This window comes from Billgrantia zhangzhouensis (assembly GCF_021404465.1).
Lineage (GTDB): Bacteria > Pseudomonadota > Gammaproteobacteria > Pseudomonadales > Halomonadaceae > Halomonas > Halomonas zhangzhouensis.
Genome location: NZ_JABFTT010000004.1, coordinates 169,522 through 225,298, shown reverse-complemented (window position 1 = coordinate 225,298; position 55,777 = coordinate 169,522). Strand labels below are relative to the sequence as shown.

Here is a 55,777-nt window from a genome sequence, read left to right as displayed (position 1 = left end):
GCCGAGAATGGCGATCTCAGGGCGGTAGTGCACGAACTTCGAGCGCTTGTCGAAGAAAGCGGTGTCGTACTCGTCGGCCTCGACCACGAAGGGGGCATTCGCAGCACCCAGCCTTGCCGATACGCCGAAATTACGCGGCACGCCGCCGATGAGGAAGCCCGGCTCGAGCCCGGCCGACTCCAGCAGCCAGGCCGCCAGGCTCGCCGTGGTGGTCTTGCCATGGGTGCCCGCAACCGCGATGACCCGACGTCCAGGCAACACGTGTTCAGCCAACCACTGCGGGCCAGAGGTATAGGGCAAGCCCAGGTCGAGCAATGCCTCCACCTCCGGATTGCCACGCGTCATGGCATTGCCGACCACCACCAGATCGGGGCGCGGTGCCAGGTTGGCGGCCGCATAGCCTTCATACAGGTCGATGCCGGCCTCTTCGAGCTGGATACTCATCGGCGGGTAGACGCCCGTATCCGTGCCGGTAACGGTATGCCCCAGATCGCGCGCCAGCAGGGCCAGACTCCCCATGAAGGTGCCGCAAATACCGAGAATATGAAGGTGCATGGAATCCGACCTTTTCACCAGGTAGAGCAAGCGGACAGCGTCCGCCGGAAAGGAATCGGCAGACTAGCACGGCCTGGCAGGCGCTCTCCAGCGGCGTGCAGGCTCGACGCCTTTCGGCTAGAATATTTCGCCTTGTCGTGAAGCATGAAACGGAACTTTCCCAGGAGCCCAGCAGCCCCATGGCCCAGCATAACGCCTTCTATGCCCAGTCTGGCGGTGTCACCGCCGTGATCAATGCCAGCGCTTGCGGCGTGATCGAAGCCTGCCGTCAACACTCCGATCGCATCGGCAAGGTCTATGCCGGACACAACGGCATCATCGGCGCCCTGACCGAGGACCTGATCGACGTCAGCCAGGAATCGGACGAGACGATCGCTGCCCTGCGGCATACCCCCGGCGGCGCCTTCGGCTCCTGCCGCTACAAGCTCAAGGATATCGAGAGCCATCGCGCCCAATACGAGCGCCTGATCGAGGTCTTCAAGGCCCACGACATCCGCTATTTCTTCTACAACGGCGGCGGAGACAGCGCCGATACCTGCCTCAAGGTCTCGCAGCTCTCCGAGAAGATGGGCTACCCGCTGACCGCCATCCACGTGCCCAAGACCGTGGACAACGACCTGCCGATCACCGACAACTCACCGGGCTTCGGCAGCGTAGCCAAGTATATCGCCACCTCGACGCTGGAGGCCTCGCTCGACATCGCCTCCATGTGCGCCACCTCGACCAAGGTGTTCGTGCTCGAGGTGATGGGCCGTCATGCCGGCTGGATCGCCGCCGCTGGCGCGCTGGCCGGCGAAGGCGAGGGCGAGCCCCCGCATCTGGTGATCTTCCCCGAGGTCCCCTTCGAACGCAGCAAGGTGATGGCTCGTGTCGAGGAGTGCGTGGAGAAGTACGGCTATTGCGTGATCGTGGTCTCCGAAGGCGCCCGCTACGAGGACGGCACCTTCCTCGCCGACTCGGGCAATACCGATGCTTTCGGCCATCGCCAGTTGGGCGGCGTCGCACCCACGCTTGCCGGCATGGTCAAGCAGGACCTCGGCTACAAGTACCACTGGGCGGTAGCCGACTACCTGCAGCGGGCGGCACGCCACCTGGCTTCGCGCACTGACGTCGAACAGGCCTATGCGGTGGGCCAACAGGCGGTAGAGCTAGCCATTGCCGGCAAGAATGCCATGATGCCGGCAATCAAGCGTGTCAGCGACACGCCCTACGAATGGCGCATCGAGTCCGCCCCCCTGGCCGAGGTTGCCAATCGTGAGAAGTTCATGCCGCGCGAGTTCATCCGCGAGGATGGCTTCGGCATCACCGAGGCCTGTCGCCGCTACCTGTCGCCGCTGATCCAGGGTGAGGACTACCCGCCCTACGAGAACGGCCTGCCCAAGGTGGCGAATCTCAAGCTGGCCAAGGTCGAGCGCAAGCTGCCCGAATTCCACCTCTGAGCAGCCGCCGGCCTCGCAACGAAGCCCTCGCTCTGGCGAGGGCTTCGTCGTTTCGGCTACGACGTCAACGCAGCAACCAGGAGAGCACCAACAGCAGCAGCAGAATACCGGCCACCCCCTGCCAGAAATTGGCCGGCTCGCTCAGGAAGCGGCGCGGGTCGCGGCGTATCGGCTTACCCCGTCCCTCCTGCTGCCGCAACGCATAGAGCAGCTCGGACATTCGCCGGAAGCGAAGTGAGCGCTGGGGATCCAGGGCACGACGCAGAGTGTCATCGAGCTGCGGGGAGATTTCCGGATTGAAGAGCCTGGCGCTGCGATAGCCAAGCTGCTCGAGATCGGTATGGCTACGCAGCCGATCGGGACTCAGCTCATAGGGCAGCTCACCGGTCAGCAGCCAGTATATCGTCGAGGCCAGCGAGTACTGGTCGCTGCGCCGGCCGACATTGTCGTCCAGGGCATATTCCGGCGCACTGTGTTCAGACAGGCCGGTCTGGCGGGCCAGCTCACGAGAGCGACGATGCCCGTCCAGGTCGCGCATGTGGCAAGCGCTGAAGTCGGTCAGCACCACCTGGCCATGAGTGTCGATCAGTACGTTGTCCGGGTGCACGCGCTGATGCAGCACATCGCGATGATGCAGCGCCTGGATGGCCTTGCCCAACTGCATGGCGATGTCGAGGCGCTGGGCCAGGCTGGCCTGAGGATGGCGCAGCGCCCACTCGGTCAGCGTCATACCCTCCACATATACCATCAGGTAGTAGAGGTAGCGGCGCGGCCGCGACGACTCCATCACCCGTGCCACGAACGGCGACTTGACCCGCTCCACCACCCACTGCTGCAACAGGAAGTGCTCCAGATAGGCATTGCGGTTGGAGAGTTCGGGGCTCGGCGCCTTCATTACCATTTCGCGCTCGGTACGGATGTCGCGCACCCGATAGACACGCGACTGTGCGGTGCGCGACAGCACCTCCTGCACCTCGAGACCGTCGATACGCTCACCGGGCGAAAGCTCGGGCGGGATCGGTAGATCACCGTAGATGCGGCTCGGATGGTCACGCTCTGCCTCTGGCAACTGATCAATGCGCACCAGTTGGAAGCAGAACTGGTCAGCCCCGTAGCCCCGCTCCTGGGCCCGCTCCCGTGCCGCCGCCGCCAGCCGCTCGCAGGCGGCATCGAGATCGCTGGCGTCCTGGCGAATCAGCCCGACGTAATCGGACGGCATTAGGGTTCCGCGCACGGCCTGGGTGGTGAAAAGGAAGATATCGCCCTGCTTGAGCGGCAGTTGCATGTAATCGATGTCGATGCTGCCATCCAGCCCCAGAGCACGCGACGGGTAGCGGTAGCCGCCCAGGTCGGTGATATGGTCCCGCGAGAGCTGCTCGAATTCGGCGCCGCGCAGGCGGAATACCAGGGTATCGCCCATGTGGAACAAGTGGGCGTCGCGCCCACGATAGACCATTGCCGAAAGCGAGGCGACATAGCTACCGCCCTCGACGAAGGTACTCTGGCTGTAACACCAGCCGTTGAGCGCTCGCAGCACGCGGGTAGCTGAAGTCTTGACGTCCCAGTGATCCGGCGTGGAAAAGTAGTCGGCCACAAAGCCCCTGACGCTGAGATCGCCGGCCTGCTTGGCAATGGCATTGCGCGAGCTGGTATCGCTGATCACCGCACAGGCACCCTTGGCAACGAACTGCCCCGCCTCGTCGGGAATCCGCACCGACATGGAGCTGCGATGATTCCGCCGGTCCGGTGCCACGAAGGCCTGCCCGACGCTCAGGGACAGTCGATTGGACGGCAAGACTCGCTCCTTCAAGATATCGCCATTGATCACCGCTCGCTCCGCATGGCTGGCCGAATCTCATGACGTCGGCCATCATACACGGTTGTTGTCGCCTCAACCTGTCAACCAAAGCCCAAGCTCTGTCGACCAGAGCTCAATCCAACACAGGTCAAACCAACCCGCACCTATGTCGCATTGGTAATCGCCAAGGCTGATCCGTATAATTCTGCGCATTTTGCGGTGTCTCCACTTTTCGCCAACGAAGGAAGCGACGATGAACTTCGACCACATCCCTGCCGGCAAGGACTTACCCAATGACGTCTACGTCGCGATCGAGATTCCCGCCAACCATGCTCCGATCAAGTACGAGATCGACAAGGAGATGGGCGCGCTGCTGGTGGATCGCTTCATGGCCACGCCAATGTTCTACCCGGCCAACTACGGCTTCATCCCCCACACGCTGGCCGACGACGGCGACCCCCTCGACGCCCTGGTGGTCACGCCCTACCCGGTCCAGGCCGGCAGCATCATCCGTGCCCGCCCGGTCGGCATCCTCAACATGACCGACGAGGCCGGCGAGGACGCCAAGCTGGTGTGCGTGCCCCACGCCAAGCTGACCACGCTGTACGACGACGTACAGGAAGTCACCGACCTGCCCGAGCTCTTGCGCCAGCAGATCGCGCATTTCTTCGAGAATTACAAGGATCTCGAGAAAGGAAAATGGGTGAAAGTGGAATCCTGGGAAGGTGCCGATGCCGCCCGCAAGGCCATCGAAAAGGCCGTGGCCGCCTACGAAAAGGCCTAAGCCAGACCGCCTTCTCCGAACGGGCCGCCCCCTTGGGGCGGCCCGTTCGTTTTCATGCGACATCAGAACGCAGCCGTAAGGTTCTAACGCTGTCGTCGACTGAGGTATTCTAGAATCGTCGTAGCATTGGCCCCGGGAACTCGGCGCTTCGCTCGCGAGTCAACCGGGGGCGCCGCCTCACCCGAGGCAGGCTGCTGCCGACAGCCTTCGTTTGCCACAAGGACCTCAGCGTTGACCCGTCGCCATCTCATACGCCTGCTCTGCTGCCTGTTGCTATGGCTGCCGCTGGCCGCCCAGGCCCAGTGGTTCTCCTCTGCCAATAACGGCCAGGGCGATTTCCTGCCGGTCATGGAGGCCTTCCAGCCTAGCGCCTGGCATGACGGCGAGACGCTCTACATCGGATTCGAGAACGCCGAGGGTTACTACCTCTATCGTCACCAGCTCGGCGTCGAAAGCCGCAACGAGAAGCTTCAGGTCGGCGAACCCTCCATCCCACCAGGCGAGTTCAAGAGCGATGAATTTCTTGGCGACGTCTACGTCTTCTACGACCGCGTGGTGTTCGAGGCACCGCTGCAAGGCGTCGCCGAGGGGCCGCTAGACATCACCGTGCGCTTCCAAGGCTGCGCCGACGCCGGGCTGTGTTACCCCCCCGAACGAGTCGAGCTTCAGGCCGCCGCCAGCGCCATGCCCGCCGCCTTCACCGGCTGGCGCGATGGCGGCGGCTCGGGCGATGCCACTCCCACTACCGCACCGCCCGCGCTACTGAGCGAAGATGGCCGCTTCAGCCGCTTGATCGGCGAAGCCAGCCTGCCGATGGCGCTGGGGCTGTTCTTCCTCGCCGGACTGGGCCTGACTTTCACGCCCTGCGTGCTGCCGATGGTACCGATTCTCTCCTCGATCATCGTCGGTCAGAATCCGTCCCGCCCACGTGCCTTCGCGCTCTCCGCCAGCTACGTCGGCGGCATGTCGCTGACCTATGCCTTGGTCGGCGTACTGATGGGCCTGTTCGGCGCGGGACTCAACCTGCAGGCGCATCTGCAATCCGCTCCCGTGCTGATCGTCTTCGCCCTGCTCTTCGCCATCTTCGCCCTGGCCATGTTCGGCACTTTCGACATGCGCCTGCCGCCACGCCTGACAAGCCGCATCGACACCTGGCAGGCACGCGCCCAGCGTAGCGGGCCACTGGGCCTCGCTGGCGCCGGCGCGCTGTCGGTACTGGTGGTTTCACCCTGCGTGTCGGCGCCTCTGGCCGGCGCCCTGGTGTTCATCTCTTCCACCGGCGATGCCCTGATGGGTGGCGCTGCCCTGCTGGCCCTTGGCCTGGGCATGGGCGTGCCGCTGTTGCTGGTCGGCACCTTCGGTGCCACCGCGCTGCCGCGCGGCGGTGCCTGGATGAACGGTGTCAAGATCGCCTTTGGCATCCTGCTGCTCGGCGTGGCAGTGTGGCTGGTCGAGCGCCTGCTGCCACCGGCCGTCAACCTGCTGCTGTGGGCGGCGCTGGCCATCGGCAGCGCCCTGGCCCTGGGTGCGCTCTCGCTCAACCTGGCCCAAGGCTGGCCTCGGGTGCGCCAGGCCGCCGGCCTTATGCTGCTGGCCTGGGGCCTTGCCCTGGTATTGGGCGCCGCCATGGGCGGCAGCGACCCGCTGCGTCCGCTGGCTTCCTACCATGCCACCAACAGCAACGCAGAGAGCGTTCAGGTTACCACCGTGGAGGACCTCGAGGCCCTGCGCAGCGCCCTTCGCACTGGCCCGACACAGGACCAACCCGCCTTCGTACACTTCACTGCAGACTGGTGCATCTCGTGCAAGCAATTGGAGCGGCAGGTCTATCCTGACCCGCTCGTCGCCGAACCGCTCTCCCAGTTCGCCCGCATCAATGTCGACGTGACCCGCGCCGACGCCACGACGCGCGAGCTGCTCGATCACTTCGGCCTCTTCGGTCCGCCCAGCCTGCTATTCTTCAGCGGGGAAGACGAGATCCGCGAGGCACGCATACAGGGCGAAGTCAGGGCCGGTCAGCTCGCCAGCCATCTGCAGGACCTGCTTGCCTGGCTCGAACGCGAACACACCTGAGCCTGCCATCCGAGCGCGTTGACGGTGCGCCCCGAACACCGTTCCCAATCGGCTGGACATCCCCCCTGATTTTAGGCACACTCCGCCAACAACGCCTATCGAGGCCGATAGCGTCGGCAATGTTCGCCATCTTGCCGCGATCTATTGAAAGTTGGCTTGGGTTGACAGCGCCCCGGCCCACCGCTATTTATCCACCGGTCGAGACTCAATATGGATATCCGTAAGGTCAAGAAGCTGATCGAGCTGCTGGAAGAATCCAACATCAGCGAAATCGAGATTCAGGAAGGCGAAGAATCGGTGCGTATCAGCCGCCATCCCAACGGCGTGAGCTGGCCCCAGCCCCCTATGCCCCAGTATGCCCCCGCGCCTTCGGCCCCGAGCCAGGCCGCGCCCGCTCCCTCCGCGGAGCCCGCTGAAGAAGCGCCCGCCGCCTACCAGGGCCATCCCCTCACCTCACCGATGGTTGGCACCTTCTACCGCAGCCCGGCGCCGGGGTCCAAGCCGTTCGTGGAAGTGGGCCAGAGCGTCAAGAAGGGCGAGACCGTGTGCATCGTCGAAGCCATGAAGATGATGAACCAGATCGAAGCCGACCGTGACGGCGTCATCGAGGCGATCCTGGTCGAGGACGGCGAGCCGGTCGAGTTCGACCAGCCGATGCTCGTCATTTCCTGATCTTTCACCGACACTGGCGGACTCCCTATGCTGGACAAGGTTCTCATCGCCAACCGCGGCGAGATCGCCCTGCGAATCCTGCGCGCCTGCAAAGAGCTGGGCATCAAGACCGTCGCGGTACACTCCAAGGCCGACCGTGAGCTGATGCACGTGCGCCTGGCCGACGAGGCCGTGTGCATCGGCCCAGCCCCCTCGGCGCAATCCTATCTGAACATTCCGGCACTGATCAGCGCCGCGGAAGTCACTGACTCCAGCGCCATCCATCCCGGCTACGGCTTTCTCTCCGAGAATGCCAACTTCGCCGAGCAGGTGGAGCGCTCCGGCTTCGTGTTCATCGGGCCGCGCGCCGAGACCATTCGCCTGATGGGCGACAAGGTCAGCGCCATCGAGGCCATGAAGAAAGCCGGCGTACCCACCGTTCCCGGCTCAGACGGCCCGCTGGGCGACGATGAAGGCGAGAACATGGCCATCGCCCGGCGCATCGGCTACCCGGTAATCATCAAGGCTGCCGCCGGTGGTGGCGGCCGCGGCATGCGCGTGGTGCACACCGAGGGGCACCTGCTCTCGGCGATCAACGTGACCCGCACCGAGGCCCACGCGGCCTTCGGCGACGGCACGGTCTACATGGAGAAGTTCCTCGAGCGCCCGCGCCACGTCGAGGTCCAGGTGCTGGCCGACGGCCAGGGCAATGCCATCCATCTCTATGACCGCGACTGCTCGCTGCAGCGACGTCACCAGAAGGTACTGGAGGAAGCCCCCGCTCCCGGCATCGACCCGGCGGCGCGCGCTGAGGTGCTCGAAGCATGCCGCCAGGCCTGCATCGAGATCGACTACCGCGGCGCCGGCACGTTCGAGTTTCTCTACGAGGACGGCCGCTTCTTCTTCATCGAGATGAACACCCGCGTCCAGGTGGAACACCCCGTCACCGAAATGGTGACCGGCGTGGATATCGTGCGCGAGCAGTTGCGCATCGCTTCGGGCTTGCCGCTGTCGATCCGCCAGGAAGACGTCAAGCTCAACGGCCACGCCTTCGAGTGCCGCATCAACGCCGAGGATCCACGCACCTTCATGCCTTCTCCCGGCAAGGTCACGCTCTACCACCCGCCGGGCGGGCTAGGCGTACGCATGGATTCACATGTCTATACCGGCTATACCGTGCCCCCCCACTACGATTCCCTGATCGGCAAGCTGATCACTTGGGGGGACAGCCGCGAGATCGCGCTGACACGCATGCGTAACGGCCTCGACGAACTGCTGGTCGAAGGTATCAAGACCAACACCGACCTGCACAAGGATCTGGTTCGCGACGGCCATTTCCAGCAGGGCGGGGTCAACATTCACTATCTGGAGAAGAAGCTCGCCTCCTAGGATCCCGGTCCTGGGACGAACATCGCTCCCGGCAGGGTGGCCACGGCCACCCTGCTTGCGTTACGCACGGAGACTGCCATGCCCTGGCTGCAACTCAAGGCCCGTATCGCCCCCGAGCAGGCTGAACTCCTCGAGGAACTGCTGCTGGCCGAAGGCGCCACTGCCATTACCCTGCAGGACGCCCACGACGACCCGGTGTTCGAACCCGAGCGCGGCACCACGCCTCTGTGGAACGAAACGGTACTGACCGGCTTGTACGATGACCTCGAAGGACTCGAGATCATGCTGGAGCGCCTCGCCGCGGCCTGGGCCGAGACCATGCCCGAGGAGCCCTGCCCGGTCATCGAGCATGAGCTGCTCGCCGATCGCGACTGGGAGCGCGAGTGGATGGAGGACTTCAAACCGCTGCGCATGGGCCAGCGGCTGTGGATCGTGCCCAGTTGGCACGAGCCACCCGATCTCGATGCCGTCAACCTGCACCTGGACCCCGGCCTGGCCTTCGGTACCGGCACCCACCCCACCACGGCGCTGTGCCTCGAGTGGCTCGATGGGCTGGCAGTCGCTAGCGAGCTGGATGGCCTCGAGGTGCTGGACGTGGGCTGCGGCTCCGGCATTCTCGCCATCGCCGCGCTCAAGCTGGGAGCGGCAATGGCCACCGGCACCGACATCGACCCGCAGGCGCTGCAGGCCAGCCGCGACAATGCCATACGCAACGACGTTGCGGAGCATGAGCTGACGCTTTGTTATCCCGAGCAACTCGCCGCAGGACACCGCTTTCCCCTGGTGATCGCCAATATCCTGGCCGGCCCTTTGGTGGAGCTGGCGCCGACGATTGCCGGCCATGTGGCCCCAGGGGGACGGCTGGCGCTATCGGGTATTCTCGAAGGCCAGGCCGAGGAAGTGCTCGATGCCTATCGCGACCAGGGCTTGAGCATGGACGAGCCGCAGCTGCGCGAAGGCTGGGTTCGGCTCAGCGGACGCCGGCCGGCATGAGCGCCGCCGACCTTCGAAGCGCCTTCACCCTGCCCCTCCGGGGGCGTATGATATGCAGCCCCAAGTTTCCTGATCCAATCTGATCCATGCCCGATAGTCGCCCTCTGCCCCAGATCGGCCGCCATCGCCTCCCCAATCGGGTCATCCTGGCCCCCATGGCAGGCGTGACCGACCGTCCGTTCCGCCAGCTCTGCCGCCGTCTGGGGGCAGGCCTGGTAGTGGGCGAGATGGTCACCTCGGACCCGGCGCTGTGGCATACCCGCAAGTCGCGCCAGCGCATGGATCACCGCGGCGAGCCGGGGCCCCGCGCGGTGCAGATCGCCGGCGGTGACGCCGCCATGCTGGCCGAGGCGGCACGCCTCAACGCCGACCAGGGCGCCGAAATCATCGACATCAACATGGGATGTCCGGCCAAGAAGGTGTGCAACAAGGCCGCCGGATCGGCGCTGCTGCGGGATGAGGCGCTGGTCGCCGAGATCCTCGAAGCCGTGGTGGCGGCAGTCAATGTCCCGGTGACGCTGAAGATCCGTACCGGCTGGTGCGCCGAAAGCAATAACGGCGTGCGTGTGGCGCGCCTGGCAGAATCCGCCGGGATCCAGGCCTTGGCGGTCCACGGTCGCCACCGTCAGCAGCGCTATCAGGGTGAGGCCGAGTACGACACCATCGCCGCCATCAAGCAGGCCGTACGCATCCCGGTCTTTGCCAACGGCGACATCGACTCTCCACGCAAGGCGGCCCGGGTTCTGGACTATACTGGTGCGGATGCGGTGATGATCGGTCGCGGCGCCCAGGGCAACCCCTGGATCTTCCGTGAGGTCGACCATTACCTGCGCCATGGGCACCGCTGCCCACCTCCCGACCTGCATGAGCGAGCCAGCGTGCTACGGGGACACCTGGTCGCCCTGCATGAGTTTTACGGTGATTACATGGGCGTGCGCATCGCGCGCAAGCATCTCGGCTGGTACCTGGCATCCGACTGCCGTTTCGATGCCGGCCGGCAGCGCGCCCTGAGGGCAGCCTTCAACGCCCTGGAACACCCTGACGAGCAGTTTGACTTCATCGACGACCTCTTTCGCCCGGCGAGCGATGCCGACCTCTACCGGGCAACGAATGGAATCAGTGCCGCATGAATCGTGAAGCTTTTGACCCCAACGCCAATCTACCTGACCTGGAGGATGGCCCCTGCGCCGACCTGACGGACCTGGACAGCCACTCTCTCGCATCGGCCACATTGGCGGAGCAGCCGCTGCGCGAAGCCGTGGACGCCGCCATGCGACGCTATTTCGACCATCTCGACGGCGGTACCGCCACCGACCTCTACGCCATGGTCATGGCTGAGGTCGAAGCGCCACTGCTGGCCAGCGTGCTCGAACATACCCAGGGCAACCAGACCCGCGCCGCCGAGATGCTCGGCCTCAATCGCGGTACGCTGCGCAAGAAGCTCAAGCAGCACGACCTCATCTGAAACCGCCGGGCAACGCCCCGCTGAACGGCCCGGCCCCTTATTTCCACTTCCGACAGAGAGTTGCACCCCACCATGGCCCAAGCCTCCCCCACCCCGGTACGCCGTGCGCTGATCAGCGTCTCCGACAAGACCAGCATCGTCGACTTCGCCCGCGGCCTGAGCGAACGCGGTGTCGAGCTACTTTCGACGGGCGGCACCTTCCGCCTGCTGCAGGAGAACGGCATCGCCGTTACCGAGGTGTCCGAGCATACCGGCTTCCCCGAGATCATGGACGGTCGCGTCAAGACGCTGCACCCGAAGATCCACGGGGGTATCCTCGGCCGCCGTGGCCAGGACGATGCGGTGATGGCCGAGCACGACATCGCTCCCATCGACATGGTAGTGGTCAACCTCTATCCCTTCGCCCAGACCGTGGCCAAGCCGGGCTGCACTCTGGAAGACGCCATCGAAAACATCGACATCGGCGGCCCGACCATGGTGCGCGCCTGCGCCAAGAACCACGCTCACACCACCATCGTGGTGGATGCCGCCGACTATGACCGCGTACTTGAGGAGATCGCCTCGCACGGCGGCGCGGTAAGCGATGCCACGCGCTTCGACCTGGCGGTCAAGGCCTTCGAGCACACCGCCGGTTACGACGCCGCCATCGCCGACTACCTGGGCCAGCGGGTTCCCGGTGGCGAGGACGGCTTCCCACGCACCTACAACGTGCAGTTCATCAAGAAGCAGGCCATGCGCTACGGTGAGAACCCGCACCAGAGTGCGGCGTTCTATGTCGAGGCCGACGCCAGCGAAGCCAGCATCGCCACTGCCCGCCAGCTGCAGGGCAAGGAGCTGTCGTTCAACAACGTGGCCGACACCGACGCCGCCTTCGAGTGCGTCAAGAGCTTCACCGACATCGCCTGTGTGATCGTCAAGCACGCCAACCCCTGCGGCGTCGCCGTTGGCGCAACCCTGCGCGAGGCCTACGACAAGGCGTTCGCCACCGACCCCACCAGCGCCTTTGGCGGCATCATTGCCTTCAACCGGGCCCTGGATGCCGACACCGCCCGCGCCATCATCGACCGCCAGTTCGTCGAGGTGATCATCGCCCCCGGGGTCGAGGAAGCGGCTGCCACCATCGTTGCCGAGAAGCAGAACGTGCGCCTGCTCGATGTCGGCGACAACTGGCCCGGCGAGCGCGAGCACGCCCACGACTTCAAGCGCGTCACCGGCGGCCTGCTGGTACAGGATCGCGATCTCGGCATGGTCGGTCGCGACGAGCTGACCGTGGTCACCGAGCGCGTACCCAGCGAGCAGGAGATGCGCGACCTGGCCTTCGCCTGGAAGGTGGCCAAGTACGTCAAGTCCAATGCCATCGTCTACGCCAAGGACGGTCAGACCGTCGGCGTCGGCGCCGGCCAGATGAGCCGCGTCTACTCGGCCAAGATCGCCGGCATCAAGGCCGCCGACGAAGGTCTTTCCGTACCTGGCTCGGTGATGGCCTCGGACGCCTTCTTCCCCTTCCGTGACGGCATCGACGCCGCGGCGGCAGCCGGCATCACCGCCGTGATCCAGCCCGGCGGCTCCATGCGCGACCAGGAAGTAATCGACGCCGCCAACGAGGCGGGCATTGCCATGGTGTTTACCGGCATGCGCCACTTCAGGCACTAAGGTGAGGAAAACGCTGGATCTCGGCCAGCCGTTTTCTCAAGCCACTCGAATAAGTAAACCCCATCGGTCATGACCGATGGGGTTTTCGCGTCTTACGGCTTATGACTTATGGCGTTCAGCCCAGGTCGATGCAGAGGTACTTGGTCTCCAGGAACTCCTCGATGCCCTGGTGGCCGCCTTCGCGACCAAGCCCCGAGGCCTTGACGCCGCCAAACGGTGCCGCGGTGTTGGAGATCAGCCCGGTGTTGATGCCCACCATGCCGTACTCCAGCGCGTCGGCGACGCGCCACACCCGGCCCAGGTCGCGGGAGTAGAAGTAGGAGGCGAGGCCGTACTGGGTGTCGTTGGCCATCTGCACGGCGTCCTCTTCGTCCTCGAAGGGGAACACCGCCGCCAGCGGCCCGAAGGTTTCCTCCTGGGCTACCTTCATGTCGCCATTGGCGAAACTGATCAGCGTCGGGGTGAAGAAGTTGCCACCCAGCGGATGAGGATGGCCGCCCAGCAACAGCTCGGCCCCCTTGTCGACGGCATCGTGCACGTGCTCACTGACCTTGTTCACCGCGTTGCCGTCGATCAGCGGGCCGATGTTAATGTCCGGCTCGGTGCCGTCACCCACTTTAAGCTCGCTGTTCATCGCCACGGCCAGCTTCTCGCAGAAGGCGTTGATCACGCTCGACTGCACCAGGAAGCGGTTGGTGCAGATACAGGTCTGGCCGGCATTGCGGAACTTGGCCGCCATGGCACCCTCCACCGCGGCATCGAGATCGGCATCTTCGAATACGATGAACGGGGCGTTGCCGCCAAGCTCCAGCGAAATCTTCTGGATATGCTGCGAGGCACGCGACATCAGCTCGCGCCCCACCTCGGTGGAGCCGGTAAAGGTGATCTTGCGCACCAGCGGCGACTCAGTGAGTGCCGCAGCGATTTCACCGGCACGACCGGGTACCACGTTGAACACGCCGCGCGGCACGCCGGCGCGCTCGGCCAACAGTGCCAGCGCCGTAGCCGAGAACGGTGTCTGGCTGGCCGGCTTGATCACGATGGTACAACCCGCCGCCAATGCCGCGCCGGCCTTGCGCGTGATCATGGCCGCCGGGAAGTTCCACGGTGTGATGGCACCGACCACACCCACCGGCTGCTTGGTGACCACGATGCGCTGATTGGGCTTGGCGGCGGGAATGGTCTCGCCGTAGATGCGCCGAGCCTCTTCGGCGAACCAGCGGATGAAGCTGGCTGCATAGGCGATCTCTCCGGCCGCTTCCTTGAGCGGCTTGCCCTGTTCGTGGGTCATGATCATCGCCAGGTCGTCCTGGTGCTCGAACATCAGGTCGTGCCACTTCATCAGGATGTCGGCGCGCTCCTGGGCAGTCAGCGCACGCCAGCCAACGAGGGCAGCGTCGGCCGCGGCGATGGCGCGCTCGGTCTCGGCACGCCCCAGGCGTGGCACGGTACCGAAGGTCTCGCCGGTCGCCGGATTGATCACGTCGATCTGCTCACCGCTGTCGGCGGCCACCCAACTACCGTCGATATAGGCGAACGGACAATAGAGCTGCGTTTCCTTGAGGGCTTCCATGTTATCTCTCCTGGCCTCAGCGGGGCCTGTATCCAAGTAGTGAATCTTGCCGAGCCCTGATCTGCTCACTGTTCCTGTACGGCACCCGGCTCGGGAACGGTGACGGGAGCGTCGCCCGGTACCGGCGGCTGAAGCATCGCGTTCAGTATGGCAAGAATCAGGACCAGTGCGATGGCGATCCAGCACAGGGCCCGGCCAATGTAGCGCTCGGGCTGGCGTCGAATCTGGCGCAGCCCCATCACGGCGAAGATGGCGGCGGCGATGTTCAGCGGCGGCAGGCTACCCTGGAACAGCAGGGCAATGAGTGCGGTGACGATGGCGGTCATGGCCCAGGGGGCATGGCGTCGCCGCGGCGAATCCTGTGAGGAGCTGTTGCGTTCCAACGAATCGTCTCTCTCTGTCGATTCAGCAGTAGCCCCTCATGCTAAGCGCAAAGCGCCGTTGTCACCAACCCCGGGCACAGAAGGCTCAGCGGTTGCGACGCGGCTCACGACTGGCCGAGAGAGTAATGGAGACCGAATCGGCGAAGCGCAGCGCGTGCGGCTTGTCGATCTCGACCTGTGCCATCAGTACCTGCTCGTGCGACATGATCAGGTCGAGAACCTCTCGTGTCATACGCTCGAGAAGCAGAAAGCGATTGCCCTCTACCAGCTCGATCAGTTCCTTGGTGATCGTACGGTAGTTGAGCGCCTGTTCGATGTGGTTGAACTCCACCGCCTTGTCGGCCCGATAGCGGAACACGGCATTGATGACCACGTCCTGGCGGTTGTTGATCTCATCCTCCTTGATACCGATGAAGGTACGCAGGCGCAGATTCTTGATGCGAATCGTGGCCAGGTCGTGATCGAGATGCTGGTCGTCCAGGGCATGCAGCGGCATCGCGTTGGCTCCAAGGTGAGAAACGTCAGTCGCAGGGGGACTGGATGGTACGCCCCCTGGTCAGCGGCCGCTGACCAGGGTGAGAAATTCTTGGCGTGTCGGCTGGTTATCGCGAAAGGTACCCAACATCACCGAGGAGGTCATGCTGGAGTTCTGCTTCTCGACGCCGCGCATCATCATGCACAAATGGCGCGCCTCGATCACCACTGCGACGCCGCGGGCTCCAGTCACCTGCAGCACCGCCTCCGCGATCTGTCGCGTCAGGCTCTCCTGGATCTGCATGCGGCGAGCATACATGTCGACGATGCGGGCAAACTTGGAGAGTCCCAGCACCTTGCCGTTGGGCAGGTAGGCGATGTGACACTTGCCAATGAAGGGCAATAGATGATGCTCGCACATCGAGTAGAGTTCGATATCCTTGACCAGCACCATCTCGTCGGTCTCGCTCTCGAACACGGCGCCGTTGATGATCTCCTCGAGGGTTTGGGAATAGCCACGAGTGAGAAACTGCATCGCTTTGGCGGCCCGCTTCGGTGTATCGCGCAACCCCTCCCGGCTCGGGTCCTCCCCCAGCTCGAGAATGATCTGTCGATAATGGTTGGCAAGCTCTTCGTTCATGATCAGGCCCCGCGACTGATGTTGCCGTTGGTCTCGTGATGGCCTGGCCATCGCTTTTCTTCCATACAAAAAGTATACATAATGTTCAGTCTGTACAACTTCTTACTTTCCTGGTCGTCATTCTACCGTAACGGTAAGTTCATCGCAGGCGCTGTGTCGCAATCTGTCGCAATTAGCTGCGACATTCGTGCCACTGTGTCGCCCAGATGGCTATGGTAAAATGTTGGCCATTGATGACTGCCGATCATGCGCAGCCTGGTCCTCTCGAGAGCCTGATATGATCAAGATTCCGGACGCCATACTAACAGCCAGCGGACTGGCCCTTCTTCTCCTGCCCCTGCACGCCTCGGCCGACACCCTTGCCCTTCCCAGTGACGCCGTCATCGGCGCCCAGGTGATCGATGATGTCGTGGTGGAAGGCGTCGATGGGCGCCTCGACGACATCCTGCTGCGCCCCGCCATTGGGCTTGCCGAGGCCACCCATGAGCTTCCTGAGTACTGTGTCGTCGTCGGCGATGCCCGCCAGGAAGGCGACCGTATGCGCCTCACCACCAAGGCCTTGACCTGCATCGAGACCAACGGCAGCGAGAGCGACATCTACAGCGGCGAGATCTCCGCAGCCGCCTATGAAGCGGATGGCAGCTACGGGCTGGCCGTGTGCGATACCGATCGCTGTGTACTGCCCAGCGACCACCTGTTCCAGCTCCGACTGGCCAGCCGGCTGGAGATCGAAGAGCAGGACAACCCCTCCGCCCGCATCAACGAGCAACGCCGCCAGGCCGAAGGGGCTGGCGTCGCCAACCCAATCCCGGCCGAGCGCCCCGACCCCGATACAGACTGAGCCCTCCTTCGCCGGGCGCCTCTGCGGGCGCCCGGCTCAGGCCAGCCAGCGCGGCCCCTGGCCCAGCACCATGCGCTGCTGTTCCAGCTCCCGGAGGTGCCGGTCCCAGTAGCCGGTGTCGGTCACCCAGGGAAACGCCAAGGGAAAGGCCGGATCGTCCCAGCGCGACACCAGCCAGGCGCTGTGGCGCATGAGACGCAATGTACGCAGGGGCTCGACCAAGCCCAGTTCGCGACGATCGAACTCCCGATGCTGCTCGTAGCCCTCCAACACTTCCGACAGCTGCATCTGCCACTCGGCTTCGTGCTCGGCGGTGAGGAACATCCACACATCCTGCACGGCAGGCGCCATCAGGCAGTCATCGAAATCCACCAGGGCGAAGTTGTCGTCACGCCCCAGCAGGTTGCCGATATGGCAATCTCCCTGGGTCCGGATCGTCTGCCTGGGTGACCAGGCGTATGCCGCGAGTTCATCGTGCAGCGCATCCGAGATGCGTTCATAAGCCTGGCGCTGGCGCCGTTCCAGCCAGGGCGCAGCCAGCACGCGTGCCTGCGCCTCTCGCACCATGCCATCCAGGTCGAGCCTGACGCGATGCCGAAACTCGCCACGCTCCCCTACCGCATGCACGGCACCAATCAGCTCGCCCAGGGCGAACAGGTGAGCGGGGTTCTCCAGCTCCGGCGCCTGCCCCAGCAAGTGGGGAAACAGCGCTAGCCGAAACCCCTCCACGTGATGCAGGCTACGCCCGGCCTCGTCGCGCCAGGGCGCCGCCACGGCCACGCCCTCCCCGCGCAACTCAGCGAGGAAGGCGTGCTCCTCCTGGATCTGCTCGTCACTCCAACGCTCAGGTCGATAGAACTTGGCCACCCAGCGCTGTCCTTCATCGTCATACAGCAGGAAGACGCGGTTCTCGTAGCTGTTCAGCGCGAACGGCTCCCCGGGTAACCAGAAGCCGAGCGACTCGATGGCCGCCACGACACGGGCAGGGGAAAGGGTGGCGAAAGGATGTGTCACGCTCTGCATGCTCTAAATCGACTGTGGATATGCCATGGTAACAGTCAAACCCAGCCGTGGGGATCACCCGTCCGCCAGCGGCGTACGCGCCACAGCCCAGGCCTCAACCTCACGGGCGCCGGCTGCCAGGCAGGCTTGCGCCAGGGCATCCAGCGTAGCCCCGGTGGTCATGACATCGTCGAGCAGCGCCACGCGGGACGGCAGTGTTCCCTTGACCACGAAGCCCCCGCGCAGGTTATGGTAACGCTCGGCACGATCAAGACCGCGCTGCGAGCGGGTATGCTGGCGCCGCTGCGCACGCGCCAACACCAGGCCGTGACGCGTTGCCAGGCGTCGGGCCAGCCAGTCGGCCTGATCGAAGCCCCGCTCCCGGGCCCGCCTGGGATGCAACGGCACCGGTATCAGCACCTCGGGCCAGGCCAGAGCCTCAGGCGACAGGCCGAACTCGAACAGCTCGAGCAGTACGTTGCCGGCACGCGGCGAGGCATGAAACTTGAAGCGCTGCATCAACCTGGCCACTTCGTCCTCGTAGCGCAGCGGCACTCGCGAACGAATGAACAGCGGCGGCTGGGTCAAACAGTGGCCGCAGCGCTTGCCCGCCAGCGCCCCCGACGGCTGCGGTTCGGCGCAGCTGGGACAGGCCGGAAGGTTCCACGGCAGCGCCTCGAAGCAGGGCGCACACCAGGGACGATCCCGCTCGCCCGGCGCCAGGCAGAAGCCACAACGCCCTGGCAGCGCCTGGCGCAGCGTGGCGTCGAGGCCATGCCAGAGCGAGCGTAACCAACCACCTGATCGTATGCGCCCAAGCATGTCATGCTGCCCCTTGGGGCGTGCCCGCCTCTGTTCCATGTAACGGTGCCTCACAACTTACGCTTCATAACTTCAGGGGTGTAACCATCATTCTACCCGTTATGGTCGCTATGGCCGCTCACACCACAGTCAACCTTTCAGAATTTCCTGGTTGACAGAAAGGCGATTTCACGTAGGCTCACAGTCAACCCAGGAATATCTTCAAGTTGACCGAGACGAACCTACCATGACCGATGCCTCGCAGGCTGGCCCGAACGCCCCAGCATTCCATCAAGCGCCGATTCGTCACGACTGGTCGCTGGCCGAAATCGAGGCGCTGTTCGCGCTACCCTTCAACGATTTGCTGTTCCGAGCCCAGCAGGTACACAGAGCCCACTTCGATGCCAATGCCGTGCAGGTTTCCACGCTGCTGTCGATCAAGACCGGCGCCTGCCCGGAAGACTGCAAGTACTGTCCCCAGTCGGGCCACTACACGACCGGGCTGGACAAGGAGAAACTGCTCGAGATCGAGAAGGTGGTCGCCCAGGCCAAGGCCGCTCAGGAGGCCGGGGCCAGTCGCTTCTGCATGGGTGCTGCCTGGCGCAGCCCGCGCGAGAAAGACCTGACCGTGGTGATGGAGATGGTCCGCCGGGTCAAGGCATTGGGTCTCGAGACTTGCATGACGCTGGGCATGGTGGGTGTAGACCAGGCAAGCCGCCTGGCCGAGGCCGGCCTCGATTATTACAACCACAACCTCGACACCTCGCCGGAATACTATGGCGAGATCATCACCACCCGCACCTACGCCGATCGCCTGGAAACCCTGGCCAACGTTCGCGAGGCGGGCATGAAGGTCTGCTCGGGCGGCATCCTCGGCATGGGCGAAGCGCCCCGTGATCGCGCCGCCCTGCTGCAGCAACTCGCCCGTCTCGACCCGCACCCCGAGTCGGTACCGATCAACATGCTGGTCAAGGTACCCGGCACGCCACTGGAGGATGTGGAAGATCTCGACCCCATCGAATTCATACGCGCCATCGCCGTGGCACGCATATTGATGCCGGCCAGCCACGTACGCCTCTCCGCGGGTCGCGAGCAGATGAACGAGTCGACCCAGGCGCTGGCCTTCCTCGCCGGGGCCAACTCCATCTTCTACGGCGACAAGCTGTTGACTACCGGCAACCCCCAGGCCGCTCGCGACAAGGCCCTGTTCGCCAAGCTCGGTCTGCATCCCGAGCGGCGCGATACCTGTCATGACGACGATGCGCAGCAGGCTGCTCTCGAGCGTGCCGTGACGCACCCGTCGCAGCAGACCCGCAGCGCGGCACTGGCCTACGACGCGACCCAGGCCTGATGCCGATGTCGACGCTTTCGACCGCGTGGCCCCAGCGCCTCGCCGAGGCCGCGACCGAGCGCCGTGGCCAAGGCCTGTGGCGCGAACGACGCACGCACGGCGGCGAACGGATCGACTTCGCCGGCAACGACTACCTCGGCCTGGCCAATGACCCTCGACTGGCCGAGGCCCAGGCGGAAGGGGCGCGCCGCTTCGGTACCGGGGCAGCGGACACCTGGAAGTGCATGACGCCCTCGAGCGGCGCCTGGCCGAACTCGTCGGACGCCCCCGCGCGCTGCTCTTCTCCACCGGCTACATGGCCAACCTTGGGACGCTGCAAGCCCTGTGCGACGATGCCACACACGTCTTTCAGGACCGTCTCAACCACGCCTCGCTGCTCGACGGCGCCAAGCTGTCGGGAGCCCGCTCGCGGCGCTTTCATCATCGTGACCACGACGATCTCGAGCGCCTGCTCGCCCGGACACCGGCCAAGGCAGCCAAGCTCGTGGTCAGCGATGGTGTGTTCAGCATGGACGGCGACGTCGCCAATGTCGGCGCACTGGCGGACCTCAGCGCCCGGCACGACGCCTGGCTGATGATCGACGATGCCCATGGCCTGGGGGTACTCGGCGCTCACGGCGATGGCTGCGTTGGCCATGCCCATGACGTCGAGCGCGTCCCGATACTGGTGGGAACCCTGGGCAAGGCACTGGGTACCGGAGGCGCTTTCGTTGCCGGCAGCGAGGCGCTGATCGAGCATCTGATCCAGTTCGCCCGCCCCTACGTCTACACCACCGCCCAGCCGCCCGGCGTCGCCGCCGCCACTCTCGCAGCGCTCGACATACTGGCCAGCGAGCCGGAGCGTCGCGAACACCTGCGTGACGCCATCGGCTACTTCCGCCATGAGGCGGCCTTGCTCGGGCTACCGCTGGCCGATTCGTTCACGCCCATCCAGCCGCTCATGCTGGCCGAGACCGGGCGGGTCATGCGCTGGGCCGTCGAGCTGCATGATGCAGGCCTGGCGGTCGGCGCCATTCGCCCACCTACCGTGCCACGCGGCGAGGCCCGGCTACGCATAACCCTTTGCGCCAAGCACGGTCGGGAGGCATTGGACCGGCTGCTGGAGAGTCTCTCACGCCTACAGAGGGAGGAAGCGGGGTGACCAAGCTCGTATTGCTCTCCGGTTGGGGGATCGATGCCAGGGTCTGGCAGCCGCTAGCACCTTACTGGCCGCCGGGCATCGAGGTGAACACTCCCGACTGGCCGGGCTATGGCAACCGCGCCGGCGAAGCGGCACCGACAACCCTGCCCGAGCTGGCAAGCGCAATGCGCCATGAACTGCCGAGCGATGCCGTCTGGGTCGGCTGGTCGCTCGGCGGCCTGCTCGCCGGCGCACTGCTGGAGCACCTTCCGGCACCTCGTGCCCTGATACTGGTGGGAACCGGATATCGCTTCTGCAGCGAAGACGGCGTAACGCCAGCTGAGCTGGCTACCTTTCGCCGCGCCTTCGAGCGCGACCCTCAAGCCACCTGGCGGCATTTCCTGCGCTGGCAGTTGCAGGGGGAACCGTCTCCACGCCTGGCGCTTCGCCGCCTGCTCGACCTGTTGGGCCGACACCCCAGCGCGTCGAACGATACGCTGGCCCTGGGCCTCGACCAACTGGCGCAGCTCGATCTCTCCAGGCAGCTCGGGGCTCCCCCCTGCCCGGTCCGCCGCCTCTTCGGCGAACGGGACAGGCTGATAGGCAAGACGGCTCGACGGGAAGCCGACCGGCTCCTCGCCGACAACGGCCACTGCCCAATGTTGACGCGTCCGGACGCCCTGGCAAGCCATCTCATCATGCTGTTGCGCGATGTCGCTCCGCTACCGGACGACGGCGAGGTCGTCATATGACGCCGGCTCTGCAATACGCCACCGCCCCCTGCGAAGCCAGCGCTTGGCGCCGGCAAGTGGCTCGCGCCTTCTCGCGCTCCTCGGAACGCTACACCCGCCTGGCCAAGGCGCAGCAGCAGATGGGCGAGTCACTCTGGCCCCTGCTCCCTCCTCGGGCGAGCCGCGTGCTCGATCTGGGCTGCGGCCCCGGCCACTGGAGCCGGCGTTTGGCAGCACGGTTCGGCTCGGACTGCCGCGTGGTCGGTCTCGATCTGGCCCCAGGGATGCTCGAGGCCGCCCGCCGCGAGCCAGCCGCCAATGTCGACTGGCTGTGCGCGGATGCTGCCGCCCTGCCTCTGGCCGACGGCCAGTTGGATCTGGTGTTCTCCAACCTGGCCATCCAGTGGTGCCCAGATCTCGTTGGCGTGATGACGGAGCTACACCGGGTGTTGCGTCCCGGCGGTCGTGCGGTGATCAATACCCTGGGGCCCGGCACACTGGCCGAGGTCGCCCAAGCCTGGGCATCGCCCCAGGCACTGCTCGACTTTCGCTCGCGGGAACGGCACCTGGCCTGCGCACGCCAGGCCGGTTTCGTCCACGTTCGCTGCCACGAGGTCACCGAGCGCTTCTTCTATCCCGGCCTGGCGGCGGTCATGGATTCGATCAAGGGGATCGGTGCCCAGACTCCACGCCCCGCCACGCGCCTGACCCGTTCCGACCTGGCCCGGGCCCAGCGATGCTTCGAAGCACTGCGCGAGCCAGCGGGACTGCCGGTCAGCTATCGGCGCCTGACCCTCGTTCTCGACAAGGAAGCAGAAGCATGACGCATTATTTCGTCACCGGTACCGATACCGATGCCGGCAAGACCCTGGTGACCGCTGGACTATTGGCACTGGCTCGCTCGCGCGGCCTGAGCACCCTGGGGCTCAAACCCATCGCCTCGGGGTGCCGGCGTACCGATGCCGGCCTGCGCAACGACGACGCCCTCGCCCTGATGGCGCGCAGCGTGCCGACACCGGCCTATGAGACGATCAACCCCTTTGCCTTCGAGCCGGCCATCGCTCCGCACCTGGCGACTCGTCAGGCGGGAACGAACATCAGCCTCGCCCAGCTTGGCGAACAGGTCGCTCCGTTGCTGGAAGAGGCGCGTGACCTCGTCCTGGTGGAGGGTGCCGGAGGCTGGCGCGTACCGCTCAACGATAGCGAGGATCTCTCTGGACTGGCCACTCATCTCGACCTGCCGGTGATCCTCGTGGTCGGTCTCAGGCTCGGCTGCCTCAACCATGCCCGCCTGACGGCCGAGGCCATACGCGCGGATGGGGCTAAGCTGGCCGGCTGGGTCGGCAACCTGCTGGCTGCCGACTTCGCCCACGACGCCTCGCTCTATGCCGACAACCTGGCCACCCTGCAGCATACCCTTGATGCGCCATGCCTCGGCGTGGTGCCACGCCTGAGCCGAGTGGCGCCGGCCAGACGCCCGGAAGCCGCCGTGGCTCATCTTGAGCTACCCAAAGGCGATTGACTTGCGACCGAGGGTCCGTACAATGTGGACGCCTGCCCAGCCCTGCGGATGTGGTGGAATTGGTAGACACGCCAGATTTAGGTTCTGGTGCCTTCGGGCGTGGGAGTTCAAGTCTCCCCATCCGCACCATCACGGCTCACGCCTGTCGAGCTTCGTGACGTCTTCGCCAAAGTTCATACCTTCGCCACGGTTTCCCGCGTTCCTGTCTGCGACAACATCGCGCTGCCGCCGTGCCTGCGTGCACCCTTCGCACGCACAAGACGGAATTTCCCTGCGCTCCTCCTCGCTCGAACTCATTCCCTCGCCCGATTCGGAGGCACGATGACATCCCCCGTCTGGCATCCCTATACCCACCTGCTCACCCAGCAAGCTGCCCCCAAGGTCGTCGGCGGCGAAGGCCCCCGCTTCACCCTGGAGAGCGGCGAGACGCTGCTCGATGCCACCTGCTCCTGGTGGTGCATGATCCACGGTTACGCCCACCCGCGCCTGGTAAACGCCATCAAGGAGCAGGCCGACGTCCTGTGCCACGTGATGCTGGGAGGTCTCATCCATGAGCCCGCCGAACGCCTGGCCCGGGAACTGGTCAGGATCACGCCAACGGGGCTCAACCACGTTTTCTTCTCTGACAGCGGCTCAGTTGGCATGGAAGTCGCCATGAAGATGGCGGTGCAATACCACCATCTGCGCGGTAAGCCCGAGAAGCATCGCATGCTGTCGCTGATGAAGGCCTACCATGGGGATACCAGCGGCTGCATGGCGGTATGCGACCCCGAGGAGGGCATGCACAGCCTGTTTTCGGGCTACCTGCCGCGTCACCACTTCGCCCCGGCTCCTCGAGCCCCCTACGACGCAGGCTCCGACGAGGTGGCCCGGGATCTGGCCGCTCTGCGCAGCGTACTCGAACGCCATCACCAAGACATCGCCGCGTTGCTGATGGAGCCGCTGCTGCAAGCCGCCGGTGGCCTCAACATGACCTCACCGCTCTACCTGAAAGGCGCGCGGGAACTCTGCGACGAATACGACGTACTGCTGGTATTCGATGAGGTCGCCACAGGATTCGGCCGTACCGGCAGGCTGTTCGCCGCCGACCACGCCGGGGCGACGCCAGACATCATGGTGCTCTCCAAGGGACTGACAGGCGGCTACCTGGGCCACGCGGCGACGCTGGCCACCGACCGGGTCCACGATACCTTCATTGGCAAGTCACCCCTGCACGCCTTCATGCATGGCCCCACCTTCATGGGCAACCCGCTGGCCTGTCGCGTGGCGCTGGAGAGCCTCGCCGTGTTCGAGGAAGAGAACTACCTGGAAAAGATCGTCGCTCTCAACCGCGTGCTGTGTGAAGCGCTACTGGATGACGAAGCGCTGCGGCATCATCCACAGGTTGCGGACGTTCGCGTGCAGGGGGCCACTGCGGTAATCGAAGTGACGGACGCCGCACACCTCGAGGGCGCCGCGGCATTCGCCCGCGACCGTGGCGTCTGGCTGCGCCCCTTTGGACGCTGGCTCTACACCATGCCGGCCTATATCACGTCCGAGGCGGACATGCGTCTGATCACACACACGATGAAGGCCTGGTTTCTGAAATAGAGGCGCTGCCGGTCCGAACACGACAGCGCCGCCCGAAGGCGGCGCTGTCGTCACGAGGCTGTTGCACAGCTCAGGCCATGGCGGGCTGAGCGTAGGAGATTGGCGCCAGCTCGCGCTCATTCTCGAAGGTGACGATCTCGTAGGCATCGGGTTGGGCCAACAGCGCCCGGCACAGCTGGTTGTTCAGCGCATGGCCCGACTTCACGCCCCGAAACTCGCCGATCAGGCTATGCCCAAGCAGGTAGAGATCGCCGATGGCATCCAGCACCTTGTGCTTGACGAACTCGTCCTCGTAGCGCAACCCACCCTCGTTGACGATGCGGTACTCGTCGACCACGATGGCATTGTCGAGGCTACCGCCCAGCGCCAGGTTGTTGGCGCGTAGGTATTCGAGATCGCGCATGAAGCCGAAGGTCCTCGCCCGCGAAACCTCCTTGACGAAGGAGGTCGTGGAGAAATCCACCACAGCGGTCTGCTTCTGCTCCTCGAAGACCGGATGGTCGAACTCAATGGCAAACGTCACCTTGAAGCCCTGATGCGGAAGGAAGCGAGCCTCCTTGCCATCATCCTTTACCACCACTTCACGCTTGATACGGATGAACTTCTTGGGGGCTTCCTGCTCGGCGATGCCAGCCGACTGGATCAGGAACACGAACGGACCGGCGCTGCCATCCATGATCGGCACTTCGGGAGCGCTGAGATCGATATAGGCGTTATCGATTCCCAGCCCGGCCAACGCCGACATGAGGTGCTCCACGGTCGCCACCTTGACGTTGCCGCGGGAAAGCGCGGTACACAGTGTTGTGTCGGTGACCAAAGAGGCGCTGGCCGGAAGTTGGACTTCAGGCTCCAGGTCCGTACGCACGAACACGATACCAGTGTTCACCGGGGCCGGACGCAAGGTCAGGTAGACCTTCTTTCCGGAATGAAGACCGACGCCGGTGGCGCGGATGGTATTTTGAAGGGTGCGTTGTCTGATCATGGGCAGTAGCCAGGCCGTTGTATGTTATCAAACACCGTTCACTATAACACCGAACGAGTGTTTCAACAAAAAAACATCTCCTGGCCCTGCCTAAGCGTGCAATAGCTTTTTTCAATCGGCTTGACGACGCAGGAAGGCCGGGATATCGAGATAATCGTCCAGCTCCTGAGGCGAACGACGCTTCTCCGGCTGCGGCTTGGCCGCTTCCTGAGGCTCGGCCTTGGGCATCGCGCTCTGCTGGCGTATGGCCGGCTGCGCACGCTGACGATATTCGCTGCCTTCGTTGCGCTTGACGGTCTCGCGCCCGGCAGTCGCCTTGACCTGGCGACCCTCGAGACCCGCAGCCACCACGGTGACCCGCAATTCGTCGGACATATCCATGTCGATGGAAGTGCCCACCACGATGGTGGCGTCCTGGGAGGCGAACTCCTGAACGGTGGCGCCGACATCGTTGAACTCGCCGATGGAAAGGTCCGGGCCGGCGGTAATGTTGACCAGGATGCCGCGTGCGCCGTGCAAGTCGATATCCTCCAGCAGCGGGCTGCGGATGGCCTTCTCGGCAGCCTCGCGGGCACGGTTCTCGCCAGTGGCGCCGCCGGTGCCCATCATCGCCATGCCCATCTCGGACATCACGGTGCGCACGTCGGCGAAGTCGACGTTGATGATGCCGGGGCTGGTGATCAGCTCGGCAATCCCCTGAACGGCGCCCAACAGCACGTCGTTGGCGGCACTGAAGGCAGTCAGCAGACTGGCGTTCTTACCCAGCACCGAGAGCAGCTTCTCGTTGGGAATGGTGATCAGCGAGTCGACGTGTTCCGACAGTTCCTTCATGCCCTCTTCGGCCACGCGCATGCGCTTCGGCCCTTCGAACGGGAACGGGCGGGTAACGACGGCCACGGTGAGGATACCCAGCTCCTTGGCGATCTGGGCCACGACCGGCGCCCCGCCGGTGCCGGTACCGCCACCCATACCGGCCGTGATGAAGACCATGTCGGCACCGCTGATCAGCTCGGCGATACGCTCACGATCCTCCATGGCGGCCTGACGTCCCACATCGGGGTTGGCACCAGCACCCAGCCCCTTGGTGATCTCGTTGCCGAGCTGGAGTACGGTCTTGGCGGCCACCCGCTTGAGCGCCTGGGCATCCGTGTTGGCGCAGATGAACTCGACGCCTTCGATATTGCTCTCGACCATGTGGTTCACGGCGTTGCCGCCGCCGCCGCCCACACCGACGACCTTGATGACCGCACTGCTCGAGGGTGCGCTATCTACCAGTTCGAACATAAGCCCCGTCTCCTGGACCGCGCCGCGGCCCTATTAGAAATTTCCTTTCAACCAGCCCTTGAGTTTTGCCAGCGCCGGAATCCCTTCCCATCCTCCACGCTGGGAGACGTCATCGCGCCTAGGCGGCGCTGCCACCACTCTACCCCCGCGACCATGCCCTTGCCGAGTCTCCTGAAGGGCGTAATGTAGCAAACCTACACCGGTGGAATAAATCGGGTTGCGCACCACGTCGGAAAGCCCACGCACGTTATGAGGGCAGGCGATGCGCACCGGCATATGGAAAATCTCCTCGGCCAGCTCGACGACACCCTCCATGCGCGAGGTGCCACCGGTGAGCACTACACCGGCAGCCACCAGATCCTCGTAGCCACTGCGCCGCAGTTCGTCGCGGATCAGCGTGAACAGCTCCTCGTAGCGCGGCTCCACCACTTCGGCCAGGGCCTGGCGCGACAGGTCGCGAGAAGGACGGTCGCCCACGCTCGGGACCTTGATCATTTCGTCGCTGGCGGCCAGCTGCGTCAGGGCGCAGGCGTACTTGACCTTGATTTCCTCGGCATATTGGGTCGGGGTGCGCAGCGCCATGGCGATGTCGTTGGTCACCTGATCGCCAGCAATCGGAATCACCGCCGTATGCCGAATAGCACCCTCGGTAAACACGGCGATATCGGTGGTTCCCCCTCCGATATCGACCATGCAAACGCCAAGTTCGCGTTCGTCCTCGGTCAGTACCGCCATGCTCGAAGCCAGTTGCTCCAGGATGATGGCATCGACTTCGAGGCCGCAGCGACGCACGCATTTATCGATGTTCTGTACCGCATTGAGTGCGGCGGTCACCAGATGCACACGCGCCTCGAGGCGCACGCCGGACATGCCGAGCGGCTCACGAATGCCCCCTTGGGTATCGATAGCGAACTCCTGGGGTAGCACATGCAGGACACGCTGCCCTTCGGAGATGGCCCGCGCCCGAGCCGAATCGATGACACGATCGATATCCGAAGGCGTCACTTCGCGCTCTTTAATCGCGACCACGCCGTCGGAATTCATCGAACTGATATGGCTGCCCGCCACCCCGACATACACCGAATGGATGTCGCAGCCTGCCATCAGCTCGGCCTCTTCCACAGCACGCTGGATCGATTGCACGGTCGACTCGATGTTGATCACCACGCCCTTTTTCATGCCGCGAGAAGGGTGTGACCCGATCCCGGCAATCTCGATGCCGCCGTCATCGGTAGGCTGTCCGACGATGGCCACTACCTTGGACGTTCCGATATCCAGTCCGACAACCATGTTGGATGAGTTGGAAGTGACTGCCATGTGCCGGAGTGTCTCCTGAAACTTGACCCGCTGAGCGTTCCATTAATTCTGATAAATGGTCATTGCGCCCATTATAGAAACAACTGGCGTTAAACCACCAGTCCATTGCGAAAAACCTAGTTCACGATACGGGTTATTGAAGACAAAGAAAATAGCGTGACGGCTGCAAGATGAGGCCGGTACGTGACATCAGGTTTCACCCTGTACCGTCGCCCTCCTCCTCGACCTCGGTTTCGCCATGCCAGGCCACGGCTACACCGTTGGGATAACGCAGGTCAATGTAGCGGATATGCGGCGCTTGCGAGCCGAGTTGACGCTGCCAGGCGGCAGCGAGTCTGGCCAGGCGCGCCTCACGGTCGCTACGACCCAGCATTACCCAAACGCCGTCGTCGAGCTGAAAGCGCCAGGCGCCACGCGGCTCCAGCCGTAGCTGGGTAATGGTCAACCCCAACGCTTCGAAGCGCGGCTTCAACCGGTCGTGATAAGCCAGGACCTCGGCTCCGCTACCTACCGGGCCGGCCAAGTCCGGCAGATCTTCGGGTGGCGCTACCGGAGCAAAGGCAAACGGCTCACCCTTGGGATTGAGCAGATAGTCATCGTTCCAACGAGCCACCGGAACTTGCTCGACCAGTTCGAATGCCAAGGCGTAAGGCCACTCGCGTGCCAGCCGCACTTCGGCCAGCCAGTCAATGTTGCGCACGCGGCGGCGCAGCTCGGGAAGATCCGCCGACAGCCAAGTCTGACCCTGCAGCAGCGGCGCCAACTGCGAGCGCAGGTAGTCGGCACTGACATGCTGCAACTCGCCGCGGATCGCAACTCGCTCGATGGGACGATCGAGCCAGGTCCACAGGGCGCGTCCGCCGGCGCCCAGCAATATCAACAGCAGCAGAATTCCCAGCGTCGAGCCGCGTGTGCTCATGCCCGGCGCGGCTCCAGCGTAGTGGCCAGTATCTGCAGCACCAGCTCGTCGAAGCCCATACCGGTATGAGCGGCGGCCTGGGGCACCAGGCTATGGTCTGTCATTCCCGGCGAGGTATTGGCTTCGATCAGCCAGAAGCGTCCTTCGACGTCGCGCATCACGTCGACGCGCCCCCACCCCTCGCCTCCGATGGCCTCGAAGGCTTGGCGGCACAGCTCACCGAGTTCTGCTTCCTGCGCGGCCTCGAGCCCGCAGGGAAGGTGATAGCGCGTATCGTCGGCGTTGTACTTGGCCTCGTAATCGTAGAAGCCGCTGGGAACTTCGACACGAATGGCGGGCAACACGCGCGCGCCTAGCAGCGAAACCGTGTACTCCTCGCCGCGAATGAAGCGCTCGGCCATGACTCGCGCATCGAAGCGAGCGGCCTCGCAGTAGGCCGACTGCAAGGCCTCACGGCTGTCGACGATGCTGATCCCCAGGGTCGAACCCTCGTGCACTGGCTTGACGATCAGCGGCAGATCCAACCGGGCCACGATGTCTTCCCAATCGGAATCGGCTTCGAGCATCAGCGATTCGGGAGTGGGCAGCCCCATGGCCTGCCAGACCAACTTGGTACGCTGCTTGTCCATGCCCAGCGCCGAGGCCAGCACGCCGCTGCCGGTGTAGGGGATGCCGAGCAGCTCGAGCGCCCCCTGCAGAGTGCCGTCTTCCCCACCCCGACCGTGCAGGGCAATGAATACACGATCAGGGGCAAGTGCCTCGAGACCGGCCAGCCCGCCGTCGGCAGGATCGTAGCCAATCACGTCGACGCCGCTACGCTCGAGTGCCGCCAACACCGCCGCGCCACTTTTGAGGGATACCTCGCGCTCGGCGGAATTTCCCCCATACAGTACTGCGACCCGCCCAAACTCGCTTGCCCGCATCATAGCTCTACCTCATCGAGACTCAGTCGGCTCTCGGCCAACCCCAGCGCGATACCGCCCACATCACCCGCGCCCTGAGTGATCAAGATGTCGTCGCCTCGCAATACCTTGGCCAGCAGCGCCGGCAGCTCCGACTTGTGCTGCACGAAAATCGGATCGAGCGCGCCACGCTGGCGTATGGAGCCCGCTAGGGTCTTACCGTCGGCCCCGGGAATCGGGGCCTCCCCGGCGCTATAGATGTCGAGCAGCAACAGCACGTCGACTCCGGCAAGCACACGTACGAAGTCCTCGTAGAGATCACGCGTGCGAGTGAATCGGTGCGGCTGGTAGATCATCACCAGCCGTCGCTGGGGCCAGCCAGCCCGCACCGCCTTGATCACCATTTCCACCTCGCGCGGATGATGACCGTAGTCGTCCACCAGCATGACCTCGCCGCTACCGCTCGGTGGTGCGAAATGCCCATGCACCTGGAAGCGGCGCCCCACCCCGGCGAAGCCGGCCAGCCCGCGCAGAATGGCGGCATCGTCGACGCCGGCATCGGTCGCCACGGCGATCGCCGCCAGCGCGTTGAGCGCATTGTGCCGACCCGGCATGCCCAGGCGCACCTGCAGCGGTGCCAGCCCATCGGGACGCAGCGCGGTGAAGGAAACCTCTCCCCCCTGCTGGGTGAAGTCGGCAATCCGGTAGTCGGCATCCTCGCTGAAGCCGTAGGTGACGAACTGTCGGTGGACGCGATCGAGCAGAGCGCGCACGTGCTCGTCATCGATGCAAAGGATGGCCAGGCCGTAGAAGGGCAAGTTATGCAGGAACTCGATGAAGGTCCCCTTGAGCCGTTCGAAATCGCCACCGTAGGTACTCATGTGGTCGGCGTCGATGTTGGTGACAATGGACACCATCGGCTGCAGGTGGAGGAACGAAGCGTCCGACTCGTCGGCCTCGGCGACCAGGTAGTCGCCCTCGCCCAACCGGGCATTGGTACCGGCGCTGGTCAGCTTGCCGCCGATGACGAAGGTCGGATCGAGCCCGCCTTCGGCCAGCAGCGTCGCCGTCAGGCTGGTGGTCGTGGTCTTGCCGTGGGTACCGGCTACCGCGATACCGTGACGGAAGCGCATCAGTTCAGCCAGCATCTCGGCACGGCGCACCACGGGTACGCGATGCTCCTGAGCCCAGCGAATCTCGGGATTGGCCAAGTCCACGGCGGTGGAAACCACCACTACGTCGGCGCCGGCAACATTGTCCTCGGCGTGGCCGATGGCGACGCGGATGCCATGCTCACGCAGACGGTTCACCACCGGAGAGACTTTCAGGTCGCTGCCGCTGACCTGATAGCCCTGGTTGGCAAGTACCTCGGCGATACCGCACATGCCGGCACCGCCGATACCCACGAAATGGATGTGCCGAATACGGCGCATGCCCAGGCCCCGCCCATGGCGGGGCAGCGTTGCCTGACCGGGAACCGGCCTCAAGGTGCTATCGCTCAAGCGCTGTCTCCATGCAACCGGCCACCAGGCGCTCGACGGCATCGAAGTGGGCGCAGTGGCGCGCCTGCCGGGCCATGGTGGCAAGAGTGTCGGGTTCGAGCAGCGTCGTCAGGCTCTCGGCCAGCGCCGCTGCAGTCATCTCGTGTTGCGGCATGAGCCGGGCTGCTCCCGCCTCCACCAGGGCACGCGCGTTAGCGGTCTGGTGATCATCCACCGCATGGGGCAGAGGCACGAACAGAGCCGGCTTGGCGGCAGCGGCCACTTCAGACACGGTCAGTGCTCCGGCCCGACACACCACCAGGTCGGCCCAGGCATAGGCCTCGGCCATGTCATCGATGAAGGCGCTCACCTCTGCCTCGACGCCGTGCTCCGCGTAGGCTTCGCGGGTGGCTGCGTCCTTATCGCGACCGGCCTGGTGGCGTACCTCGGGACGGCGCTCTGCGGGCAGCGCGGCGAGCGCTTCGGGAAGGCGCTGATTGAGCGGAAGCGCCCCCAAGGAGCCCCCCACGACCAGTACTCTCAAGCGCCGCTCCCGCATCGCCTGTGCCTCGCGCGGCGATTCGCCCAAGGCGGCGATCTCGTCGCGCACCGGATTGCCGACCACCTCGCCCCGGCTGCCGAACGCCTGCGGGAAAGCGGCATAGACACGTCGAGCGAGGCGAGCCAGCACGCGATTGGTCAAGCCGGCCACGGCGTTCTGCTCATGGATGACCAATGGCCGGCGCAGTACCCAGGCCGCCAGCCCCCCAGGACCACTAGCGAAGCCACCAAGGCCCACGACCAATACCGGGTCGAGTCGGCGGATGATCCGCGCTGCCTGCCATACCGCGCGGGTCAGATTGAACGGGGCCAGCAGCCAACCAGCCGCCCCGTTACCACGCAGGCCGGCCACCGAAATATGGTGCAGAGGAAGCTCGGCCGCCGGCACCAAGCGGTTCTCGATGCCCTGCGGACTACCCAGCCAATGCACCTCCAGCGCTTCGTCCCGCAGGCCGCGAGCCAACGACAACGCCGGGATCACATGCCCGCCAGTGCCGCCTGCCATGATCAGTACGCGCCGCCTTGCTGCCTGCTTCACTTCATGACCTCTTGTTGGTTGAGCCTGGGCTCACGCCGCCCCGCCACCTCCCGCGGTGCGACTGGACTGGCACGTCGCAACACCCGGCGAGTGTCGATATCCGCCCGCAGCAGCAAGGCGACCATGGCGGCGCTCACCAGCAGGCTTGAGCCGCCATAGCTGAGCAGCGGAAGAGTCAGGCCCTTGGTTGGCAGCATGCCGGTACTCACGGCAATGTTGATGAAGGCCTGGGCACCGATCACCATGGCAATGCCGTAGCTGATATAGGCAGCAAAGGCCAATCCTGCCAGCTCGGCGCGCCGCCCCACCGCCATCGCCCGCCAAATCAGCAGTGCAAACAAGCCCACCACACCGACGGCACCGAACAGGCCGAGCTCCTCGGCCAGCACGGCAAAGACGAAGTCCGTGTGCGCCTCTGGCAGGTAGAACAGCTTCTGCACGCTGTTGCCGAGCCCCATCCCCAGCCAGTGGCCGCGTCCGAAGGCGATCAGGGCCTGAGTCAATTGGTAGCCGCTGGCGAACTGGTCCGCCCAGGGGTCGGAAAAGCTCGTCAGCCGCGCCAGCCGGTACGGCTCGGCAATGGCGATATAGAAGCCCAGAAGGCCGACCCCCGCCAGGATGAAAACGAAGCGCCCCCAGGGTGCGCCCGCCATCAGCAGCATACCCATCACGCAGCCGGTCATCACCACCATCGCCCCGTAATCGGGTTCGAGGATGAGCAGCACGGCGACGATACCCATCACCAGCAGCGGACGCAGGAAAGCGCCCCAGTGACGGCGCACATCGGGCAGAAAACGCTCCAGGTACCCGGCGAGATAGACGATCAAGCACAGCTTGGCCACTTCCGACACTTGCAGGTTGAAAGGCAGCAGAGGAATCGACAGCCAACGCCGACTGCCATTGACCTCACGCCCGACCAGCAACACCAGCAACAGTAGCGCGATGCTGACCAGCAGCAGCAGCGGCCCATTGGCGCGCCACCAGGCCAGCGGTGAACGCAGCGCGGCAGCCGCCGCCACCAACGCCATGGCCACGAACAGCGCATGTCGCTGACTGAAGTACCAAGGGTTGCCGGTTAGGCTCGCCGCCACTTCGGTGGATGCCGAGGTGACCATGACCCAGCCGGTCAGGATCAACGCCAGGGCGGCGAACAACAGCCAGCCATCGAACGGCTGGTCACGGGTCGAAAGCCGCTCTCGCAGCCGCCGCAAGCGCACGAACCTCACCTTGGATGCCTGCTTGGCCTTAGCTGACATGTCCCGCCTCCTCGACGTACTCGCCCACCCGCTGCCGGAACGCCTCGCCACGGGCCAGGTAGTTGGGAAACTGATCGAGACTGGCGCACGCCGGCGAGAGCAATACGCAATCGCCGGGCTCGGCGATTGTCCGCGCGTGCTGCATGGCAGCTTCGAGATCGGCCACCCGGGTCACAGGCACACTCTCTTGCAGGGCTGCGGCAAGCTTGGCGGCATCGGCTCCGAACAGGATCGCCTCGCGCCCGTAGCGAGCCATGGGCGCGGCCAGCGGCGTAAAGTCCGCCCCTTTGCCCAGTCCGCCAGCCAGCAGCACGAGACGCCCTTGCAGCGTGGGTCCCAGCCCGGCGATGGCCGCCAGCGTCGCGCCGACATTGGTACCCTTGGAGTCGTTGACCCAGCGCACGCCGTCGAACTCGGCGATCAGCTCGCTGCGATGCGGCAGCCCCTTGAACCGGCGCAGCACCTCGCACATCGACTCGAGAGGAAAACCGAGGTGGCTGCCCATGGCCAGGGCGGCCAGGGCATTGGCCTGGTTATGTCGTCCAGCCAACCCCATTTCGTCGGCGGGAAGCAGCGGCGTCGCCCCATGCATCAGCCAGTCGCGTCCCTCACGGGTCGCGATGCCCCATTCCTCTGTCTCAGGCGGCTGGGTAGTGAAGCGGTCGATGGCAGGCAGCGCTTCGAGCGGCCAGGTCATGGGGTCCTCGGCGTTGGCGACGGCGTGCCTCGCACCGCGAAAGATGGCCAGCTTGGCATCGCGGTAGCCCGCCATGTCGCCGTGGCGGTCGAGATGATCCTCGGACAGATTGAGAAATGCCGCACTTTCGGCACCCAGGCATGGCGTGGTCTCAAGCTGAAAACTGGAGAGTTCGAGCACGTAGAGTTCCGCATCGGGCACGTCGGCCAGCAGATCGAGAGCCGGTGTACCGAGATTGCCCCCCACCGCCACCCGCCAGCCAGCCGCCCGGGCCATCTCGCCAAGCAAAGTAGTGACGGTGGATTTGGCGTTGGAGCCGGTAATGGCGGCGATGGATGCGCGCGCCGCGCGCACGAACAGTGCTATCTCGCCGACCAACAGTGGCGCCCCGTCCGCACGACGGTGCCTGCGCATTTCGGCCAGCCCGGGAGTTGTCGGATCGACGCCGGGGCTTACCACGATTTCGGCCGCCTCGCTCATGTCGAGGGTCGTGAGCGGTCCGCAGTGTAGCGCCACACCTGGATGAGCGGCACAGAACTCGTCGACTCCGGGTGGCTCCGTGCGCGTATCGGCCACCATGAAGGGTACTCCTTCACGAGCCAAATGGCGGCAGATCGCCCGGCCCGATATGCCGAGCCCAACCACCAGTGTCACCCCCTTCGCCACCTTGGGCATTGCAGCCTCCTCGCTCGGTGGGCTCGGTATCCCTGGATCAGCGAATCTTCAGCGTAGCCAGGCCGACCAACACCAGCACCACGGTGACGATCCAGAAACGCACGATGACACGCGGCTCCGGCCAGCCCTTGAGTTCGTAATGGTGATGCAGCGGCGCCATGCGGAAGATGCGTCGCCCGGTCAGCTTGTAGGAACCGACCTGCAGGATCACCGAGATGGTCTCCAGAACGAAAATACCGCCCATGATGAACAGTACGATCTCCTGGCGCACGATTACAGCGACCACGCCCAGCGCCGCTCCCAGCGCCAGCGCACCGACATCGCCCATGAAGACCTGGGCCGGGTAGGTGTTGAACCACAGAAAGCCGAGGCCGGCACCGGCGATGGTGGCACAGAACACGGCCAGCTCACCGGCACCGGTAATGCTGGGAATCTGCAGGTAGTTGGCGAATACCGCATTGCCACTGGCATAGGCGAAGATCGCCAGCCCCATGGCAACCATGACGGTTGGCATGATCGCCAGCCCGTCGAGGCCATCGGTGAGGTTGACGGCGTTGGAGCTGCCGACGATCACCAGATAGGTGAGCACGATGTAAAACACGCCCAACTGCAGCACGATGTCCTTGAACAGCGGCACGATCAGGCTAGTCTCGACCGCACTGGTTGCCGTGAAGTAGAGCACCAGGGCCGTCGCCAGGCCGATCACCGATTGCCAGAAGTACTTCCAGCGTGCCGGCAGCCCTCGAGGATTCTTCTCCACCACCTTGCGGTAGTCGTCGACCCAGCCGATCGCGCCAAACCCCAGCGTCACCACCAGCACGATCCACACGAAACGGTTGGCGAGATCGGCCCATAACAGCGTGCTGACGGCGATCGCCATCAGGATCATCGCACCGCCCATGGTCGGCGTACCGGCCTTGGAGAGATGCGACTGCGGTCCGTCGTCGCGCACCGCCTGGCCAATCTGCCTTTCGACCAAGCGGCGAATCATCCAGGGTCCCAACCACAGGCACAGCAGCAGCGCCGTCATGGTGCCGAGGATCATGCGCAGGGTCAGATAGTTGAAGACGTTGAAGGCGCTCTGGTATTGCGCCAGGAAATTAGCCAGAAAAAGCAGCATGTGTTGCGTTCACCTTGATGCGTCAGCTCGTAGCGCCGCCACAACCCGTTCCATGCCAGCGCTGCGCGAACCCTTGATCAGTACGCTGGCACCGGTGGGTAGATGGTCCAGGACATGGCGCGTTAGCGCCTCGTGGTCGTTGAAATGATGCCCGTTGTCACCGAATGCCTGGCTCGCGGACAGTGCCGCCGTCCCACAGGTCATCAGCACGTCGATCCCCAGCTCTCGTGCGTATTGGCCAACCTCGGCGTGGAATCGATCCGAATCCACCCCCAGTTCTCCCATGGTGCCGAGCAGGCACCACCTGGGGCCAGGCAGCTCGGCCAGCAGCGCAAGCGCTGCCTTGACCGCCCCCGGGTTGGCGTTATAGCTATCGTCCAGCAAGCGGCTCTCCCGGATTCCGCTTACCGGGCTCAGGCGCCCCGACATCGGCTCTGCCGCTGCCAGCCCGGCCAGCACGTGGTGGCCTTCCCACCCCAGCGCCAGCGCTCCCGCCGCAGCCGCCAGGGCATTGGCGACGCTATGGCGTCCCAACAGCGCTAGCTGCACCCGACCAATATCGCGGCTATCCACGACAAGCGTGAAAGCATAGCGCCCCAAGGCGTCGCAGGCCAGCTCGGTGGCCCTCACCCGGCTCTGCTCGGAGAAACCGAAGTCGAAGACTTCCCGCGGTGCGGCCAACTCGGCCCAGAGCGGAAAATACGCATCATCGCGATTGAGCACCGCCACACCGCTGGCCCCCAGGCCGACCAGTATCTCGGCCTTGGCCTGGGCGATCTGGCCCATGCCGCCGAATTCGCCGATGTGGGCCCCGGTGACGTTGGTGATGATGGCTACCTGAGGCTCGGCAAGCGTGGCGGTCCAGGCGATCTCTCCGATATGGTTGGCCCCCAGTTCCACTACCGCCTGACGATGCTCGTCGGTGAGTCCCAGCAGGGTGAGCGGAGCACCGATATCGTTATTGAGATTGCCCAGCGTTGCCAGGGTCTTGCCCCGCTGGCCGAGTACTTGGGCCAACAGCTCCTTGACGCTGGTCTTGCCGCTATTGCCGGTCACTGCCACCAGCGGGCCACCCCAGGCGCGACGCCTGACACGGCCCAGTAGCCCCAGTGCCAGGCGAGTGTCGGGAACCAGCAGTTGCGGCAACGTGTCATCGACGCGGTGCTCGACCAGGGCCGCCACCGCCCCCGCCTCACGCGCCTGGGCGACGAAATCGTGCGCGTCGAAACGTTCACCGCGCAGCGCCACGAACAGGCTGCCAGGCGTCAGCCGGCGGGTGTCGCTGACGATGTCGCCTACGGGAAGATCGCTCTCGGGCGCCGCAATACCGAGCGCTTCGCAAATGGCGTTCAGGGTCTGCAGACCGGAGCCTCTCATTGTTTCTCCTTGCGGCGAGCCAGCGCGGCTTCGACCTCGGCGACATCGCTGAAAGGATGGCGCACACCGGCGATTTCCTGATAGGGCTCGTGCCCCTTACCGGCTATCAGGACCACGTCTTCGTCAGCCGCCTGCGCCAGGGTGCGCGCAATCGCCTCTCCGCGCCCGGGGATGTTCTGAATTCGCTGCCGGGCTCCGGCCGAGAGTCCCGCCAGGATCTGCTCGCGTATGCGCTGCGGATCCTCGCTTCGGGGATTGTCGTCGGTTACGACCAGCCAGTCTGCCTGTCGTTCGGCGGCAGCCGCCATCAGCGGACGCTTGCCGCTATCGCGATCCCCTCCACAGCCGAACAGACACCACAGACGCCCCTTGCCAGGCAAGTGGGCGCGCAGCGCACCCAGGGCATTCTCCAGCGCTTCCGGTGTATGCGCATAGTCGACGATCACGACCGGCCGGTCCATGCCCCCCACCCGCTGCATGCGCCCCGGCACCGGCTCGAGCCGCGAAGCCGCAGCGAACAATGCATCGAGCGATTCCCCCAAGCCATATAAGGTCGCGATGGCCAGCAGGACGTTGTCGAGGTTGAAGCGGCCCATCAACGGAAGCTCGAGCGCGCGCTCCCCCTGTGGGGTAGCTACCAGCGCCCACTGGCCGCTGTCGCTGGACTGCCAGTCGATCACGCGCAGCGTCGCCGCCGGGTCGTCACCGACCGCCAGCACACGCACGCCGGCCTGAATGCCGGCCAGCATGAGACGTGCGAGCGGATCGTCTGCGTTGACCACGGCCAGTGCAAGCTCGGAGCGACGGAACAGGCGCGCCTTGGCCGCGGCATAGGCCGCCATGCTGCCGTGATAGTCGAGATGGTCGCGGCTCAGGTTGGTGAATACCGCCGCAGTGACATGGCAACCGTCGAGACGTCCCTGTTCCAACGCATGGGAAGAGACTTCCATGGTCACCCGTCCGATACTCTGCGCGGCCATTGCGCCCAGCGTCTCCTGCAGCGTCAGCGGCCCTGGCGTCGTCAGCCCGGTATCCGCGAGCCGTCCGGGACGACCGACGCCCAGCGTGCCGATGAGACCGGCATCACGACCCAGGGCATCGCTCAATTCGGCAATGTAATGGGTAACGGAACTCTTGCCATTGGTCCCGGTGACGCCAATCAGCTCCATCGCCTCGGGTACCTCGAACAGCAGGCGACCCAGTTCGCCGAGACGCTGGCGCAGGAGTGGCAAGCCAAGCACCGGCCGGTCGCAAGCTTCGGCGGGAGGCGCCTCACCCGGCTCGAGGTGATAGAGCACCTGGGCGGCCCCGGCCTCGAACGCCTGGGCCAGATACGAACGACCGTCGCCGGCCACTCCCGGCACAGCCACGAAGATGTCGCCCGGCGCAACCTGGCGACTGTCGAGCACCAGGCGAACCGGTACGGACGTGTCGAACTCCGGCATCGACAGGCCGGGCCAACAGCGGCGCAGCGCCGCCTGAAGACGTGAAGCACTTACCTGCATCGACGCACCTCGGTCATAAGGAGGGCTGGGTTCATCTCGAACGTTGATCCGGTGGCACATCGAGCAGGCGCAGAGCACTACCCGTGACACGCGAGAACACCGGTGCCGCCACGGCACCGCCAAAGTAGCTCTCGCCCCGCGGATGATCGATCATGACGATGGTGACGATGCGCGGATCGGAGACCGGTGCAATCCCGGCAAACAAACTGCGATAGGCGTTTTCCTGATAGCCTGCGGCGCCGGTCTTTCGCACCGTACCCGATTTCCCGGCCACCCGGTAGCCCGGCACCATGGCACGCCGGGCACCGGTTCCCGGCTGCACGGATTGCTCCATGATGCGTAGCAACTCATGGGCTACCTGCGGATCGATGGTCGGCGTACCGGCGGGAGCCTCGTCCAACCTGAGCAGCGAGGGCGACAGGCGTACCCCGCCATTGGCCAGGGCGGTATAGGCACTAGCCAACTGCAACGCCGAGGCCGATAGCCCATAGCCGTACGAGAGCGCTGCCCACTGGCTGCGCGACCAGCGCACCGGAGCCGGCATGTGCCCCACGGCTTCGCCCGGGAAACCCGTTTCGGTGCTCTGACCGAAGCCGAGCCGCCGATAAAGATCGGGAACCAACGGGTCGTCGAGCTCCAATACCAGCTTGGACATGCCGATGTTGGACGATTTCTCCAGAATTCCCGCCAGATCCAGCCTGCCATAGTTGCGAATGTCGCGAATGGTGAAGCGGTCGATACGCATCCAGCCCGGCGAGGTATCCACCACCACGTCGCTGTCGAAGCGACCGCTCTCCATGATCGCAGCCATGGCCAACGGCTTCATCACCGACCCCGGCTCGAACACGTCGACGATGGCCTGATTGCGCAAGCCGCGAGGGTCGATGCCTGCGCGGTTGTTGGGGTTGTAGGAGGGCTGATTGGCCATGGCCAGCACCTCGCCGGTCCGGGCATCCATCATGACCACGACGCCGCCGTCGGCGTTGTGCTCGGCCACCGCTGCCTTGAGCTCACGGTAGGCCATGTACTGCAGCCGCTGATCGATGGAAAGCGTCAGCTCACCGCCCGGCTGAGCCTCGCGCAGGATCGCCAGGTCGCGCACCAAACGGCCGCGTCGATCCTTGATCACACGCCGCTGGCCTGGAGTGCCGGCCAAATAGGGCTGGTAAGCGAGTTCCACCCCCTCTTGCCCCATGTCGTCCACGTTGGTCACACCGAGCAGCTGAGCCACTACCTCGCCGGCCGGGTAGTAACGTTTGTACTCGTGTTGGGCGTAAACGCCCGGTACACGAAGATCGAGTACCCGCTGGGCGGCAACCGGCGTCAACTGACGTCGCAGGAACATGAATTCGCGCTCGGCGAAACGCTCCAGCCTGGCATCGAGATCGTCCAGCCCCATACCCAGCGCCTGCGCCAACATCAACCGCTGGATGCGATCGTCGGGCACTTCCTGGGGGTTGGCCCAGAGCGTCACGACCGGCGTGGAGATGGCCAGCGGCTCGCCGTTGCGGTCGGTGATCATGCCCCGGTGGGCGGTAAGCGATTCGGTGCGCAGGGTGCGGGCATCGCCCTGACCCTGAAGAAAGGGACGATCGAAGACATGCAGCGTCACGATTCTTCCCGCGAGCAGCAGCATGGCCAGGATCACCAGACCCAGCACCAAGCCATAACGCATCGCGCCCATCGGCGCCATGGGCGGGTGCCGCCGCGGGGTCACGCCACCACGTACGTCCGTGCTCATGGCCGGATGACCTCGACTTCGTTGACATGAGGCAGTCGCATATCGAGCCGCTCGACGGCCAGACGCTCGATGCGCGCCGGCGACGACCAGGCGCTCTCCTCGAGCAACAGTTGCCCCCACTCGGTCTGCAACTGATCGCGCTCGCGCTCGAGCTGTTGCAGACGAACGTACTGAGCACGCGTCTGATAACTCGCGCCAATCACTGCCGTAGCACTGGCCAGGCATGCCAGCACCAGCCCCACGATCAGCAGCAGGCGCCAACTAGGCCGCCAGGCGGGTCGCCAGGCAACGCCTTTCGGCATTCGTGTTGGCACTCTTCCCTGTCTCATACCGTTCCTCAGAATCGCTTGCGTGCCACGCGCATCACGGCACTGCGGGCACGCGGATTGCCCTCGACCTCTTCCGCCGTGGGCCGTTGCGCCTTGCCCAGCATCTCCAGGCGCTTGGCAAGCTGCTCCTCTCGCACCGGCATGCCACGCGGCAGGTCGGTATCTCCGCGCACGTGCTCGCGAATGAAACGCTTGACCCGCCGATCTTCGAGGGAATGGAAGCTGATGACCACCAGATGCCCGCCCGGCGCCAGCGCCTCGAGCGCAGCCGTCAATGCCGCGTCGAGCTGCTCCAACTCACCGTTGACATGAATGCGCAGCGCCTGAAAGGCCCGCGTGGCGGGATGCTTGCCTTTCTCCCAGGCAGGGTGGGCCGCCTTGAGCACCTCGGCAAGATCCCCAGTGCGCAGGAACGGCCTTTCGGCACGGCGTGTCACGATGGCCCGTGCCAAGCGCTTGGCGAAGCGCTCCTCGCCGTAGGCCTTGAACACATGGGCGATATCGGCTTCACGGGCACGGGCCAGCCATTCGGCGGCACTCTCGCCCTGGGTTGGGTCCATGCGCATGTCCAGCGGGCCGTCTCGCAGGAAACTGAAGCCCCGCTCGGGATCGTCCAGCTGCGGCGAAGACACCCCAATGTCCAGCAGCACCCCGGCCAGCTTGCCGTGCAGGTCATGCTGCGCCGCGATAGCACCCAGCCTGGCGAATTCGCCCTGCTCGATGGTGAAACGCGGGTCGTCCAGCTTCTGCGCTTCGGCAACGGCATGGGGGTCGCGGTCGATGGCCAGCAGGCCTCCTTCAGGGCTCAGCCGCTCGAGGATGGCACGCGAGTGGCCACCGCGGCCAAAGGTGCCGTCGAGATAGCCCCCGCTGGGGTCGTGAACGAGCGCATCCACGGCGCCGTCCAGCAGCACGCTGGCATGACGAAAGCCATGTCGGCTCGGTTCAGCTGCGGATGGCGGCATGCGCTTTCCCGATGTCTCGAACTTGAATGAACGCACCGGCCACGGCCGGATGCGGAGGGTTTGATTCGGGGGAGTCGGCCGATAAGCCGGGTTCTGTCGAGGACAGTCATTCATCTAGGAGCCGCGTCACCGCGGCCCTCCAGCAACCTACCCGAACCCGACGCGGGCCACGCCGTTGGGTTCCTATTTGGTCTTGCTCCGGGTGGGGTTTACCGTGCCACGCACTGTTACCAGGCGCGCGGTGCGCTCTTACCGCACCCTTTCACCCTTGCCGGCCTCCCGCGGGAGACGTAGGCGGTCTGCTCTCTGCTGCACTTTCCGTCGGCTCGCGCCGCCCAGGCGTTACCTGGCACCCTGCCCTATGGAGCCCGGACTTTCCTCCCCCCGCAGCACTCGCAAGCGCTGCCGGCGGCGACTGTCTGGCCGACTCCGAGCGCAAGAATACCAGCGCGCCCGAGGCCTCTCAATGTCTTTCGGCACCCTGTTCAGCGCGCTTCCTTGAGCGCTTGGGTCCGCTCGTACCATGCCTTCTTCGCACCGCCCAGCAGACGCGCCGCTACCGCCGCCGCCTGCTTCACCCCCACACCCTCGGCCAGCAGTGCCGCCAACAGCGCATCGGCCTCCAGGCTGGCGGCGTCCACGCTCTCGCGTGCCTCGGCGCCTGCCAGCATGATCACGAATTCACCGCGCGCCTGGTTCGGATCGGCCTCCATGCATGCCAACAGTTCTGCAGCACTGCCATCGAGGAAGGTCTCGAAGGACTTGGTCAGCTCCCGGGCCAGCACCAGGCGCCGATTGCCGCAGACCGTAGCGATGTCGGCCAGAGTCTCGCGGATACGATGGGGTGACTCATAAAAGATCAGTGTCTCCTCCCGTGCCGCGAGCCCTTCGAGGCGTTGCCGCCTCGCGCCTCCCTTGGCCGGCAGGAAGCCCTGGAACAGGAAACGGTCGGTCGGCAGGCCAGCGGCACACAGCGCCGCCACCAGAGCACAAGCACCCGGCACCGGCACGATGCGTCGTCCGCGTGCACGCAGCTCACGCACCAGCACGAAGCCGGGATCGCTGATCAACGGCGTCCCGGCATCGCTGACCAGGGCAATGCTCTCACCGCGGGCCAGCCGTTCATCGAGCTGTTCGACCCTGGCCGCCTCATTGTGCTCATGCAGCGAGAGCATGGACACGGTGAGCCCGAGATGCTGCAGCAGCCGCGCCGTGTGACGAGTATCTTCGGCAGCTACCAGGGCGACTTCGCCCAGCACCCGCGCCGCTCTAGGGCTCAAGTCCTCCAGATTCCCAATCGGCGTGGCGACCACGTACAATGTACCTAGTTGATTGTCGGACATGGCGGCTCCTCCGGAGTCTGTCGGGCTTGGCCGAATGTGATGTCGTTGGCCGAATGTAATGTTGAATGCCGGGTTCAGTCAGGGAGCGATTCCTGCCGCTCGGGACCTGCAGACAAGGAAGGATTCATGTTGAAAAAGCCTCGCGGCCTGCTGGCCACTGCGCTATTCGCCCTCCTGGTGGCCGGCTGTGCCCCTCCCGGTATCGTCGAGCGCGTACCCGACGACGATCCTGGCTATCTCCTCGAACAGGCGCAGCAACAGCCCCCCGAGCAGGCCGCCATCAGCCGGCTCGAGGCGGCCGACATCCTAGCACGCCGCGGCCAGCACACCCAGGCACTGGAGATCGCCAGTGGAATCGACGATGCCCAGCTGCCTGCTGAGCATCGTCTGCATTGGGCAATGCTGCTGTCGGAACTCGGCGAGGAGTTGGAAGAGCCCCGGGCCGTGATCCAGGCCGGGCAATTGCTCGATGAAGTCGACATGCCGCGCGATGCCGGCCTGATACTGCGCGAACGTATGGGACGCGCCTTGTTACGGGTCGACGAGTATCGCGCCGCGGCCGCAATGCTGATGTACGTTCAGGCCCGCACCGAGCGGGAGGCGCTCAACGATGCCATCTGGACTTCACTGTCCCGCCTCGACGGCAGCGAACTGGCCAGCCTGCGAGAGGGCGCCGACGAACTGACCTTAGGCTGGCTAGGCCTTGCCAGCCTAGTGCGCGAGAGCGGCGGCGACATCGAACGCCTGTTCGCGCGACTGGAGTCCTGGCGCGAGCGCAACCCCCAGCATCCGGCCGCCCGCAACGTACCCTCCGAACTGCTGGCATTGCGCGAGCTGCGCGGCAAGGAAGTCCGCCATATCGCCATTTTCCTGCCCGACAGCGGCCCTCTGGCCAGCGTCGCCGAGTCGATCCGCACCGGCATACGTGCCCACCACCTGCACAGCGTCGAGCGCAACGGCGGGGTGAGGCTCTCGTTTCTCGATGCCAGCCTCGGCGATCTCGAAGCCCTCTACTCCGAAGCGCGCAACATCGGCGCCCAGGTCGTCATCGGCCCGCTCGACAAAGACCAGGTCAGCGAACTCGAGGCCCGCAACAGCGTACCGTTGCCAACTCTGGCGCTGAACTATGGCGCCGGCTCGTCGAACCAGGCCGAAGGTCTCTTCCAGTACGGCCTGTCGGCCGAAGACGAGGCGCGCCAGGTCGCGCGGCGCGCTTACGAGGACGGCCATCGCCGCAGCGCCATGCTGGTACCGAACAACGAGTGGGGCGCCCGCGTCGGCCGCGCTTTCGAGCAGGAGTGGCGCAGCCGCAACGGCACCATCACCAACAGCGTCTCCTACGACCCGCGCGGTTCGGCAACCGAGAGCACTCGCCGGGTGCTTGCCGGTGGCCGTCCGGACATGCTGTTCCTGCTGGCCCTGCCCAGCTATGCCCGCCAGGTACCGCCGACGCTCGATTACTACGACGCCGCCGATCTTCCCATCTATGCCACTTCGCATCTCTATGAAGGGCGCCCACAGCCGCTGCTCGACCATGACCTCGATGAGGTTAGCTTCGTCGACATCCCCTGGCAGATTCCCGATGCGGCAGTGGGCGGCGTGGAGGCATTACCCTACCTTGCCAGTTTCCAGGAGCTTCATCAGGATGCCGACCCCTCCACCTTCCGGCTGATGGCGATGGGCGTCGACGCCTATGAACTGGCACGCCGACTGCCGCAGTTCCAGCTACTGCCCGAAAGCGAGCTGTTCGGCGCCACGGGCCTGCTGGTCGCCGGGCATGACGGACGCATCGAGCGTCGCCTGCCCTGGGCACGCTTCGAGCGTGGCGTACCGCGCCCCATCCTGACCTTCGAATTGCTTGACGGCGACCTGGGCAATGGCCAGCTCCCTTGACGCCCGCGCTCGCGGTGCGCGTATCGAGCGCCTGGCCGCGGAGTGGCTTTCGGCTCGGGGCCTCACGCTCATCGCCAGCAACCAGCAGTTCAAGGGCGGCGAGTTGGATCTGGTGATGAGCGATGGCGAGACGCTGGTCTTCGTCGAGGTCCGCCATCGCAGCGACATACGCCACGGCCACCCGCTCGAAACCGTCACCGCCACCAAGCAGCGCCGGCTGGTCCGTGCCGCGCGTTTTTATCTGGCGCGCAACCGGCTATCATGTCCCTGCCGTTTCGACGTGCTGGCCGTGATCGGCAGCCCGCCCGCGCTCGACTTCGAATGGGTACAGGGCGCCTTCGAAGCGTTCTGACCGGCTCTATCGTCTCGCGACCAGGACTTCACAGCCAGGACACCACAGAATGGATTTTCAGCAACGCATACTCGGCCATTTCAACGCCAGCATCGACACCAAGACCTATGCCAGCGAGGTATTGCCCCCCTTCATCGAGGTGGCAAGCCAGATGATGGTCCAGTGCCTGGTCAATGAAGGCAAGATACTGGCCTGTGGCAATGGAGGCAGCGCTGGCGACAGCCAGCACTTCTCCTCCGAGCTTCTCAATCGCTTCGAGCGCGAGCGCCCCAGCCTGCCGGCGCTTGCGCTGACTACCGACACCTCGACGCTGACCTCGATCGCCAACGACTACAGCTACAGCGAGGTCTTCTCCAAACAGATCAGAGCCCTCGGCCAACCCGGCGACATTCTGCTGGCTATTTCCACCAGCGGTAACTCAGGCAACGTCATCCAGGCGATCCAGGCAGCTCACGATCGCGACATGGCCGTGGTCGCCCTCACCGGCCGCGACGGCGGCGACATGGCCTCCCTACTCGGCCAGGACGACTGCGAGATACGCGTCCCGGCGACTTCCACGGCACGCATCCAGGAGGTTCACCTGTTGGTGATCCACTGCCTGTGCGACCTCATCGATGAACAACTGTTCGGCAGCAGCGAGTAATTTTCATGACGACCTCAACCAGACTGTTCGTTTGCCTTCTGGCCGCCCTGACCCTCGCCCTCAGCGGCTGCACCACGGTCACCGGCGTCACCACCCCCGGCACCATCGACGAGAACTACGGCAAGCGCACGCTCGGTGCCCAAGTGGAAGACGAGAGCATCGAAACCAAGATTAGCCACAACTTGCGCCGCAGTGACGCACGACTCGGCGATGCGCGCATCAACGTCGACAGCTATAACGGTATCGTGCTGCTCACCGGCCAAGTGCCGAGCGAAGAGCTGAAGCAGAAGGCCAGCGAAGTGGCACTGGAAGTGCGTAATGTGCGTGACGTACACAACGAACTGACCATAGCCGCCAACCTGCCGGCCAGTCAGCGTCTCTCAGACACCTGGACCAATACACGCATTCGTACGACCCTGGCTGCCGATCAGAGCATCGATACCAGCCGACTGCGCTTCGTCACCGAGAATGCCACGGTTTATATCATGGGCATGGTCAGCCGCGCCGAAGCGGACCGTATCGTCGAGGCCGTGGCCGATGTCGGCGGCATCCAGCGTATCGTCAAGGTGTTCGATTACCTAGATTGAATACGCTCACCGAAGGACATACCCGAACGCAGAACGGCAGGTCAATGACCTGCCGTTCTGCGTTTAGTGGCTCTACGCCTGAAGCCTTGGACCCAAAGCCGGACGATGCTACTTGATGACGCGAAGCGAAGGCCGCTTCTTGGACGACGTCGCCTTGTCACGCTCCAGCTTCACCGCGGTCTCGCCCTCTTCGTCACTCTCGACACTACTGAGCCCAGGCCGTTCGCTGGCGGCTTCTTCATCCGGCTGCGGCGCCGGCATGGTCGGTTCGTGGCCGAACACCATGCCCACTCCGTTTTCGCGAGCATAGATCGCCACCAACGCCGGCATCGGCACCACGACCTGCATGGGCTGCCCACCGAAACGGGCATGAAAGCTGACGGCATCGTTCTCGATGCGCAGATCCCGCACGGCGGCGGGCCCTACATTGAGCACGATCTGTCCATTCTGCACGAACTGGCGCGGCACGCTGACACCAGGCTGTTCGGCATCCACCACGATATAGGGGGTATGGTCGTTATCCAGAAGCCACTCGTAGAGGCCTCTGGCAAGATAGGGACGGCTCGACAACATGACGTTCTGCCCTCCTCCAGTCTATTGGCGCCGGGCACGCCCGACGCCAGGTTCAGGTGCGCATCTCGCGCTCGTTCTCGCTCAGTGACGATACGAAGGAATCGCGCTCGAACAGGCGCTCCATGTAGGCGACGAGCGGCTTGACCTGCTTCTCCGGAAGCTCGATACCAAGCACCGGAAGACGCCAGAGAATCGGCGCGATGCAGCAATCCACCAGCGAGAACTCTTCGCTCATGAAATAGGGAACGTCCTCGAAGATCGGAGAAATTCCGACCAGACTCTCGCGGAGTTCCTTGCGCGCCTTCTCCACGTCCTTCTTGCTGCCGCTCTCGATCTGCTCGACGAGAGGGCACCACTCACGCTCGATGCGGTGCATCCACAGCCGGCTCTGGGCGCGGGCGACCGGGTACACCGGCAGCAGCGGCGGATGAGGAAAGCGCTCGTCCAAGTATTCCATCATCACCTTGGATTCATAGAGCGCCAAGTCGCGATCGACCAGGGTCGGCACGCTGTTGTAGGGGTTCAGGTCGGCGAGTTCCTCGGGACGCTGGTCGCCGTTGACCTCGACGATATCGACCGCCACACCCTTCTCGGCAAGCACGATGCGGACGCGATGACTGAAATGATCATCGCCTCCCGAATAGAAGATCATCGACGACCGCTTGGCCACTACACCCATGTAACAATCCTCACATCAATTCGAATCAGCATGATAGCACGCGCACCGGACTTCAGGGCGGGATATGCATACTCGAACAGGGAACAATGCACAGGGGGCGCATGGCACCATTTGGCCATACGCCCCCTGCGGCACGACGTACCGATTCGTCCGAATCAGTGAATGTCGCGCCAGTACTCGCGCTTGAGCAGGTAGGCCAGCACACCGAAGATGAAGATGAAGATCAGCACCTTCGGTCCCAGCACCTGGGCCTGCAGCTTGGACGGCTCGCCTACGTAGGCCAGGAAGTTGGTCAAGTCATAGACCGCCTCCTGGAACTCCTCGGCCTCCATGCTCCCCGGCTGGGTCACCTGCAGCACTTCGCAGGACTGATACTTACCGGTGAGCGGGTCGAGTTCGGCACCTTCGACGGGGCGATCGGTCTCGGCACAGACCTTCTCCTGAACGCCCTGCAGCGGCTCCAGCACGTTGGGCATGGCCACCATGGGGAAGACCTCGTTGTTGACCCCGTTGGGACGACTCGGGTCACGGTAGAAGGTCAACAGGTAGGAGTAGATCCAGTCGGGACCGCGCAGACGCCCATGCAGGGTCAGGTCCGGTGCTGCCGAGCCGAACCAGTTGGCGGCATCGTCATGATCCATGGCGATACGCATCTGGTCGTTGAACGCCAGGCTGGACGAGAAGATCAAGTTCTCCTCGACCAGATCCTGGGGCATGCCGAAATCCTCGGCGGCACGCGCGAAGCGTTGGTGCTCCAAGGTGTGGCAACCCATGCAGTAGTTGACGTAGAGCTGCATGCCCCGCTGCAGCGACTCCTGGTCACGCAGGTCCGGCGTCATCGAGTAGGGCACGTCAGGCGCCGGTGCGGCCATCGCCATGAAGGGCACCAGCGCGAAGAGCAGTGCGAACAGTTGCTTTTTCATTAGCCAGTCACCCTTTCCGGAACGGGTTTGGTCTTCTCCATCCTGGTGTAGAACGGCATCAGCAGGAAGAAGGCGAAGTAGAGCACCGTGCACAGCTGCGCCACCGCGGTACGCATCGGCGTAGCCGGAAGAGCCCCGAGAACGCCCAGAATGATGAAGCTGATGGCAAACAGGATCAGCATCACCTTGGACATCCAGCCCTTGTAGCGTATGGAGTTGACCGGACTGCGGTCGAGCCAGGGCAGCACGAACAGCACGGCAATGGCACCGCCCATGAACACCACGCCAAGGAACTTGGCGTCGAGCCCGAACAGGTCGAAGGTGATGGCTCGCAGGATGGCGTAGAAGGGAGTGAAGTACCACACCGGGGCGATATGGTCCGGCGTCACCATCGGGTTGGCCGGCTCGAAGTTGGGCCGTTCGAGGAAGTAACCGCCACCCTCGGGGAAATAGAACACTACCGCGGCAAACACGAACAGGAACACCGCCACGCCGAATACGTCCTTGACGGTGTAGTACGGGTGGAACGGAATGCCGTCCAGCGGCTTGCCGGTTTCATCCTTCTTGCTCTTGATGTCGATGCCGTCGGGGTTGTTGGAACCCACTTCGTGCAAGGCGATCAGGTGCAGTACCACCAGCGCCAGGATCACGATGGGCAGTGCCACCACGTGCAGGGCGAAGAAGCGGTTCAGGGTGATGCCGGAAATCAGGTAGTCACCGCGCACCCACTGGGCCAGGTCGGGACCGACGAAGGGAATGGCGGAGAACAGCGAGATGATGACCTGGGCGCCCCAGTAGGACATCTGGCCCCAGGGCAGCAGGTAGCCCATGAAGGCCTCGGCCATCAACAGCAGGTAGATCGCCATGCCGAAGATCCACACCAGCTCACGCGGCGCCTTGTAGGATCCGTACAGCAGCGCGCGGAACATGTGCAGGTAGACCACCACGAAGAAGGCGGAAGCCCCGGTGGAGTGCAGGTAGCGGATCAGCCAGCCATATTCCACATCGCGCATGATGTATTCGACGGAAGCGAATGCCCCTTCGGCCGAAGGATTGTAGCTCATGGTGAGCCAGACGCCGGTGAGGATCTGGTTGACCAGCACCAGCAGTGCCAGGGAACCGAAGAAGTACCAGAAGTTGAAGTTCTTGGGTGCGTAGTACTTGGACAGATGGTCCTGCCACATCTGCGTGGCGGGGAAGCGGTCGTCCACCCAACGCATGATGCCGCTTTCTGCCTTGACTCGATTCGGGTTACCCATCAGGCGGCCTCCTCATCTTCGCCGACGACGATCACGGCGTCGCCATCAAAGCGGTACGGCGGCACCTCGAGGTTGAGCGGCGCCGGCACGTTGCGGAAGACACGGCCCGACAGGTCGAAGTAGGAGCCGTGACAGGGACAGAAGTAACCGCCGGGCCAGGCCGTCATGTCGACATCGTCCGGCTCGGGGCGGAACAATGGCGAGCAACCCAGATGGGTACAGATACCGATCAGCACGGAGTATTCCGGGCGTACCGAACGCAACGGCCCCGTTATGTATGCCGGCTGCTGCGGTTCCTGGGAGTCCGGATCGGCCAGACGGGCAGGGTCGAAATTCTCGGTGCGTTCGATCATGTCCGGAGTGCGCCTCACGACCCAGACCGGACGTCCGCGCCACTCGACGGTCATGCGCTGCCCCGGCTCGAGTTTCGAGACATCTGCGCTCACTGGCGCCCCCGCCGCCCTTGCCCTGGCACTCGGCTGCCAGGAAGCTACAAAGGGAACCGCCACTCCCACGGCCCCCACCGCCCCTACGACGGTGGTGGCACCCAGGAGGAGACGGCGCCGCCCTTTGTTCACGCCGTTGTCTGCCATTTTCTGGTTTCTCCCATCAGCTTACCCGTTGATCCAGCACGGAATGAGTTCCGCGACCACGGATACCAAATCCGGCATATCTTAAGGAATCGAGCTGCCACGCACAAGACAAGGCAGTCCTGACCAAGGTGGAATTCTCGGCGCAATATCTTGAAATAAAAAATAAAAAACCCGAGCAATTGCCCGGGTTTTTTTGCCAGCCACTGAGTGAGATCAGCGCTTGGAGAACTGCGGGCGACGACGCGCCTTGCGCAGACCGACTTTCTTACGCTCCACCTGGCGAGCGTCACGAGTGACGTAGCCAGCGGCACGCAGCGCCGGGCGGAAGTCCTCGTTGTACTCCATCAGTGCACGGGTGATACCGTGACGAATGGCGCCGGCTTGAGCGGAACCACCACCGCCCTTGACGGTGACATAGACATCGAACTGACCGAGAGTTTCGGTCAGCTCGAGCGGCTGGCGCACCACCATACGGCCGGTTACACGACCGAAATACTGGTCCAGCTCACGATTGTTGACGGTAATCTTGCCGGTGCCCGGCTTGAGGAAAACACGGGCAGTGGATGTCTTGCGGCGCCCGGTACCGTAATACTGCTGTGCCATGGTGATGACCCCCTCAGATGTTCAGTTCTTGCGGCTGCTGGGCGGCGTGCGGATGTTCGGCGCCGGCGTAGACCTTGAGTTTGGAATACATGGCGCGCCCCAGCGGCCCCTTGGGCAGCATGCCCTTGACGGCAGACTCGATCACGCGCTCGGGAGCATGCGCGATCATCTTCTCGAAATTCATGGAGCGAAGACCGCCCGGGTAGCCGGTGTGGCGGTAGTAGGTCTTGGCCTTGGCCTTGTTACCAGTGACCCGCACTTTCTCGGCGTTGATCACGACGATGTAGTCGCCGGTATCGACATGAGGGGTAAACTCGGGCTTGTGCTTGCCGCGCAGACGACGAGCGATTTCGGTAGCCAGACGGCCGAGCGTCTTGTCCGCCGCGTCGACGACGTACCAGTCGCGCTGTACGGACTGCGGCTTAGCAGTGAACGTTTTCATGGAGAAATCACCACAAAATCAAACAAGTGTATTGGACCCCGCGTGCCCGAAGCACAACCGGGATCATCCCTATTTTTCTTGGTTGCCACCCGCAGCATCGGCGACAACGGTCGAGGAGCGCGTATTCTACATGATCTGCCTGCGCGAATTAAAGCCCTATTGCCGCCCTGTCGTCATGGCTTGTGCGGCAAAGCCAGGTACTCGTGCGACTGCATCTCCTGTAGCCGCGACTGGGTGCGCTGGAACTCGAAGCCCAGGCGCCCATCGGCGTAAAGCGACTCGGCCGGCACCTCGGCCGACATCAGCAGCTTGACGCCACGGTCATAGAATTCGTCCACCATGTTGATGAAGCGACGCGCCTGGTCGTCAGTGGACGCGCCCATGCGGGTCACGTTGGAGACCAGCACGGTATGGAACTCGCGGGCGAGTTCGATATAGTCGTTCTGGCTGCGTGGCCCGTCGCACAGCTCACGAAACTCGAACCACACCACGTCGTCGTGCAGGCGCTGCGCGCGCAATACACGGTGGTTGATCTCTACCGGTACGTCAGTTTCCCCTTCGTGCCGGGCAATTTCGCGGAAGCTACGCTCGAGTTCCCGCTCCGCCGCCTCGTCCAGGGGAGCATGAAATATCTCGGCACGCTGCAAGGCGCGCAAGCGATAGTCGACCCCCGAATCGACATTGACCACGCGGCAGTGGCGCTTGATCAACTCGATGGCCGGCAGGAAGCGAGCGCGCTGCAGGCCATCCTTGTACAGTTCGTCGGGCACGATGTTGGAGGTCGTCACCAGGACCACGTCACGCTCGAACAGCGCCTCGAGCAGGTTGGCCAGGATCATCGCATCGGTGATGTCCTTGACGAAGAACTCGTCGAAGCAGATCACCCGTGCCTCCGCAGCGAACTTGCCGGCAATCAACGTCAGCGGATTCTTCTCACCCTTGTAGTGCTCGAGCTCGTTGTGCACCCGCTGCATGAAACGATGAAAGTGGGTACGCATCTTGTCGGGAAACGGCAGGGACTCGTAGAACGTATCGACGAGATAGGTCTTGCCACGGCCCACTCCGCCCCAGAAGTAGAGACCCTGGATTGACGGCAGGGCCGGCGCCTCCCTCGCCCTTTCCCGCTTGCCGAACAGATCGGCCATGCGAGACTTGAGCCCTCGCCCGGTGGTGACGGCACGCGGCTCGGTCCGGGGTGAGGCCACGAGCTGGTCATATAGGCGCTGCAAGTGCTCGACGGCCTGCTCCTGGGCAGGATCGTAATGAAAGTCGTCGCGCTCGAGATCGGCCCGGTAACGCGCCAGTGGGGTACTGGCATCGGCCGAACGGGATCCCGCAGGAGTCACGGTCGCGCACATGAGAGATTCCTTGCTGATCTTGGCTCATATCGTTGCAGGCCCCGCATTATACGCATCCCGCACGCCACGCGCAGAAAAAAGGATAAGGCGCTTCGCATCGTCCAGCGTTGACCCGCCGACAGCCAAGGCTTCTATAATGGACCGGCCAGACATGACTCGAACCGGGCAGCGGCACTGATTCCGGCGTGTATCAGCATCAGGGAGAACTTCGTGGATTACGGCAATGTTAACTGGATCGTGGCTATCGTCAGCCTGTTGGTCGGCCTCGGCATCGGCGCCTTCGCCTATCGTGCTCTTGGCACATCGGCCAACCGGCTACAGGAACTGCGCCGCCAGGTGGCCGAGCGTGAACGTGAACTCAGTGTCCTTCGGGAGGGCATGAACGAGCACTTCACCCAAGTCGGCATGATGGTGAGCAACATCCAGCGCGAGATGCGTACCCTCGAGCACCGTATCACCGAGGATGCCAGCACGCTGCATTGCGATCCTCAGAATAAGAATCGGCTCAAGGCAGCCAACCAACCGGCCCTGGCCGAAAGTGACGATGTACCGGCGCCACGCGACTATGCCGATGGTTCTGGCGGCACCCTATCCGAGGATTTCGGTCTCAAACCCAGCACCGAGAAGAGCGAGCTTCCCCAGCCCCCGCGCTATTGATTCCTGCGCCGCGAAAGATGGGCGTCACGCCGGGTTATCGATATCGACGAAGCGATGCATGACACCGAACTCACGCTCGAGCCAGGCGCCAAGCGCCTGGACGCCATAACGTTCGGTGGCATGATGCCCTGCAGCCAGGTAGTGGATGCCCAGTTCGCGCGCCAGGTGCGTGGTACGCTCGGAGATCTCACCCGAAATGAACGCATCGGCACCAGCCTCCCAGGCCTGGGTAATCATGTCCTGCGCCCCGCCGGTACACCACGCCACGCAGCGCACCAGCTCGCTGCCAGGCGCCTCGACGAGTAGCGGTTCGCGTCCCAGGCACGCCCCCACATGGTTCGCCAGAACCTTGGGCGCCACCGGTTCGGGCACACTCCCGAACCATACCAACCCTTGCCCCAGCTCACCGTCGGCACAGCCCTCTACACGGAATCCGAGCCGACGGCCAAGTTCGGCGTTGTTGCCAAGCTCCGCGTGGGCATCGAGCGGCAAGTGGTAGGCCAGCAGGTTGATGTCGTTGAGCAGCAGCGTACGGATGCGGCGCTGCTTGATTCCGGTGATGGGCACTGGCTCGTTCTTCCAGAAATAACCATGGTGAACGAGCAGCAGGTCCGCATCCCACGCCACCGCCTCCTCTAGCAGCGCCTGGCACGCAGTCACGCCGCTCATCACTCGACGCACCTCCTCACGCCCTGCCACTTGAAGACCGTTGACGGTATAGTCTCTGAATGTGGAAGCACCGAGCAGCGTATCGCAGGCCCGTATCAAGTCATCGCGCAAAATCATCTCACCTCCGGACAGCACTTCGGTGTCGATGTTACAATTGGCTCCATTGTAACGACTGAGCGGGATGCCATCGACCGCCCGCCGACCAGGAAGCGCCGCATGCGTCGTTCTCTCATTGCCTATGCCCTGCCCGTCCTTATCGGCGTGCTGCTGGCCATCGTCTTGCTCAATACCTTTCCGCAGCTACTCCAAGGGCCTTCCTCGCCCTCTCCGTCCGCGCCACAGAGCGAACTCCAGCAACAGCTATCGCGCCCCTCTCCCGAGCTCCAGCAGGCGCCGCCACTGGCTCGCCAGCAAGGTCCGGTCAGCTACTCCGAGGCCGTCGAAAAGGCTGCCCCAGCGGTCGTCAACATCTATTCCTCCCGGGTGGTGGCACGCGAAGAGCATCCGCTGATGTCGGATCCGTTCTTCCGCCAGTTCTTCGGCGACGACCTGCCGACCCAGCAACGCCTGCTGTCGAGCCTGGGCTCCGGCGTCATCGTCAGCGCAGATGGCTACGTCCTGACCAACCATCATGTCATCGATGGCGCCGATGAGATCCAGGTGGCCTTGCGCGACGGCAGGGAGACCCTGGCAGAGGTCATCGGCACCGACCCAGAAAGCGACCTG

54 protein-coding genes, 1 tRNA gene, 1 other RNA gene and 1 pseudogene (2 of these 57 running past the window's edge) are annotated in these 55,777 nt (G+C 64.3%); 23 read left to right on the top strand and 34 right to left on the bottom strand.

Annotated features, from left to right (window positions below; all coding sequences use genetic code 11):
- A protein-coding gene (gene mpl, locus HOP51_RS06540) for a UDP-N-acetylmuramate:L-alanyl-gamma-D-glutamyl-meso-diaminopimelate ligase (protein WP_234273139.1) crosses the window boundary here: on the bottom strand, nt 1-555 show its beginning. Its footprint begins 825 nt before the window's first position; 555 of the gene's 1,380 nt are visible here — the first part of the coding sequence; its start codon is at nt 553-555; its stop codon lies off the left edge, out of view.
- Nucleotides 556-734: 179 nt separating this feature from the next.
- Between mpl and HOP51_RS06535 the strand changes: the two genes are divergently transcribed.
- Entirely contained in the window at nt 735-1,994 is a 1,260-nt protein-coding gene (locus HOP51_RS06535; RefSeq protein ID WP_234273138.1) for a 6-phosphofructokinase, read from the top strand.
- 64 nt (nt 1,995-2,058) lie between these two features.
- Here HOP51_RS06535 and HOP51_RS06530 read toward each other — a convergent pair whose 3' ends face one another.
- Complete coding sequence (locus tag HOP51_RS06530) at nt 2,059-3,714, bottom strand: protein kinase domain-containing protein (protein WP_407061783.1); 1,656 nt, start codon at nt 3,712-3,714, stop codon at nt 2,059-2,061.
- Between the two features lie 331 nt (nt 3,715-4,045).
- Here HOP51_RS06530 and ppa point away from each other — a divergent pair, with 331 nt between their 5' ends.
- From ppa to purH, 8 genes are all read left to right on the top strand, one after another.
- Nucleotides 4,046-4,576 (top strand): inorganic diphosphatase, encoded by a 531-nt coding sequence (gene ppa / locus HOP51_RS06525; protein ID WP_159552985.1) that lies wholly within the window; start codon nt 4,046-4,048, stop codon nt 4,574-4,576.
- A gap of 231 nt (nt 4,577-4,807) precedes the next feature.
- Nucleotides 4,808-6,649, top strand: coding sequence for a protein-disulfide reductase DsbD (gene dsbD / locus HOP51_RS06520; RefSeq protein ID WP_234273136.1), 1,842 nt, complete (start codon nt 4,808-4,810; stop codon nt 6,647-6,649).
- Between the two features lie 210 nt (nt 6,650-6,859).
- Nucleotides 6,860-7,321, top strand: a complete 462-nt coding sequence (gene accB, locus HOP51_RS06515) for an acetyl-CoA carboxylase biotin carboxyl carrier protein (protein WP_234273135.1) — start codon at nt 6,860-6,862, stop codon at nt 7,319-7,321.
- Between the two features lie 27 nt (nt 7,322-7,348).
- Nucleotides 7,349-8,689 (top strand): acetyl-CoA carboxylase biotin carboxylase subunit, encoded by a 1,341-nt coding sequence (accC, locus tag HOP51_RS06510; RefSeq protein ID WP_234273134.1) that lies wholly within the window; start codon nt 7,349-7,351, stop codon nt 8,687-8,689.
- Nucleotides 8,690-8,767: 78 nt separating this feature from the next.
- A complete protein-coding gene (gene prmA / locus HOP51_RS06505) occupies nt 8,768-9,682 on the top strand; it encodes a 50S ribosomal protein L11 methyltransferase (RefSeq protein WP_234273133.1) in 915 nt (304 codons plus the stop codon).
- An 86-nt stretch (nt 9,683-9,768) separates the two neighbouring features.
- Complete coding sequence (gene dusB / locus HOP51_RS06500) at nt 9,769-10,812, top strand: tRNA dihydrouridine synthase DusB (RefSeq protein WP_234273132.1); 1,044 nt, start codon at nt 9,769-9,771, stop codon at nt 10,810-10,812.
- Nucleotides 10,809-11,147 (top strand): DNA-binding transcriptional regulator Fis, encoded by a 339-nt coding sequence (gene fis / locus HOP51_RS06495; protein ID WP_234273131.1) that lies wholly within the window; start codon nt 10,809-10,811, stop codon nt 11,145-11,147. The genes dusB and fis overlap by 4 nt, the downstream gene beginning before the upstream one ends.
- 72 nt (nt 11,148-11,219) lie before the next feature.
- Nucleotides 11,220-12,800, top strand: coding sequence for a bifunctional phosphoribosylaminoimidazolecarboxamide formyltransferase/IMP cyclohydrolase (gene purH / locus HOP51_RS06490; protein WP_234273130.1), 1,581 nt, complete (start codon nt 11,220-11,222; stop codon nt 12,798-12,800).
- Between the two features lie 115 nt (nt 12,801-12,915).
- Here the strand turns inward: purH and HOP51_RS06485 are convergent, their stop codons facing one another.
- From HOP51_RS06485 to folE, 4 genes are all read right to left on the bottom strand, one after another.
- Complete coding sequence (locus HOP51_RS06485) at nt 12,916-14,373, bottom strand: NAD-dependent succinate-semialdehyde dehydrogenase (RefSeq protein ID WP_234273129.1); 1,458 nt, start codon at nt 14,371-14,373, stop codon at nt 12,916-12,918.
- 65 nt (nt 14,374-14,438) lie between these two features.
- Nucleotides 14,439-14,756, bottom strand: coding sequence for a DUF4190 domain-containing protein (locus tag HOP51_RS06480; protein WP_159552998.1), 318 nt, complete (start codon nt 14,754-14,756; stop codon nt 14,439-14,441).
- 85 nt (nt 14,757-14,841) lie between these two features.
- Nucleotides 14,842-15,252, bottom strand: a complete 411-nt coding sequence (gene folX / locus HOP51_RS06475) for a dihydroneopterin triphosphate 2'-epimerase (protein ID WP_234273128.1) — start codon at nt 15,250-15,252, stop codon at nt 14,842-14,844.
- A gap of 60 nt (nt 15,253-15,312) precedes the next feature.
- Complete coding sequence (gene folE, locus HOP51_RS06470) at nt 15,313-15,870, bottom strand: GTP cyclohydrolase I FolE (protein WP_234273127.1); 558 nt, start codon at nt 15,868-15,870, stop codon at nt 15,313-15,315.
- A 277-nt stretch (nt 15,871-16,147) separates the two neighbouring features.
- On the opposite strand from folE, the gene HOP51_RS06465 reads away from it, so the two are divergent.
- A complete protein-coding gene (locus tag HOP51_RS06465; protein ID WP_234273126.1) occupies nt 16,148-16,711 on the top strand; it encodes a hypothetical protein in 564 nt (187 codons plus the stop codon).
- 36 nt (nt 16,712-16,747) lie between these two features.
- On the opposite strand, the gene HOP51_RS06460 is transcribed toward HOP51_RS06465, so the two are convergent.
- Complete coding sequence (locus tag HOP51_RS06460; RefSeq protein WP_234273125.1) at nt 16,748-17,734, bottom strand: serine/threonine protein kinase; 987 nt, start codon at nt 17,732-17,734, stop codon at nt 16,748-16,750.
- Between the two features lie 54 nt (nt 17,735-17,788).
- Nucleotides 17,789-18,574: a ComF family protein gene (locus HOP51_RS06455; protein WP_234273124.1), complete on the bottom strand. Its 786-nt coding sequence runs from the start codon at nt 18,572-18,574 to the stop codon at nt 17,789-17,791.
- A 187-nt stretch (nt 18,575-18,761) separates the two neighbouring features.
- On the opposite strand from HOP51_RS06455, the gene bioB reads away from it, so the two are divergent.
- The 7 genes and pseudogenes from bioB (at nt 18,762) to bioA (ending at nt 24,828) form a co-directional block, all read left to right on the top strand.
- Entirely contained in the window at nt 18,762-19,865 is a 1,104-nt protein-coding gene (gene bioB, locus HOP51_RS06450) for a biotin synthase BioB (RefSeq protein ID WP_234273123.1), read from the top strand.
- A gap of 5 nt (nt 19,866-19,870) precedes the next feature.
- Nucleotides 19,871-21,006: pseudogene (locus tag HOP51_RS06445) on the top strand (aminotransferase class I/II-fold pyridoxal phosphate-dependent enzyme).
- On the top strand, nt 21,003-21,737 hold the full coding sequence (locus tag HOP51_RS06440) for an alpha/beta fold hydrolase (protein WP_234273122.1): 735 nt from the start codon (nt 21,003-21,005) through the stop codon (nt 21,735-21,737). Before HOP51_RS06445 ends, HOP51_RS06440 begins: the two are co-directional and overlap by 4 nt.
- The gene (locus HOP51_RS06435; protein WP_234273121.1) at nt 21,734-22,540 is read left to right on the top strand and encodes a methyltransferase domain-containing protein; all 807 of its coding nucleotides are present in this window, start codon (nt 21,734-21,736) and stop codon (nt 22,538-22,540) included. The genes HOP51_RS06440 and HOP51_RS06435 overlap by 4 nt, the downstream gene beginning before the upstream one ends.
- Complete coding sequence (gene bioD / locus HOP51_RS06430) at nt 22,537-23,238, top strand: dethiobiotin synthase (RefSeq protein ID WP_234273120.1); 702 nt, start codon at nt 22,537-22,539, stop codon at nt 23,236-23,238. The genes HOP51_RS06435 and bioD overlap by 4 nt, the downstream gene beginning before the upstream one ends.
- Before the next feature lie 44 nt (nt 23,239-23,282).
- Nucleotides 23,283-23,367, top strand: a tRNA-Leu gene (locus HOP51_RS06425).
- A gap of 192 nt (nt 23,368-23,559) precedes the next feature.
- Nucleotides 23,560-24,828: an adenosylmethionine--8-amino-7-oxononanoate transaminase gene (gene bioA, locus HOP51_RS06420; protein ID WP_234273119.1), complete on the top strand. Its 1,269-nt coding sequence runs from the start codon at nt 23,560-23,562 to the stop codon at nt 24,826-24,828.
- 70 nt (nt 24,829-24,898) lie between these two features.
- Here the strand turns inward: bioA and lpxC are convergent, their stop codons facing one another.
- The 17 genes from lpxC to rsmI all read right to left on the bottom strand — a co-directional run bounded on the left by lpxC (nt 24,899) and on the right by rsmI (nt 43,820).
- A complete protein-coding gene (lpxC, locus tag HOP51_RS06415; protein WP_234273118.1) occupies nt 24,899-25,810 on the bottom strand; it encodes a UDP-3-O-acyl-N-acetylglucosamine deacetylase in 912 nt (303 codons plus the stop codon).
- A gap of 111 nt (nt 25,811-25,921) precedes the next feature.
- Nucleotides 25,922-27,094 carry a cell division protein FtsZ gene (ftsZ, locus tag HOP51_RS06410; RefSeq protein ID WP_234273117.1) on the bottom strand — a complete coding sequence of 391 codons (1,173 nt, stop codon included), beginning with the start codon at nt 27,092-27,094 and terminating at the stop codon, nt 25,922-25,924.
- Between the two features lie 33 nt (nt 27,095-27,127).
- Complete coding sequence (ftsA, locus tag HOP51_RS06405; protein WP_234273116.1) at nt 27,128-28,411, bottom strand: cell division protein FtsA; 1,284 nt, start codon at nt 28,409-28,411, stop codon at nt 27,128-27,130.
- Between the two features lie 196 nt (nt 28,412-28,607).
- On the bottom strand, nt 28,608-29,330 hold the full coding sequence (locus HOP51_RS06400) for a cell division protein FtsQ/DivIB (RefSeq protein ID WP_234273115.1): 723 nt from the start codon (nt 29,328-29,330) through the stop codon (nt 28,608-28,610).
- Nucleotides 29,327-30,256: a D-alanine--D-alanine ligase gene (locus HOP51_RS06395; RefSeq protein ID WP_234273114.1), complete on the bottom strand. Its 930-nt coding sequence runs from the start codon at nt 30,254-30,256 to the stop codon at nt 29,327-29,329. Before HOP51_RS06395 ends, HOP51_RS06400 begins: the two co-directional genes overlap by 4 nt.
- A complete protein-coding gene (gene murC, locus HOP51_RS06390; RefSeq protein WP_234273266.1) occupies nt 30,253-31,665 on the bottom strand; it encodes a UDP-N-acetylmuramate--L-alanine ligase in 1,413 nt (470 codons plus the stop codon). Before murC ends, HOP51_RS06395 begins: the two co-directional genes overlap by 4 nt.
- Before the next feature lie 58 nt (nt 31,666-31,723).
- Nucleotides 31,724-32,779: an undecaprenyldiphospho-muramoylpentapeptide beta-N-acetylglucosaminyltransferase gene (murG, locus tag HOP51_RS06385; protein WP_234273265.1), complete on the bottom strand. Its 1,056-nt coding sequence runs from the start codon at nt 32,777-32,779 to the stop codon at nt 31,724-31,726.
- A gap of 29 nt (nt 32,780-32,808) precedes the next feature.
- On the bottom strand, nt 32,809-34,068 hold the full coding sequence (gene ftsW, locus HOP51_RS06380) for a putative lipid II flippase FtsW (RefSeq protein WP_234273113.1): 1,260 nt from the start codon (nt 34,066-34,068) through the stop codon (nt 32,809-32,811).
- Nucleotides 34,058-35,440 carry a UDP-N-acetylmuramoyl-L-alanine--D-glutamate ligase gene (gene murD, locus HOP51_RS06375; RefSeq protein WP_234273112.1) on the bottom strand — a complete coding sequence of 461 codons (1,383 nt, stop codon included), beginning with the start codon at nt 35,438-35,440 and terminating at the stop codon, nt 34,058-34,060. Before murD ends, ftsW begins: the two co-directional genes overlap by 11 nt.
- 37 nt (nt 35,441-35,477) lie before the next feature.
- The gene (gene mraY / locus HOP51_RS06370) at nt 35,478-36,560 is read right to left on the bottom strand and encodes a phospho-N-acetylmuramoyl-pentapeptide-transferase (RefSeq protein ID WP_234273111.1); all 1,083 of its coding nucleotides are present in this window, start codon (nt 36,558-36,560) and stop codon (nt 35,478-35,480) included.
- Nucleotides 36,561-36,569: 9 nt separating this feature from the next.
- Nucleotides 36,570-37,937: a UDP-N-acetylmuramoyl-tripeptide--D-alanyl-D-alanine ligase gene (locus tag HOP51_RS06365; RefSeq protein WP_234273110.1), complete on the bottom strand. Its 1,368-nt coding sequence runs from the start codon at nt 37,935-37,937 to the stop codon at nt 36,570-36,572.
- Nucleotides 37,934-39,442, bottom strand: a complete 1,509-nt coding sequence (locus HOP51_RS06360) for a UDP-N-acetylmuramoyl-L-alanyl-D-glutamate--2,6-diaminopimelate ligase (RefSeq protein ID WP_234273109.1) — start codon at nt 39,440-39,442, stop codon at nt 37,934-37,936. The genes HOP51_RS06365 and HOP51_RS06360 overlap by 4 nt, the downstream gene beginning before the upstream one ends.
- Before the next feature lie 31 nt (nt 39,443-39,473).
- Nucleotides 39,474-41,183 (bottom strand): peptidoglycan D,D-transpeptidase FtsI family protein, encoded by a 1,710-nt coding sequence (locus HOP51_RS06355; RefSeq protein WP_234273108.1) that lies wholly within the window; start codon nt 41,181-41,183, stop codon nt 39,474-39,476.
- On the bottom strand, nt 41,180-41,485 hold the full coding sequence (gene ftsL / locus HOP51_RS06350; RefSeq protein WP_234273107.1) for a cell division protein FtsL: 306 nt from the start codon (nt 41,483-41,485) through the stop codon (nt 41,180-41,182). Before ftsL ends, HOP51_RS06355 begins: the two co-directional genes overlap by 4 nt.
- A 35-nt stretch (nt 41,486-41,520) precedes the next feature.
- Nucleotides 41,521-42,477: a 16S rRNA (cytosine(1402)-N(4))-methyltransferase RsmH gene (gene rsmH / locus HOP51_RS06345; protein WP_234273106.1), complete on the bottom strand. Its 957-nt coding sequence runs from the start codon at nt 42,475-42,477 to the stop codon at nt 41,521-41,523.
- A 66-nt stretch (nt 42,478-42,543) separates the two neighbouring features.
- Nucleotides 42,544-42,908, bottom strand: an RNA gene (gene rnpB, locus HOP51_RS06340) — RNase P RNA component class A.
- Between the two features lie 54 nt (nt 42,909-42,962).
- On the bottom strand, nt 42,963-43,820 hold the full coding sequence (gene rsmI, locus HOP51_RS06335; RefSeq protein ID WP_234273105.1) for a 16S rRNA (cytidine(1402)-2'-O)-methyltransferase: 858 nt from the start codon (nt 43,818-43,820) through the stop codon (nt 42,963-42,965).
- A gap of 126 nt (nt 43,821-43,946) precedes the next feature.
- Here rsmI and HOP51_RS06330 point away from each other — a divergent pair, with 126 nt between their 5' ends.
- Genes HOP51_RS06330 through HOP51_RS06315 form a run of 4 tightly spaced genes read left to right on the top strand, consistent with a single transcriptional unit; the run spans nt 43,947 to nt 47,295 of the window.
- Nucleotides 43,947-45,713 (top strand): penicillin-binding protein activator, encoded by a 1,767-nt coding sequence (locus HOP51_RS06330; RefSeq protein WP_234273104.1) that lies wholly within the window; start codon nt 43,947-43,949, stop codon nt 45,711-45,713.
- Nucleotides 45,697-46,065, top strand: coding sequence for a YraN family protein (locus HOP51_RS06325; protein ID WP_234273103.1), 369 nt, complete (start codon nt 45,697-45,699; stop codon nt 46,063-46,065). The genes HOP51_RS06330 and HOP51_RS06325 overlap by 17 nt, the downstream gene beginning before the upstream one ends.
- Nucleotides 46,066-46,114: 49 nt before the next feature.
- Complete coding sequence (locus tag HOP51_RS06320; protein ID WP_159553038.1) at nt 46,115-46,708, top strand: phosphoheptose isomerase; 594 nt, start codon at nt 46,115-46,117, stop codon at nt 46,706-46,708.
- A 5-nt stretch (nt 46,709-46,713) separates the two neighbouring features.
- A complete protein-coding gene (locus tag HOP51_RS06315; protein ID WP_234273102.1) occupies nt 46,714-47,295 on the top strand; it encodes a BON domain-containing protein in 582 nt (193 codons plus the stop codon).
- Nucleotides 47,296-47,403: 108 nt separating this feature from the next.
- On the opposite strand, the gene HOP51_RS06310 is transcribed toward HOP51_RS06315, so the two are convergent.
- The 8 genes from HOP51_RS06310 to zapE all read right to left on the bottom strand — a co-directional run bounded on the left by HOP51_RS06310 (nt 47,404) and on the right by zapE (nt 53,725).
- Complete coding sequence (locus tag HOP51_RS06310) at nt 47,404-47,868, bottom strand: ClpXP protease specificity-enhancing factor (RefSeq protein WP_234273101.1); 465 nt, start codon at nt 47,866-47,868, stop codon at nt 47,404-47,406.
- Between the two features lie 52 nt (nt 47,869-47,920).
- Nucleotides 47,921-48,547: a stringent starvation protein SspA gene (gene sspA, locus HOP51_RS06305; RefSeq protein ID WP_234273100.1), complete on the bottom strand. Its 627-nt coding sequence runs from the start codon at nt 48,545-48,547 to the stop codon at nt 47,921-47,923.
- A gap of 155 nt (nt 48,548-48,702) precedes the next feature.
- Nucleotides 48,703-49,470 carry a cytochrome c1 gene (locus tag HOP51_RS06300; RefSeq protein WP_234273099.1) on the bottom strand — a complete coding sequence of 256 codons (768 nt, stop codon included), beginning with the start codon at nt 49,468-49,470 and terminating at the stop codon, nt 48,703-48,705.
- A complete protein-coding gene (locus HOP51_RS06295; RefSeq protein ID WP_234273098.1) occupies nt 49,470-50,729 on the bottom strand; it encodes a cytochrome b in 1,260 nt (419 codons plus the stop codon). The genes HOP51_RS06300 and HOP51_RS06295 overlap by 1 nt, the downstream gene beginning before the upstream one ends.
- Nucleotides 50,729-51,322 (bottom strand): ubiquinol-cytochrome c reductase iron-sulfur subunit, encoded by a 594-nt coding sequence (petA, locus tag HOP51_RS06290; protein ID WP_234273097.1) that lies wholly within the window; start codon nt 51,320-51,322, stop codon nt 50,729-50,731. The genes HOP51_RS06295 and petA overlap by 1 nt, the downstream gene beginning before the upstream one ends.
- A gap of 213 nt (nt 51,323-51,535) precedes the next feature.
- Nucleotides 51,536-51,925 carry a 30S ribosomal protein S9 gene (rpsI, locus tag HOP51_RS06285; RefSeq protein WP_159553050.1) on the bottom strand — a complete coding sequence of 130 codons (390 nt, stop codon included), beginning with the start codon at nt 51,923-51,925 and terminating at the stop codon, nt 51,536-51,538.
- Between the two features lie 13 nt (nt 51,926-51,938).
- Nucleotides 51,939-52,367, bottom strand: a complete 429-nt coding sequence (gene rplM, locus HOP51_RS06280; RefSeq protein ID WP_111414267.1) for a 50S ribosomal protein L13 — start codon at nt 52,365-52,367, stop codon at nt 51,939-51,941.
- 173 nt (nt 52,368-52,540) lie between these two features.
- A complete protein-coding gene (zapE, locus tag HOP51_RS06275) occupies nt 52,541-53,725 on the bottom strand; it encodes a cell division protein ZapE (RefSeq protein ID WP_234273096.1) in 1,185 nt (394 codons plus the stop codon).
- A 210-nt stretch (nt 53,726-53,935) separates the two neighbouring features.
- On the opposite strand from zapE, the gene HOP51_RS06270 reads away from it, so the two are divergent.
- The gene (locus HOP51_RS06270; protein WP_234273095.1) at nt 53,936-54,382 is read left to right on the top strand and encodes a YhcB family protein; all 447 of its coding nucleotides are present in this window, start codon (nt 53,936-53,938) and stop codon (nt 54,380-54,382) included.
- Nucleotides 54,383-54,406: 24 nt separating this feature from the next.
- Here the strand turns inward: HOP51_RS06270 and HOP51_RS06265 are convergent, their stop codons facing one another.
- The gene (locus tag HOP51_RS06265) at nt 54,407-55,168 is read right to left on the bottom strand and encodes a Nif3-like dinuclear metal center hexameric protein (protein ID WP_234273094.1); all 762 of its coding nucleotides are present in this window, start codon (nt 55,166-55,168) and stop codon (nt 54,407-54,409) included.
- A gap of 99 nt (nt 55,169-55,267) precedes the next feature.
- Here HOP51_RS06265 and HOP51_RS06260 point away from each other — a divergent pair, with 99 nt between their 5' ends.
- Nucleotides 55,268-55,777, top strand: the start of a protein-coding gene (locus HOP51_RS06260) for a Do family serine endopeptidase (protein WP_234273093.1). It continues 693 nt past the right edge of the window; only the first 510 of its 1,203 coding nucleotides appear in the window; its start codon is at nt 55,268-55,270; the stop codon falls past the right edge of the window.

Excerpts from the sequence above, each read along its gene's own strand:
- HOP51_RS06400 (WP_234273115.1), bottom strand. The coding sequence starts at position 29,330 with ATGAGCACACGCGGCTCGACGCTGGGAATTCTGCTGCTGTTGATATTG.
- HOP51_RS06435 (WP_234273121.1), top strand. The coding sequence starts at position 21,734 with ATGACGCCGGCTCTGCAATACGCCACCGCCCCCTGCGAAGCCAGCGCT.
- HOP51_RS06530 (WP_407061783.1), bottom strand. The coding sequence starts at position 3,714 with ATGTCGGTGCGGATTCCCGACGAGGCGGGGCAGTTCGTTGCCAAGGGT.
- accB (WP_234273135.1), top strand. The coding sequence starts at position 6,860 with ATGGATATCCGTAAGGTCAAGAAGCTGATCGAGCTGCTGGAAGAATCC.
- rplM (WP_111414267.1), bottom strand. The coding sequence starts at position 52,367 with ATGAAAACGTTCACTGCTAAGCCGCAGTCCGTACAGCGCGACTGGTAC.
- HOP51_RS06300 (WP_234273099.1), bottom strand. The coding sequence starts at position 49,470 with ATGAAAAAGCAACTGTTCGCACTGCTCTTCGCGCTGGTGCCCTTCATG.
- ftsL (WP_234273107.1), bottom strand. The coding sequence starts at position 41,485 with ATGCCGAAAGGCGTTGCCTGGCGACCCGCCTGGCGGCCTAGTTGGCGC.
- fis (WP_234273131.1), top strand. The coding sequence starts at position 10,809 with ATGAATCGTGAAGCTTTTGACCCCAACGCCAATCTACCTGACCTGGAG.
- rsmH (WP_234273106.1), bottom strand. The coding sequence starts at position 42,477 with ATGCCGCCATCCGCAGCTGAACCGAGCCGACATGGCTTTCGTCATGCC.
- HOP51_RS06485 (WP_234273129.1), bottom strand. The coding sequence starts at position 14,373 with ATGGAAGCCCTCAAGGAAACGCAGCTCTATTGTCCGTTCGCCTATATC.
- HOP51_RS06320 (WP_159553038.1), top strand. The coding sequence starts at position 46,115 with ATGGATTTTCAGCAACGCATACTCGGCCATTTCAACGCCAGCATCGAC.
- HOP51_RS06295 (WP_234273098.1), bottom strand. The coding sequence starts at position 50,729 with ATGGGTAACCCGAATCGAGTCAAGGCAGAAAGCGGCATCATGCGTTGG.
- HOP51_RS06455 (WP_234273124.1), bottom strand. The coding sequence starts at position 18,574 with ATGGAACAGAGGCGGGCACGCCCCAAGGGGCAGCATGACATGCTTGGG.
- bioB (WP_234273123.1), top strand. The coding sequence starts at position 18,762 with ATGACCGATGCCTCGCAGGCTGGCCCGAACGCCCCAGCATTCCATCAA.
- ftsW (WP_234273113.1), bottom strand. The coding sequence starts at position 34,068 with ATGTCAGCTAAGGCCAAGCAGGCATCCAAGGTGAGGTTCGTGCGCTTG.
- zapE (WP_234273096.1), bottom strand. The coding sequence starts at position 53,725 with ATGTGCGCGACCGTGACTCCTGCGGGATCCCGTTCGGCCGATGCCAGT.
- bioD (WP_234273120.1), top strand. The coding sequence starts at position 22,537 with ATGACGCATTATTTCGTCACCGGTACCGATACCGATGCCGGCAAGACC.
- HOP51_RS06325 (WP_234273103.1), top strand. The coding sequence starts at position 45,697 with ATGGCCAGCTCCCTTGACGCCCGCGCTCGCGGTGCGCGTATCGAGCGC.
- murG (WP_234273265.1), bottom strand. The coding sequence starts at position 32,779 with ATGGCAGGCGGCACTGGCGGGCATGTGATCCCGGCGTTGTCGTTGGCT.
- prmA (WP_234273133.1), top strand. The coding sequence starts at position 8,768 with ATGCCCTGGCTGCAACTCAAGGCCCGTATCGCCCCCGAGCAGGCTGAA.
- folX (WP_234273128.1), bottom strand. The coding sequence starts at position 15,252 with ATGCCGCTGCATGCCCTGGACGACCAGCATCTCGATCACGACCTGGCC.
- rsmI (WP_234273105.1), bottom strand. The coding sequence starts at position 43,820 with ATGTCCGACAATCAACTAGGTACATTGTACGTGGTCGCCACGCCGATT.
- HOP51_RS06535 (WP_234273138.1), top strand. The coding sequence starts at position 735 with ATGGCCCAGCATAACGCCTTCTATGCCCAGTCTGGCGGTGTCACCGCC.
- HOP51_RS06330 (WP_234273104.1), top strand. The coding sequence starts at position 43,947 with ATGTTGAAAAAGCCTCGCGGCCTGCTGGCCACTGCGCTATTCGCCCTC.
- rpsI (WP_159553050.1), bottom strand. The coding sequence starts at position 51,925 with ATGGCACAGCAGTATTACGGTACCGGGCGCCGCAAGACATCCACTGCC.
- folE (WP_234273127.1), bottom strand. The coding sequence starts at position 15,870 with ATGAACGAAGAGCTTGCCAACCATTATCGACAGATCATTCTCGAGCTG.
- murC (WP_234273266.1), bottom strand. The coding sequence starts at position 31,665 with ATGCGCCGTATTCGGCACATCCATTTCGTGGGTATCGGCGGTGCCGGC.
- sspA (WP_234273100.1), bottom strand. The coding sequence starts at position 48,547 with ATGGGTGTAGTGGCCAAGCGGTCGTCGATGATCTTCTATTCGGGAGGC.
- murD (WP_234273112.1), bottom strand. The coding sequence starts at position 35,440 with ATGCCCAAGGTGGCGAAGGGGGTGACACTGGTGGTTGGGCTCGGCATA.
- lpxC (WP_234273118.1), bottom strand. The coding sequence starts at position 25,810 with ATGATCAGACAACGCACCCTTCAAAATACCATCCGCGCCACCGGCGTC.
- mraY (WP_234273111.1), bottom strand. The coding sequence starts at position 36,560 with ATGCTGCTTTTTCTGGCTAATTTCCTGGCGCAATACCAGAGCGCCTTC.
- HOP51_RS06310 (WP_234273101.1), bottom strand. The coding sequence starts at position 47,868 with ATGTTGTCGAGCCGTCCCTATCTTGCCAGAGGCCTCTACGAGTGGCTT.
- HOP51_RS06395 (WP_234273114.1), bottom strand. The coding sequence starts at position 30,256 with ATGATGCGGGCAAGCGAGTTTGGGCGGGTCGCAGTACTGTATGGGGGA.
- HOP51_RS06265 (WP_234273094.1), bottom strand. The coding sequence starts at position 55,168 with ATGATTTTGCGCGATGACTTGATACGGGCCTGCGATACGCTGCTCGGT.
- accC (WP_234273134.1), top strand. The coding sequence starts at position 7,349 with ATGCTGGACAAGGTTCTCATCGCCAACCGCGGCGAGATCGCCCTGCGA.
- HOP51_RS06355 (WP_234273108.1), bottom strand. The coding sequence starts at position 41,183 with ATGAGCACGGACGTACGTGGTGGCGTGACCCCGCGGCGGCACCCGCCC.
- bioA (WP_234273119.1), top strand. The coding sequence starts at position 23,560 with ATGACATCCCCCGTCTGGCATCCCTATACCCACCTGCTCACCCAGCAA.
- purH (WP_234273130.1), top strand. The coding sequence starts at position 11,220 with ATGGCCCAAGCCTCCCCCACCCCGGTACGCCGTGCGCTGATCAGCGTC.
- ftsZ (WP_234273117.1), bottom strand. The coding sequence starts at position 27,094 with ATGTTCGAACTGGTAGATAGCGCACCCTCGAGCAGTGCGGTCATCAAG.
- ppa (WP_159552985.1), top strand. The coding sequence starts at position 4,046 with ATGAACTTCGACCACATCCCTGCCGGCAAGGACTTACCCAATGACGTC.
- HOP51_RS06360 (WP_234273109.1), bottom strand. The coding sequence starts at position 39,442 with ATGCAGGTAAGTGCTTCACGTCTTCAGGCGGCGCTGCGCCGCTGTTGG.
- ftsA (WP_234273116.1), bottom strand. The coding sequence starts at position 28,411 with ATGGCAGTCACTTCCAACTCATCCAACATGGTTGTCGGACTGGATATC.
- HOP51_RS06315 (WP_234273102.1), top strand. The coding sequence starts at position 46,714 with ATGACGACCTCAACCAGACTGTTCGTTTGCCTTCTGGCCGCCCTGACC.
- HOP51_RS06465 (WP_234273126.1), top strand. The coding sequence starts at position 16,148 with ATGATCAAGATTCCGGACGCCATACTAACAGCCAGCGGACTGGCCCTT.
- petA (WP_234273097.1), bottom strand. The coding sequence starts at position 51,322 with ATGGCAGACAACGGCGTGAACAAAGGGCGGCGCCGTCTCCTCCTGGGT.
- dusB (WP_234273132.1), top strand. The coding sequence starts at position 9,769 with ATGCCCGATAGTCGCCCTCTGCCCCAGATCGGCCGCCATCGCCTCCCC.
- HOP51_RS06365 (WP_234273110.1), bottom strand. The coding sequence starts at position 37,937 with ATGAGAGGCTCCGGTCTGCAGACCCTGAACGCCATTTGCGAAGCGCTC.
- HOP51_RS06460 (WP_234273125.1), bottom strand. The coding sequence starts at position 17,734 with ATGCAGAGCGTGACACATCCTTTCGCCACCCTTTCCCCTGCCCGTGTC.